The organism is Streptomyces sp. NPDC031497, from assembly GCF_055580905.1.
In genome coordinates this window covers 1-56,818 of the sequence record NZ_JBVIKO010000030.1, presented here as the reverse complement: position 1 = coordinate 56,818, position 56,818 = coordinate 1, and the positions used below count along the sequence as shown (strand labels likewise).

General features: G+C 70.8%; 51 protein-coding genes and 5 tRNA genes (1 of these 56 cut by a window edge). 21 read left to right on the top strand and 35 right to left on the bottom strand.

All coding sequences use genetic code 11. The features are described 5' to 3' along the window. The 4 genes from ACZ5K7_RS40685 to ACZ5K7_RS40670 form a co-directional block, all read right to left on the bottom strand. A protein-coding gene (locus ACZ5K7_RS40685; protein WP_351712554.1) for a sugar porter family MFS transporter crosses the window boundary here: on the bottom strand, positions 1-1,102 show its 5' portion. The gene continues 317 nt to the left of window position 1, outside the view; 1,102 of the gene's 1,419 nt are visible here — the first part of the coding sequence; its start codon is at positions 1,100-1,102; the stop codon falls past the left edge of the window. A 318-nt stretch (positions 1,103-1,420) separates the two neighbouring features. Continuing rightward, the gene (locus ACZ5K7_RS40680) at positions 1,421-5,281 is read right to left on the bottom strand and encodes an AAA family ATPase (RefSeq protein ID WP_468922170.1); all 3,861 of its coding nucleotides are present in this window, start codon (positions 5,279-5,281) and stop codon (positions 1,421-1,423) included. Between the two features lie 269 nt (positions 5,282-5,550). Further along, positions 5,551-5,754 carry a hypothetical protein gene (locus ACZ5K7_RS40675; protein WP_351712558.1) on the bottom strand — a complete coding sequence of 68 codons (204 nt, stop codon included), beginning with the start codon at positions 5,752-5,754 and terminating at the stop codon, positions 5,551-5,553. A 382-nt stretch (positions 5,755-6,136) separates the two neighbouring features. Next, complete coding sequence (locus tag ACZ5K7_RS40670; RefSeq protein WP_351712561.1) at positions 6,137-6,418, bottom strand: acylphosphatase; 282 nt, start codon at positions 6,416-6,418, stop codon at positions 6,137-6,139. Between the two features lie 188 nt (positions 6,419-6,606). On the opposite strand from ACZ5K7_RS40670, the gene ACZ5K7_RS40665 reads away from it, so the two are divergent. Continuing rightward, positions 6,607-7,740 (top strand): CAP domain-containing protein, encoded by a 1,134-nt coding sequence (locus ACZ5K7_RS40665; protein ID WP_468922166.1) that lies wholly within the window; start codon positions 6,607-6,609, stop codon positions 7,738-7,740. Positions 7,741-7,822: 82 nt separating this feature from the next. Beyond that, positions 7,823-8,227 (top strand): winged helix-turn-helix transcriptional regulator, encoded by a 405-nt coding sequence (locus tag ACZ5K7_RS40660; protein WP_351712565.1) that lies wholly within the window; start codon positions 7,823-7,825, stop codon positions 8,225-8,227. On the opposite strand, the gene mutM is transcribed toward ACZ5K7_RS40660, so the two are convergent. From mutM to recG, 8 genes are all read right to left on the bottom strand, one after another. Continuing rightward, positions 8,200-9,060 carry a bifunctional DNA-formamidopyrimidine glycosylase/DNA-(apurinic or apyrimidinic site) lyase gene (gene mutM, locus ACZ5K7_RS40655; protein ID WP_351712567.1) on the bottom strand — a complete coding sequence of 287 codons (861 nt, stop codon included), beginning with the start codon at positions 9,058-9,060 and terminating at the stop codon, positions 8,200-8,202. The two genes, ACZ5K7_RS40660 and mutM, sit on opposite strands and share 28 nt — an antisense overlap. 82 nt (positions 9,061-9,142) lie before the next feature. Continuing rightward, positions 9,143-10,000: a ribonuclease III gene (gene rnc, locus ACZ5K7_RS40650; RefSeq protein WP_351712569.1), complete on the bottom strand. Its 858-nt coding sequence runs from the start codon at positions 9,998-10,000 to the stop codon at positions 9,143-9,145. An 8-nt stretch (positions 10,001-10,008) separates the two neighbouring features. Beyond that, entirely contained in the window at positions 10,009-10,182 is a 174-nt protein-coding gene (gene rpmF, locus ACZ5K7_RS40645; RefSeq protein ID WP_007493396.1) for a 50S ribosomal protein L32, read from the bottom strand. A 2-nt stretch (positions 10,183-10,184) separates the two neighbouring features. Continuing rightward, positions 10,185-10,835 (bottom strand): YceD family protein, encoded by a 651-nt coding sequence (locus ACZ5K7_RS40640; RefSeq protein WP_351712571.1) that lies wholly within the window; start codon positions 10,833-10,835, stop codon positions 10,185-10,187. Between the two features lie 143 nt (positions 10,836-10,978). Next, on the bottom strand, positions 10,979-12,085 hold the full coding sequence (locus ACZ5K7_RS40635) for a cell division initiation protein (RefSeq protein WP_468922159.1): 1,107 nt from the start codon (positions 12,083-12,085) through the stop codon (positions 10,979-10,981). A 58-nt stretch (positions 12,086-12,143) separates the two neighbouring features. Continuing rightward, positions 12,144-12,623 (bottom strand): pantetheine-phosphate adenylyltransferase, encoded by a 480-nt coding sequence (gene coaD, locus ACZ5K7_RS40630; protein WP_351705372.1) that lies wholly within the window; start codon positions 12,621-12,623, stop codon positions 12,144-12,146. Positions 12,624-12,649: 26 nt separating this feature from the next. Then, complete coding sequence (rsmD, locus tag ACZ5K7_RS40625) at positions 12,650-13,237, bottom strand: 16S rRNA (guanine(966)-N(2))-methyltransferase RsmD (RefSeq protein WP_351705369.1); 588 nt, start codon at positions 13,235-13,237, stop codon at positions 12,650-12,652. Between the two features lie 122 nt (positions 13,238-13,359). Continuing rightward, on the bottom strand, positions 13,360-15,564 hold the full coding sequence (gene recG / locus ACZ5K7_RS40620) for an ATP-dependent DNA helicase RecG (RefSeq protein WP_351705366.1): 2,205 nt from the start codon (positions 15,562-15,564) through the stop codon (positions 13,360-13,362). Positions 15,565-15,733: 169 nt separating this feature from the next. Between recG and ACZ5K7_RS40615 the strand changes: the two genes are divergently transcribed. Then, positions 15,734-17,560, top strand: coding sequence for an HSP90 family protein (locus tag ACZ5K7_RS40615; protein ID WP_351705363.1), 1,827 nt, complete (start codon positions 15,734-15,736; stop codon positions 17,558-17,560). Then, positions 17,560-20,478, top strand: coding sequence for a tetratricopeptide repeat protein (locus ACZ5K7_RS40610; protein WP_468922153.1), 2,919 nt, complete (start codon positions 17,560-17,562; stop codon positions 20,476-20,478). The genes ACZ5K7_RS40615 and ACZ5K7_RS40610 overlap by 1 nt, the downstream gene beginning before the upstream one ends. Before the next feature lie 19 nt (positions 20,479-20,497). Here ACZ5K7_RS40610 and ACZ5K7_RS40605 read toward each other — a convergent pair whose 3' ends face one another. Beyond that, the gene (locus tag ACZ5K7_RS40605; RefSeq protein WP_351705357.1) at positions 20,498-22,171 is read right to left on the bottom strand and encodes a DAK2 domain-containing protein; all 1,674 of its coding nucleotides are present in this window, start codon (positions 22,169-22,171) and stop codon (positions 20,498-20,500) included. 260 nt (positions 22,172-22,431) lie between these two features. Between ACZ5K7_RS40605 and rpmB the strand changes: the two genes are divergently transcribed. The 3 genes from rpmB to ACZ5K7_RS40590 all read left to right on the top strand — a co-directional run bounded on the left by rpmB (position 22,432) and on the right by ACZ5K7_RS40590 (position 27,180). After that, positions 22,432-22,617: a 50S ribosomal protein L28 gene (gene rpmB / locus ACZ5K7_RS40600; protein ID WP_003993230.1), complete on the top strand. Its 186-nt coding sequence runs from the start codon at positions 22,432-22,434 to the stop codon at positions 22,615-22,617. Positions 22,618-22,850: 233 nt separating this feature from the next. Beyond that, complete coding sequence (locus ACZ5K7_RS40595; protein WP_468922150.1) at positions 22,851-25,904, top strand: AfsR/SARP family transcriptional regulator; 3,054 nt, start codon at positions 22,851-22,853, stop codon at positions 25,902-25,904. 34 nt (positions 25,905-25,938) lie between these two features. Beyond that, on the top strand, positions 25,939-27,180 hold the full coding sequence (locus ACZ5K7_RS40590) for an FAD-dependent monooxygenase (RefSeq protein ID WP_468922148.1): 1,242 nt from the start codon (positions 25,939-25,941) through the stop codon (positions 27,178-27,180). On the opposite strand, the gene thiD is transcribed toward ACZ5K7_RS40590, so the two are convergent. Together thiD and ACZ5K7_RS40580 are read right to left on the bottom strand one after the other, a co-directional pair. After that, on the bottom strand, positions 27,174-27,971 hold the full coding sequence (thiD, locus tag ACZ5K7_RS40585; RefSeq protein ID WP_351705348.1) for a bifunctional hydroxymethylpyrimidine kinase/phosphomethylpyrimidine kinase: 798 nt from the start codon (positions 27,969-27,971) through the stop codon (positions 27,174-27,176). The genes ACZ5K7_RS40590 and thiD overlap by 7 nt on opposite strands. After that, a complete protein-coding gene (locus ACZ5K7_RS40580; protein ID WP_351705346.1) occupies positions 27,968-28,933 on the bottom strand; it encodes a thiamine-phosphate kinase in 966 nt (321 codons plus the stop codon). Before ACZ5K7_RS40580 ends, thiD begins: the two co-directional genes overlap by 4 nt. Positions 28,934-29,139: 206 nt before the next feature. Between ACZ5K7_RS40580 and ACZ5K7_RS40575 the strand changes: the two genes are divergently transcribed. After that, positions 29,140-29,373 (top strand): Lrp/AsnC family transcriptional regulator, encoded by a 234-nt coding sequence (locus ACZ5K7_RS40575; RefSeq protein ID WP_351705343.1) that lies wholly within the window; start codon positions 29,140-29,142, stop codon positions 29,371-29,373. Positions 29,374-29,393: 20 nt separating this feature from the next. Then, positions 29,394-29,879, top strand: coding sequence for a DUF3515 domain-containing protein (locus ACZ5K7_RS40570; protein WP_351705341.1), 486 nt, complete (start codon positions 29,394-29,396; stop codon positions 29,877-29,879). Between the two features lie 109 nt (positions 29,880-29,988). Here the strand turns inward: ACZ5K7_RS40570 and ACZ5K7_RS40565 are convergent, their stop codons facing one another. From ACZ5K7_RS40565 to ACZ5K7_RS40555, 3 genes are read right to left on the bottom strand one after another with little or no spacing between them, the layout of a single operon-like run. After that, entirely contained in the window at positions 29,989-31,146 is a 1,158-nt protein-coding gene (locus tag ACZ5K7_RS40565; protein WP_468922143.1) for a D-alanine--D-alanine ligase family protein, read from the bottom strand. Positions 31,147-31,205: 59 nt separating this feature from the next. Further along, complete coding sequence (locus tag ACZ5K7_RS40560; RefSeq protein WP_468922140.1) at positions 31,206-32,216, bottom strand: NAD(P)H-dependent glycerol-3-phosphate dehydrogenase; 1,011 nt, start codon at positions 32,214-32,216, stop codon at positions 31,206-31,208. Further along, a complete protein-coding gene (locus ACZ5K7_RS40555) occupies positions 32,213-32,977 on the bottom strand; it encodes a lysophospholipid acyltransferase family protein (protein WP_351705332.1) in 765 nt (254 codons plus the stop codon). The genes ACZ5K7_RS40560 and ACZ5K7_RS40555 overlap by 4 nt, the downstream gene beginning before the upstream one ends. A gap of 177 nt (positions 32,978-33,154) precedes the next feature. Between ACZ5K7_RS40555 and cofC the strand changes: the two genes are divergently transcribed. Together cofC and ACZ5K7_RS40545 are read left to right on the top strand one after the other, a co-directional pair. After that, on the top strand, positions 33,155-33,793 hold the full coding sequence (cofC, locus tag ACZ5K7_RS40550; protein ID WP_468922136.1) for a 2-phospho-L-lactate guanylyltransferase: 639 nt from the start codon (positions 33,155-33,157) through the stop codon (positions 33,791-33,793). Between the two features lie 9 nt (positions 33,794-33,802). Further along, positions 33,803-34,006 (top strand): hypothetical protein, encoded by a 204-nt coding sequence (locus tag ACZ5K7_RS40545; protein WP_351705326.1) that lies wholly within the window; start codon positions 33,803-33,805, stop codon positions 34,004-34,006. 178 nt (positions 34,007-34,184) lie between these two features. Here the strand turns inward: ACZ5K7_RS40545 and ACZ5K7_RS40540 are convergent, their stop codons facing one another. From ACZ5K7_RS40540 to leuC, 4 genes are all read right to left on the bottom strand, one after another. Next, the gene (locus ACZ5K7_RS40540; protein ID WP_351705323.1) at positions 34,185-34,799 is read right to left on the bottom strand and encodes an HU family DNA-binding protein; all 615 of its coding nucleotides are present in this window, start codon (positions 34,797-34,799) and stop codon (positions 34,185-34,187) included. 140 nt (positions 34,800-34,939) lie between these two features. Beyond that, positions 34,940-35,170 (bottom strand): SCO5555 family protein, encoded by a 231-nt coding sequence (locus ACZ5K7_RS40535; protein WP_351705320.1) that lies wholly within the window; start codon positions 35,168-35,170, stop codon positions 34,940-34,942. A 288-nt stretch (positions 35,171-35,458) separates the two neighbouring features. Beyond that, on the bottom strand, positions 35,459-36,052 hold the full coding sequence (gene leuD / locus ACZ5K7_RS40530; RefSeq protein WP_468922131.1) for a 3-isopropylmalate dehydratase small subunit: 594 nt from the start codon (positions 36,050-36,052) through the stop codon (positions 35,459-35,461). A gap of 6 nt (positions 36,053-36,058) precedes the next feature. Further along, on the bottom strand, positions 36,059-37,489 hold the full coding sequence (leuC, locus tag ACZ5K7_RS40525; protein WP_351705314.1) for a 3-isopropylmalate dehydratase large subunit: 1,431 nt from the start codon (positions 37,487-37,489) through the stop codon (positions 36,059-36,061). Positions 37,490-37,694: 205 nt separating this feature from the next. Between leuC and ndgR the strand changes: the two genes are divergently transcribed. Continuing rightward, positions 37,695-38,411, top strand: a complete 717-nt coding sequence (gene ndgR, locus ACZ5K7_RS40520; protein WP_003993203.1) for an IclR family transcriptional regulator NdgR — start codon at positions 37,695-37,697, stop codon at positions 38,409-38,411. A 209-nt stretch (positions 38,412-38,620) separates the two neighbouring features. Here the strand turns inward: ndgR and ACZ5K7_RS40515 are convergent, their stop codons facing one another. Next, entirely contained in the window at positions 38,621-39,121 is a 501-nt protein-coding gene (locus ACZ5K7_RS40515; protein ID WP_468922126.1) for a DUF4188 domain-containing protein, read from the bottom strand. 89 nt (positions 39,122-39,210) lie between these two features. On the opposite strand from ACZ5K7_RS40515, the gene ACZ5K7_RS40510 reads away from it, so the two are divergent. After that, positions 39,211-39,855 (top strand): MerR family transcriptional regulator, encoded by a 645-nt coding sequence (locus ACZ5K7_RS40510; protein ID WP_468922123.1) that lies wholly within the window; start codon positions 39,211-39,213, stop codon positions 39,853-39,855. A 69-nt stretch (positions 39,856-39,924) separates the two neighbouring features. Here the strand turns inward: ACZ5K7_RS40510 and ACZ5K7_RS40505 are convergent. The 10 genes from ACZ5K7_RS40505 to ACZ5K7_RS40460 all read right to left on the bottom strand — a co-directional run bounded on the left by ACZ5K7_RS40505 (position 39,925) and on the right by ACZ5K7_RS40460 (position 44,524). Continuing rightward, positions 39,925-39,997 (bottom strand) — tRNA-Glu (locus tag ACZ5K7_RS40505). 28 nt (positions 39,998-40,025) lie between these two features. Further along, positions 40,026-40,097, bottom strand: a tRNA-Gln gene (locus ACZ5K7_RS40500). Between the two features lie 21 nt (positions 40,098-40,118). Then, positions 40,119-40,191 (bottom strand) — tRNA-Glu (locus ACZ5K7_RS40495). Between the two features lie 22 nt (positions 40,192-40,213). Continuing rightward, positions 40,214-40,286 (bottom strand) — tRNA-Glu (locus ACZ5K7_RS40490). A gap of 39 nt (positions 40,287-40,325) precedes the next feature. Next, positions 40,326-40,397 (bottom strand) — tRNA-Gln (locus ACZ5K7_RS40485). A 91-nt stretch (positions 40,398-40,488) separates the two neighbouring features. Then, positions 40,489-41,211, bottom strand: coding sequence for an HAD family hydrolase (locus tag ACZ5K7_RS40480; RefSeq protein ID WP_468922121.1), 723 nt, complete (start codon positions 41,209-41,211; stop codon positions 40,489-40,491). 45 nt (positions 41,212-41,256) lie between these two features. Beyond that, positions 41,257-41,712, bottom strand: a complete 456-nt coding sequence (locus tag ACZ5K7_RS40475) for a hypothetical protein (RefSeq protein ID WP_468922118.1) — start codon at positions 41,710-41,712, stop codon at positions 41,257-41,259. A 204-nt stretch (positions 41,713-41,916) separates the two neighbouring features. Then, a complete protein-coding gene (gltX, locus tag ACZ5K7_RS40470; protein WP_351705298.1) occupies positions 41,917-43,401 on the bottom strand; it encodes a glutamate--tRNA ligase in 1,485 nt (494 codons plus the stop codon). Next, positions 43,394-44,179 (bottom strand): fumarylacetoacetate hydrolase family protein, encoded by a 786-nt coding sequence (locus tag ACZ5K7_RS40465; RefSeq protein WP_351705295.1) that lies wholly within the window; start codon positions 44,177-44,179, stop codon positions 43,394-43,396. Before ACZ5K7_RS40465 ends, gltX begins: the two co-directional genes overlap by 8 nt. 156 nt (positions 44,180-44,335) lie before the next feature. Next, a complete protein-coding gene (locus tag ACZ5K7_RS40460; protein WP_351705292.1) occupies positions 44,336-44,524 on the bottom strand; it encodes a hypothetical protein in 189 nt (62 codons plus the stop codon). A gap of 573 nt (positions 44,525-45,097) precedes the next feature. Between ACZ5K7_RS40460 and ACZ5K7_RS40455 the strand changes: the two genes are divergently transcribed. The 8 genes from ACZ5K7_RS40455 to ACZ5K7_RS40420 all read left to right on the top strand — a co-directional run bounded on the left by ACZ5K7_RS40455 (position 45,098) and on the right by ACZ5K7_RS40420 (position 55,959). Next, positions 45,098-49,135, top strand: coding sequence for a nitrate- and nitrite sensing domain-containing protein (locus ACZ5K7_RS40455; RefSeq protein ID WP_468922113.1), 4,038 nt, complete (start codon positions 45,098-45,100; stop codon positions 49,133-49,135). A gap of 9 nt (positions 49,136-49,144) precedes the next feature. Continuing rightward, positions 49,145-49,558, top strand: coding sequence for a roadblock/LC7 domain-containing protein (locus tag ACZ5K7_RS40450; protein WP_005479910.1), 414 nt, complete (start codon positions 49,145-49,147; stop codon positions 49,556-49,558). A gap of 110 nt (positions 49,559-49,668) precedes the next feature. Continuing rightward, complete coding sequence (locus tag ACZ5K7_RS40445; protein ID WP_019058642.1) at positions 49,669-50,067, top strand: DUF742 domain-containing protein; 399 nt, start codon at positions 49,669-49,671, stop codon at positions 50,065-50,067. Beyond that, positions 50,048-50,623, top strand: a complete 576-nt coding sequence (locus tag ACZ5K7_RS40440; protein ID WP_046729249.1) for a GTP-binding protein — start codon at positions 50,048-50,050, stop codon at positions 50,621-50,623. The genes ACZ5K7_RS40445 and ACZ5K7_RS40440 overlap by 20 nt, the downstream gene beginning before the upstream one ends. Positions 50,624-51,004: 381 nt before the next feature. Then, positions 51,005-54,307 carry a nitrate- and nitrite sensing domain-containing protein gene (locus ACZ5K7_RS40435; protein WP_468922110.1) on the top strand — a complete coding sequence of 1,101 codons (3,303 nt, stop codon included), beginning with the start codon at positions 51,005-51,007 and terminating at the stop codon, positions 54,305-54,307. 10 nt (positions 54,308-54,317) lie between these two features. Beyond that, the gene (locus ACZ5K7_RS40430; protein WP_033321188.1) at positions 54,318-54,731 is read left to right on the top strand and encodes a roadblock/LC7 domain-containing protein; all 414 of its coding nucleotides are present in this window, start codon (positions 54,318-54,320) and stop codon (positions 54,729-54,731) included. A 96-nt stretch (positions 54,732-54,827) separates the two neighbouring features. Continuing rightward, the gene (locus ACZ5K7_RS40425) at positions 54,828-55,397 is read left to right on the top strand and encodes a DUF742 domain-containing protein (RefSeq protein WP_351705279.1); all 570 of its coding nucleotides are present in this window, start codon (positions 54,828-54,830) and stop codon (positions 55,395-55,397) included. Further along, positions 55,378-55,959 carry a GTP-binding protein gene (locus ACZ5K7_RS40420; protein WP_046729246.1) on the top strand — a complete coding sequence of 194 codons (582 nt, stop codon included), beginning with the start codon at positions 55,378-55,380 and terminating at the stop codon, positions 55,957-55,959. Before ACZ5K7_RS40425 ends, ACZ5K7_RS40420 begins: the two co-directional genes overlap by 20 nt. Positions 55,960-56,445: 486 nt before the next feature. Here ACZ5K7_RS40420 and ACZ5K7_RS40415 read toward each other — a convergent pair whose 3' ends face one another. Continuing rightward, a complete protein-coding gene (locus ACZ5K7_RS40415) occupies positions 56,446-56,643 on the bottom strand; it encodes an acyl-CoA carboxylase subunit epsilon (RefSeq protein ID WP_089098553.1) in 198 nt (65 codons plus the stop codon). Between the two features lie 34 nt (positions 56,644-56,677). Then, a partial coding sequence (locus ACZ5K7_RS40410; protein ID WP_468922271.1) for a carboxyl transferase domain-containing protein occupies positions 56,678-56,818 on the bottom strand: 141 nt, incomplete at its 5' end.

Genomic DNA, 56,818 nt, shown 5'->3' with positions numbered 1-56,818 from the left:
GCTTGCCGTCGACCAGGTGGTAGGAGAAGGCCCAGGCCTCCAGGGCGAGGCCGACGACCATGCCGACCGAGCCGATGAGGGCCAGCGGCTTGCGGCCGACCCGGTCCACGAAGATCATCGCGATCACGGTGCCGATGATGTTGATGATCGACGTCGTGAAGGAGTAGAGGAACGAGTCCGTCGGGTCGACGCCGACCGACTGCCACAGCGTCGAGGAGTAGTAGAACGCGACGTTGATGCCGACGAACTGCTGGAAGACCGAGAGACCGATACCGACCCAGACGATCGGCTTGAAGAAGAAGGAGCCGCCGAGCAGGTCCTTGAACGTCGACTTGTGCTCGCTCTTCATCGCGTGCTCGATCTCGGCGACGCGGGCGTCCAGGTCGACGCTCTTGCCCTCGACCTCTTCGAGGATCGCGCGGGCGCGGTCACGCTTGCCGACGGAGAGCAGGAAGCGCGGGGACTCGGGGATGGCGAAGGAGAGCAGGCCGTAGAGGACGGCCGGGATCACCATGACGCCGAGCATGACCTGCCAGGCCTCCAGGCCCATCAGCTTGCCGCGCTGGTCGCCGTCGGCGGCGTTGAGCAGACCCCAGTTGACCAGCTGCGAGATCGCGATGCCGATGACGATCGCGGCCTGCTGGAAGGAGCCGAGACGGCCGCGGTAGGCGGGCGGGGCGACCTCGGCGATGTAGGCGGGGCCGATGACGGAGGCCATGCCGATGGCGAAGCCGCCGACGATCCGCCAGAAGGCGAAGTCCCACAGAGCGAAGGGCAGCGCCGAGCCGACGGCGCTGACGGTGAACAGCACGGCGGCGATCTGCATGCAGCGGATGCGGCCGATCCGGTCGGCTATCCGGCCGGCGGTCGCGGCGCCGATGGCACAGCCGATCAGGGCGATGGCGATGACCTGGGCCAGGGCGGCGGACCCGATGTCGTAGCGGCTTCGGATGGCCTCGACGGCGCCGTTGATGACGGAGCTGTCGTAGCCGAAGAGGAAACCGCCCATCGCGGCGGCCGCCGCGATGAAGATGACATGCCCGAGATGATCGGGGTGAGCCGTCCCGGCTCCTGAATTGGGTGCCTGCGCAGTGCTGGTCACAGAAAACTCCTCGGGCCACCCGGCAGCGCTGCCGGGGGTGGGGGTGAGCCCTCTCAGGATCAAGTGGCGCACAACTACACGCCGCTCACACCTGAAGGTAAAAGCAACGTTGCAGAGACTATGCCTTCAAGTTTCGAAGTCAATAGGGGGTCTGGTGTGAAGTTGCAGAGACCACACATCGAAGATGCGTTCACTTCTTGAAGAAGAGAAGGAGATGATCTCCCTAGGGGCGCGGGGCTGTGTCGATCCGCGGCTCCGCCACGGGGCGCGACCAGCCACAACGGCGCCGCACCCGGAACCGTCGGCCGAGACCCAGCGTCAGCGCAACCGCTGACTGATGACCTTCGACACACCGTCGCCCTGCATGGAGACGCCGTAGAGCGCGTCGGCGACCTCCATCGTGCGCTTCTGGTGCGTGATCACGATCAGCTGCGACGACTCCTGGAGCTCCTGCATGATGCGGATCAGCCGCTGGAGGTTGGTGTCGTCCAGGGCCGCCTCGACCTCGTCCATGACGTAGAACGGGCTGGGCCGCGCCTTGAAGATGGACACCAGCATCGCGACGGCGGTCAGCGAGCGTTCGCCACCCGAGAGCAGGGAGAGCCGCTTGACCTTCTTGCCCGGCGGCCGGGCCTCGACGTCCACGCCTGTGGTGAGCATGTTGTCGGGGTCGGTCAGGATGAGTCGTCCCTCACCGCCCGGGAAGAGACGGCTGAAGACGCCCTCGAACTCGCGGGCCGTGTCCCGGAACGCCTCCGTGAAGACCTGCTCGACGCGCTCGTCGACCTCCTTCACCACTTGAAGCAGGTCGGCGCGGGTCTTCTTCAGGTCCTCCAGCTGCTCGCTGAGGAACTTGTGCCGTTCCTCAAGGGCCGCGAACTCCTCCAGGGCGAGCGGGTTGACCTTGCCGAGCTGCTGGTAGGCCCGCTCGGCCGCCTTGAGCCGCCGTTCCTGTTCGGCCCGGTGGAAGTGCTTGGGCTGGTTGCGCGGATGCTCGGGGTCCTCCGGCAGCACCTCGCCCTCGGCGGGGGGCGAGGGCGGCACCGGCTGGTGCGGACCGTACTCCTCGACAAGTCCCGCCGGTTCGACACCGAGCTCCTCCAGCGCCTTGGTCTCCAGCTGCTCGATCCGCAGCCGCTTCTCGGCGCCGAGTACCTCACCCCGGTGAACTGAATCCGTGAGTTTGTCGAGTTCCGCCTTGAGGTCACGGCCGGTGCTGCGGGCGGCGGCCAGCTCCTGCTCGCGCCGGGCCTTCGCGGCCTCGGCGGCGTCCCGCTCCCGGTCGGCCCGGCCCACCGAGACCTCGACATGCGCGAGCAGCTGCCGGGCACCGGAGGCGACGGCCTCCGCGACCGCGGCCTCGTGGCGCAGCCGGGCCCGGCGCTGTTCCGCACGCGCGCGTGCCTCGCGTTCCGCGCGGGCGGCGCGGTCGAGGGAGTCGGCGCGGCCGGCGAGGCCCTTGACCCGCTCCTCGTGGGTACGGACCTGGAGGCGGGCCTCCATCTCGGTCTGGCGGGCGTTGGCGCCGTCGGCGGCCAGCCGGTCCCGCACCGAGGTGTCCGGTTCCTCCTCGACGGGCATCTCCTCGGCCACGGCGAGCCGCTCGGCCAGTACCTCGACCTCTTCCAGGGCCTTGTCGAGGGACTCCTGGGCGCGGGCGGCGGCGGCCGTGGAACGTTCCGCCTCGCCGGCCGCGCCGCGCGCCTGTCCGGCGAGCCGGCCGAGCTGCTGGGCGACGGCCGACTTCTCCCGGTCGGCGGCGCGGCGGCGTTCCGCCAGCTCCTCGACCTGCGCGGTGCACGCCTTGCGGTGTTCCTGGGCCGTCTGCTGGGCCTCGGTCAGCGCCTCGCAGCGGACCGCCAGCTCTTCCAGTTCGGCAGCGGCCTCGTCGACGGAGGCCTGTACCTCGAGGAGGCTGGGGGCGCCCGCGGAGCCGCCGTGTGCGAAGTGCGCGCCGAGGAGGTCGCCTTCGGCGGTGACGGCGGTGAGGTGGGGGTGGCGGTAGACGAGTTCCTCGGCGGCTTCGAGGGTGTCGACCACGACGATGCCGTGCAGGAGGCGGCGGACGGCGGGCATGAGGTCGACGGGACCGCGGACGAGGTCGGCGGCGGGGGCCCCGGAGGGGGGTGCCGCGGAGGAGGGTGCCGCGGAGGGGGGTGCCGGGAGGGGGCGTGGGTCGGGTGCGGACCCGTCGTGGCTGGTCGCGCCGTTCCCCGCGCCCCTTGGGGACGTCCAGCCGGCGTCGGCTCCCTCGGCAGCTCCCTCCAGGGCGGCGGGAGCCCATCGTCCGGCTGCCGCGCCGTCGTGGCCGGGCGCGCCGTTCCCCGCGCCCCTGTAGGGCGCTGTCGAGTCGCCGGCTTCCTCCAGTGCCGTGATGGGTCGTGGGCCGGCTGCCGCGCCGTTCCCCGCGCCCCTTTGGGGCGCGTCCGCTCGGGGCGTTTCGGGGTGGGGCAGCTCGGGGGCGTCCGAGAGGAGGAGGGCTGCTCGGCCTCCGTCCTGTTTGCGCAGGAGGCGGATCGCGTCGGCTGCCGAGGCCGGGGTCGTCACGGCGATGGCGTCTGCCGCCGTGCCGAAGGCCGCCGCCAGGGCCACCTCGTGGCCCGGGGTCACCGTGAGCAGTTCCGCGGCCGGGCCCAGGATTCCGGTGAGGCGGTCCCGGGCGCCGAGCAGTATGCCGGTGCCGTCCTTGCGGCGCAGGCCCAGCGCCAGCGCCTCGCGGCGGGCCTGGGTCGCGGCGCGGCTGCGTTCCGCCGCGGTGGTCGCCTCGCGGGCCGCGGTCAGGGCCGCCTCCGCCTCGGCGAGCCGCAGCCTGGCCTGCTCGTGCTGTTCGGCCAGTTCCTCGTCACCGGCGTCGAGGCCGTCGACCTCCGCCTTGAGCGCCTCGTACTCCTCCTGCGCTGACACCGCCCGTTCCTGGGCCTCGTCGCGGGCGGCGGCCAGCCGGTCGATCTCCGCCTGGGCCGAGCCGGCCCGCGAACGGGCCGCGTTGACCTGCCCGTTCAGCCGGGCCAGGCTCTCCCGGCGGTCGGCGATGGAGCGGGCCACGTCCTTCAGGCGCCGCTCCTCCTGGGCCAGTTCGCGTTCCAGTTCGGCGCGGTGCGCGACGGTGTCGTCGAGGGCGTGCTGGGCCGCCTCCAGGGCCGCCTCCAGCTCGGCCTCCTGCTCACGGATGCGGTGGGCCTCGCGCTCCATGTCCTCGGGGTCGCGGCCGCGCCGTTCCTCGGGCGGCGTGGAGGTGGCGCTCTTCACCCGGGCGTCGGCCAGCGAGACGGTGCCGCGCACCCGCTCGGCCAGCTGGGACAGCTCGTACCAGGTCTGCTGGGCACGCTGGAGGCGCGGGGTGAGCCGGCGTACCTCGTCCTCCAGGAGCGCCTCGCGCTGGAGGGCCTTCTTCAGCTCCTGCTCGGCGGCTTCCTTGCGCTCCTTGAGGGCGGCCTCGTCGGCGATCTCGGTCTGCAGTGCCTGGCGCAGTCGTACGAGGTCGTCGGCGAGCAGGCGCAGCCGCGCGTCGCGGAGGTCCGCCTGGATGACGGCGGCCCGGCGGGCGACCGCGGCCTGGCGGCCGAGGGGCTTGAGCTGGCGGCGGAGTTCGTCGGTGAGGTCCTGCACGCGCGCGAGGTTGGCCTGCATCGCGTCCAGCTTGCGGAGGGCCTTCTCCTTGCGCTTGCGGTGCTTGAGGACGCCGGCCGCCTCTTCGATGAAGGCCCGGCGGCCCATCGGGTCGGCGTGCAGAACGGAGTCCAGCTGGCCCTGGCCGACGATGACGTGCATCTCGCGGCCGATGCCGGAGTCGGAGAGCAGTTCCTGGATGTCGAGGAGGCGACACGTGTCGCCGTTGATCTGGTACTCGCTGCCGCCGTTGCGGAACATGATCCGCGTGATGGTGACCTCGGCGTACTCGATGGGCAGCGCGCCGTCGGAGTTGTCGATGGTCAGGGACACCTCGGCGCGGCCCAGCGGCGGGCGGCCGGTGGTGCCGGCGAAGATGACGTCCTCCATCTTGCCGCCGCGCAGCGACTTGGCGCTGTGCTCACCCATGACCCAGGTGAGCGCGTCCACGACGTTGGACTTGCCCGAGCCGTTCGGACCGACGACACACGTGATCCCCGGCTCGAACCGGAGCGTGGTCGCCGAGGCGAACGACTTGAACCCGCGAAGGGTCAGGGCCTTGAGATGCACGCCGTCGGACTTTACCCGGCGCCGCTACCGCACTCCACGACCCCTCGCAACCTCGCGGTTTCGCGCATGAACATGCAGGGCACACCAGACGTTAAAGAGGGTGAAAGGATGCGCGGGGCTGAAAGGGGCCGGGCGCAGGCGTGCGGGGGCGGCCAAGGGGGACAGCGAAGAAAAGAAGGGACGCCGGGGCGTCCCTTGCAGATCTTGACAACTTAGCGGTTAAAGGGCTGCCCAACCGCCGCATGTGCTGTTGTGGAGCGATGCAGCGATCAGGTGAGCGCAGGCTCCGCCTGGTTTGCGTCGATGCTCTCCATGATCCTGTCGGGAGAAGCGGCAGCCGTCAGCTCGTCGTTCTCGGCCTGAATCCGTACCAGCTCGGATTCGAGGTCCTGGACGCGCTGCTGGAGCCGTCGCATCTCGGCGAGGAGTCGCGGGTCAGAGCCGCCGACGTAACCGAGAAGCGCCTTTGCCATGATGGATGGTCCTCCACACTGAGTGACCGACCGAAGCGGTGTGGGTCGTGAGGGATCGCACCCGCGGTGCTTGACACATCCGAGTGTTACTCGCTTGTTGCTCCATGCCAAACAGCTAAGGTGCGCGGGGCTTTCAGCGTCTCACCAAAAAGTTTGACGGTCAACACGATCACGCCCTGTATTGGCGGGCGAACCCGGGCGCGGGCGGCTCAGGACCGGCGGCGCTGCGTCTCCTGCGGGGCCCTCAGGACGTGGCGATCATCTTTATCTGCGGAGCCTGCCACGACAAGCGATTCTTGGCAACCACCAGGCCATTTCTGCTCCGGGCACATGCCAATGGCAATTCACTCCGCTTCCACCTGCGGGGCTTCGCGGAGCGGGGTCAGCGGATGGCGAAGCCCTCGTAGCCGCCACGGGGTGTGTCCCAGATCTCGGTGACACCCTCGACCCGCCCGGGCGTGTCATCGCCCTGGAGCCAGGCGAGCAGTCCTTCGCAGCCCGTCCGGGAGCCCTCGGCGACCACCTGGACGCGGCCGTCGCCCAGATTGAGAGCAAAACCACTCAGGCCGCCGATCTCCAGTGCCTTGGCCCGCGTGAACCAGCGGAATCCCACGCCCTGCACGCGTCCACGGACCCAGGCGACCAGTCGTACATCCTCGCTCATGGGTGCAACCTAACCGGCCAATGTCCCTCGGAACACTTCCGCCTTCACCGCCATGCGGTACCGTCCCCACCCAATGAATCTCATCTGAAACTCACTCGATCGGATGAGTCTGGTTGACCAGAAGGAGTCATTGGCCACATCGGCCCCTGATCGACCGGACCGCGAGGACGAGGGAAGAAGGCAAGGACATGGGACGCCACCGACGCCACGCCGCCGGCCGCGCCGCCACGGGCCACGCCACGGGGGTCACGGAGCACGACGGCTCGTACACGGGCGGCCACGACCCCCAGGACTCGTACGCGGGCCTCCGCTACGGCACGGGCACGGCGGCCTACCTGCGCGAGGAGGAGTACGCCGACACCAACGCGCGCAGCTCGGCCTACCTGTTCGCGACCGAGGACGACTACGCCCGCTTCATGAACACCGCCGACTTCCCGGCCGAGGAGTTCACCCGGGCCGGCGACTCCTCCTCGGGTGGCGGGCACCGGCGCCGGAAGAAGTCGGGGCGGCCCGTGGCCACCGGGCTGCTGGGGGTCTCCGCCGCGGTCGCGATCGGTGCGGTCGCGGTGGCCACCGGTGTGATGCCGGGCCTGGAGAACTACAAGCTCGGCGGGAACACCAGCACCACCGGCGGCGACCGGGTGCAGGCCGACGGGGCGCCCAGCAACACGGCCGCCGAGCAGGGCGGCACCTCCGGCAGCGCCGAGAGCCGGGACACCGGCTCCTCCACCAGCCGGGACACCCAGCGCTCCGGCTCGCCCACACAGACGGCCTCCGCGTCCGCCTCCGCCCCGGCCTCCTCCTCCGCCTCGCCCACGCCGTCGAAGACGGCGTCCGGGAAGCCGACGCCCAGCGCCACGCCGTCCAAGAAGGCGACGCCCGATCCGACCAGGACGGCCACCAAGGCGCCGGTGAAGACCGCCGCGCCGATCACCGTGTCCGAGGCGGCCGCCGCCCAGGCCGAGGTGCTCAAGCTGGTGAACGAGGAGCGGGCCAAGGTCGGCTGCAGCGCGCTGTCCGTGAACTCCTCGCTGACCAAGCTGGCCGAGGCGTTCAGCGAGGACATGGCCGCGCGGGACTTCTTCGACCACACCGACCCGGACGGCAAGACGCCGTGGGACCGGGCCGCAGCCGCCGGCATAGCCAACCTGGGCGGCGAGAACATAGCCCGGGGCCAGGCCACCGCCCAGGCCGTCATGGACGCCTGGATGAACAGCGAGGGCCACCGCGCCAACATCCTGAACTGCGACTTCAAGACCCTCGGGGTCGGGGTGCACTTCGGTTCGGGCGGCCCCTGGTGGACGCAGGACTTCGGCTACTGAGCCGTACCGGCCGCCCCAGGGTGCGCTAACTGACAGTTAGCGCACCCTGTTGGTTAGCGCTGTGCTCGCTTACGCTTGACACATGACCATCAGCACGCAGGACCGTCCCGAGGAGACACCTCCTCCGTACGACGCCTTCGCCCGGGCCTGCCCCTCGCGCACCACGCTGGAACATGTCATGGGCCGCTGGGGCGGGCTGACGCTGAGCGCGCTGCACGAGGGGTCGTTCCGGTTCAACGAGCTGCGCCGGCGCGTGGACGGCGTCAGCGAGAAGATGCTCTCGCAGACCCTCCAGGCGTTGGAGCGCGACGGCCTGGTGCACCGCGAGGCCCAGCCGACCAACCCGCCGCGGGTCGACTACGAACTCACCCCGCTGGGCCGCGAGGTCGCCGAACGGCTGCTGTCCGTCGTCCACTTCGTGGAGAGCCGGATGGACGAGGTGCTGGCCGCCCGCGCACGTTACGACGAGACGCGCGGCGCCCGCTGACACGTGGGGCAGAAGTAGCTGGACCGGTTCATCCAGGGCCGCCTGCGCATCGGCGTACCGCACCGCCGGCAGGGCAGCCCCTCCCTGCCGTAGGCGTCCAGCGAGCGGTCGAAGTACCCCGACTCGCCGTTGACGTTGACGTAGAGGCTGTCGAAGCTGGTGCCGCCGACGGCCAGGGCCGCGTTCATCACGTCCCGTACATGGCCGAGGAGTTCGGCGGTGCGCGGGCGGGTGAAGCCGGCGGTCGGCCGCTCGTAGTGGAGACGGGCCCGCCAGAGGGCCTCGTCCGCGTAGATGTTGCCGACTCCGCTGATCAACGACTGGTCGAGCAGCGCCCTTTTGATGGTCGACCGCTTCCGGCGCAGCGCCTGGTGGAAGGCCTCGTCGTCGAAGAGGGGGTCGAGGGGATCGCGGGCGATGTGCGCGATGACGTCCGGCAGCCCGTCGAGGGTGTTGTCGTGCAACGACAGTCCGCCGAAGGTGCGTTGGTCGACGAAGCGGAGTTCGGTGCCAAGGCCGTCGGCGAACCTGACACGGATTCTGAGGTGCTTCTCGTCCGGTGCCTCGTGCGGCTGCACCAGCAGCTGACCGCTCATACCGAGGTGGGCGAGGATCGACTGGTTGGTGTCCTCCAGGGGCAGCCACAGGTACTTGCCGCGCCGGCTCGGGGTGCCGACGCGGTGGCCCTTGAGCCGGTGCGTGAAGTCGTCGGCGCCGGCGACGTGCCGTCGTACGGCGCGCGGGTGCAGCACTTCGGTCTCGGCCACGACACGGTGGGCGACCCACCGCTCCAGGCCACGCCGTACGACCTCGACCTCGGGCAATTCGGGCATCGCGCCTCCCGTGCGGGACCCTGGACGATGCGAGCGCCCGGCCCTGGGAAGGGGCCGGGCGCTCGGATCATCGCGCTGTTCTTCAGGCGGAGGCGGCGGACGACGAGCCGTCGTCCTCCTCGGCCGCGGCGGCCTGTTCGACTGCCGCTGCCAGCTTGGCCGCCTTGGCTCGCTCGTCCGCCGCGGCGCGGATGGCGCGCCAGGCGGACTCGGCGGCCTGCTGTTCCGCCTCCTTCTTGCTGCGGCCGGTGCCGGTGCCGTACGAGACGCCTCCGACGCGGGCGGCAGCAGTGAAGGTCTTCTCGTGATCGGGGCCGGTCTCCGTGACCAGGTACTCGGGCACGCCGAGGCCCTCCGTCGCGGTGAGCTCCTGGAGACTGGTCTTCCAGTCCAGGCCGGCTCCGAGGTTCGAGGACTTCTCGATCAGCGGGTCGAAGAGCCGGTGCACCAGCTCGGACGCCGAATCGAGGCCCTGGTCGAGATAGACCGCGCCGATCACCGCTTCCAGGGTGTCGGCGAGGATGGACGCCTTGTCCCGGCCGCCCGTGCCCTCTTCACCACGGCCGAGCCGGATGAAGGAACCCAGGTCGAGACCGCGGCCCACCTCCGCGAGCGCACGAGAATTCACCACCGCTGCCCGGAGCTTGGCCAGCTGGCCCTCGGGCAGGTCCGGGTGGGTCTTGTACAGCGTGTCCGTGACGACGAGGCCGAGGACGGAGTCACCGAGGAACTCCAGCCGCTCGTTCGTCGGCAGGCCGCCGTTCTCGTACGCGTAGGAACGGTGGGTCAGCGCACGCACCAGAAGGGCGGACTCGAGCTGGTAGCCGAGCCGCCCTTCCAGAAGCGTGTGGGACGAGGCCGTGTTGTCCGTTTTCTTCTTGGCGGTTGGGTCCGCCTTGGCGTCATCCGCCTTCTTGGGACTGGACACAGTGCCTCTCACCTGGCCGCTCAGACTTCGAGGACCTGGCGCTTGTTGTAGGTGCCGCAAGACGGGCACGCGATGTGCTGCAGCTTGGGCTCGTGGCAGCGCTCGCACGCAACCAGGGTGGGGACCGCAGCCTTCCACTGCGACCGGCGGTGGCGCGTGTTGCTGCGCGACATCTTCCGCTTCGGAACAGCCACGGCTACTTCTCCTGCTTCTCGTCGACGCCCGCTTCCGCGTCAGCGCCGCTCATCTCGTCCTTCTCGCCGTCCTTCGTGGAACCGGCGAGTCCCTGCAAAGCCGCCCAACGGATGTCGACGGCGTCGTGGTGGTGGTCCGGGTCGTCCGCGAGGCGGGCTCCGCACTCGGAGCACAGCCCTGCGCAGTCGTCCTGGCACACCGGCTGCATCGGCAGTGCGAGCACCACCGCATCACGCAGCACTGGTTCGAGGTCGAACAAGCCGTCCTCGATGAAGTACCTGTCCTCGTCGTCCTCGGCGTCGTCGCCCGGTTCCGCGATCACGCGGCCCCGGTCGTCGGCGTCAGGGTACGAGAACAGTTCCTGGAAGTCCGCTTCGAGCTCCTGCTCGACCGGCTCCAGACACCTTACGCACTCCCCCTCGGCCTGTGCACGGGCGGTGCCTGTGACGAGCACCCCTTCCATGACCGACTCGAGCCGGAGGTCCAACTCCACCGGGACGCCTTGCGGCACTCCGATGACCCCCTTGATACCGAAGTCCTCGGGAGCGTCGATCGTGCGGGTCAGGCGCTGCAGCGCGCCAGGACGCCGCCCCAGCTCGTGCGTGTCGAACACGAACGGGTTGCGGTGGTCTAGGCGTGCGTGAGGAGCCATTCCTGCTTTCGATCTTCGAGTTCAGAGGGACGCCGTCCGGAAAATTCCTCCGGGCAGCGTAGATCACGTACGCAGACGCGACCGAAGAGCCAGGATACTGGACCTTTCGCTGTCGGCCCAATCCGCTGGAATTCGGCCGGTTCCTAGAGGCCCCGGCCCTGCTCGTACGCCCTCAGCTGCTCCGGCGTGATCATGCCGGTGTCGAAGAGGCTGGTCTCGTCGAGGGCGTACGACTGCTGCGACTGGTGCTGGGCCGCCGGCTGCTGCTGCTGGGGGTCGTACACGGGCTGCTGACCGGTGTCGTAGCCCTGGTAGGCGTAGGGGTCGGCCTGCTGGTAGCCGTAAGGGTCGTGCTGGGCGTAAGCGGGCTGCTGCTGGGGGTAGCCGCCGTACGGGTCCTGCTGCTGCGGGTAGCCGTACGGATCCTGCGCCACGGGCTGCTGCACCGGCTGCTGGTCGTACTGCGGCTGCTGCTGGGCGGCGGCGGGCTGCTGCTCGGCCTGTGCCGCCTGCGCCGCCTGGGCGTCCTGGTCGGCGAGGGCCGCGAGGTCGGCGAGGTAGTCGGCGTCGCTGGAGTGCTGGAAGGTCGTGTTGTCGTCGGCCAGGGCGCCGAGGGCGTCGGAGGCGATCCGGCCGTGCAGCTTGGCACGGCCCTTGCCGACGGCCTCCAGGGTCTTGGCGAGGACCGCCTCGAAGGCGCCGAGCTTGACGTCGACGTAGGCGTCGGCGTCCCGGCGCAGGGTCTCGGGGTCGTGGCTGCGCTCCGGGGCGTCCTCGTCCTCGTAGCCCTGCTCGTCCAGGCCCGGGCCGGTGCCGAGGAGCTTCTCGCGGCCGCGGCCGACCGAGCCGAGGGTCTTGGTGAGGACGACCTCGAAGTTGGCGAGCTTGGAGTCGACGTAGTCGTCGGCGTCGGCGCGGACCTCCTCGGCCTCGCGGCGGGCCTCGCCGAGGATCCGGTCGGCCTCCGCCTGGGAGCGGCGGGCCACCTCGGTGTCGGAGATCAGGGAGCCGCGCTCGGCGTGCGCGGTCTCGATGATCCGCTCGGCCTCCATGCGCGCCTGCTCGACCATCTGCTCGCGGTCGCCGATCAGCTCCTGGGCCTGGGCGAGGGAGCCGGGCAGGGCCTGGCGCAGGTCTTCGAGCAGCGCGAGCAGGTCGGCACGGTTGACCACGCACGACGCCGACATGGGCATGGCCCGGGCGCCGGAGACCGTGGCCACGATCTCGTCGAGCTTCTTCTGTACGTCCACCCTGCGCTCGCCACTCTCTACAGCTGTGTTGGAGACGGACGGGACGACTGTAGCCCCATCAGACCGGGTGAATACGCTTGTTGAGGGCCTCGAAGACGGCCTCCGGAACCAGGTGGGACACGTCTCCGCCCCACTGGGCGACCTCCTTGACCAGGGAGGACGAGAGGAAGCTGTAGGTGGGGTTGGTCGGCACGAAGAGTGTCTCCACGCCCGACAGGCCGATGTTCATCTGGGCCATCTGCAGCTCGTAGTCGAAGTCGCTGACGGCCCGCAGGCCCTTGACGATGGCCGGGATGTCGCGCTGCTTGCAGAAGTCCACGAGGAGGCCGTGGAACGCCTCGACGCGGACGTTTCCGTAGTCGGCGGTGACCTGGCGGATCAGGTCGATCCGCTCGTCGATCTCGAACAGGCCCTTCTTGGACTTGTTGATCATTACCGCGACGTAGACCTCGTCGTAGAGACGGGACGCACGGGCAATGATGTCGAGGTGTCCGTTGGTGATCGGGTCGAACGACCCGGGACAGACGGCGCGGCGCACTTGTGATCCCTCGCTCTCCGGTCCGGTCATCGTGCGTCTTCGCACGTAGAGGCGGCGCGACCGTACCAAAACGTTCCCTCGCCGTAACGACGGGACCGGAGGGCCTCGAAGCCGGCCGGCCAGTGGAAGTCACCGCCTCTGGTGCTGCGCTCCACGGTGACGAGCGCCTCGGGCGCTAGCCAGCCCCCCGAGTGGAGTGTGAGGAGAATCTCCCGAAGATCGTCGTCCGTGACGGCGTACGGGGGGTCGAGGAAGACGAGGTCGTACGGCTGCGCGGGCGCCGGCGAGTGGACGATCTGTTCCGCTTTGCCCGCCCTCACCTCGGCGCCCGGCAGGCCCAGGTTCTTGACGTTCTCCCGTACGACGCGGGCGGCTCTGGAGTCGGCTTCGACGAGGAGGGTGTGGGCCGCGCCCCGGGAGAGGGCCTCCAGGCCTACGGCTCCTGAACCGGCGTAGAGGTCGAGGACGCGTTCGCCGTCCAGGGGGCCGCCGAGGAGGGACTGCCAGGTGGAGAAGAGGCCTTCGCGTGCGCGGTCCGAAGTGGGCCGGGTTCCGGTGCCGGGCGGCACGGAGAGGCGCCGTCCGCCGGCTTGGCCTGCGATCACGCGGGTCATCTTGAATCCTCGGTCCGGGGTGGGTACGGATTCAGTTTGGCAGGCGGTTCGTCGTGGTTGCTCGCGCCCGCGCGGCGGTAGCCGCATATCGACACAGCCCCGCGCCCCTGGGTCAGTCATCCCTAGCCCTTCTCCAGGTACTGCTCTCTCTCCTCGTCCAGGAGGGCGTCCAGGGCCGTTCGCAGGCCGGGGAGGTCGGCAAGCTCCGGGTCCCTCGCCACCAGCGCCGTCGCCTCCTCCCGCGCCTCGGCGATGATCTCCTCGTCCTCGATGACCGCCAGGACGCGGAGGCTGGAGCGGGCTCCGGACTGGGCCTGGCCGAGGACATCGCCCTCTCTGCGCTGCTCCAGGTCGATCCTCGACAGCTCGAAGCCGTCCAGGGTCGAGGCGACCGCCGTCAGGCGCTGGCGGGCCGGGCTCGCCTCGGGCATCTCCGTGACCAGGAGGCAGAGGCCGGCGGCGGAGCCTCGGCCCACTCGGCCGCGCAGCTGGTGGAGCTGGGAGACGCCGAAGCGGTCGGCGTCCATGATCACCATGGCGGTTGCGTTGGGGACGTTCACGCCGACCTCGATGACCGTGGTGGCGACCAGGACGTCCGTGTCGCCGGCGGCGAAGCGACGCATCACCGCGTCCTTGTCGTCAGGGTGCATCCTGCCGTGCAGGACCTCCACCCGCAGGCCGTTCAGCGGGCCCTTGGCAAGGTGGTCGGCGACGTCCAGGACGGCCAGCGGGGGGCGCTTCTCGGCTTCGTCCTCGGCTGTTTTCTTCGCCTTCTTCGGGTCGTCCTCCTCGTCTCCGATGCGGGGGCAGACGACGTACGCCTGGTGGCCGTTCCCGACTTCCTCGCGGACCCGTTCCCAGGCGCGGGCCAGGAAGTGGGGTTTGTCGGCGGCGGGGACGACATGCGTGGCGATCGGGGAGCGGCCGGCCGGGAGCTGGTCCAGGACCGAGGTCTCCAGGTCGCCGAAGACCGTCATCGCGACCGTGCGGGGAATGGGGGTCGCCGTCATGACGAGGAGGTGGGGCGGCTGCTTGCCCTTGCCGCGCAGGGCGTCCCGCTGTTCCACGCCGAAGCGGTGCTGTTCGTCGACGACGACCAGGCCCAGGTCGTGGAACTGGACCTTGTCCTCGATCAGGGCGTGCGTGCCGATCACCAGGCCGGCGTCGCCGGTGACGAGGTCGAGCATCGCCTGGCGGCGGGCGGCCGTGCCCATCGAGCCGGTGAGCAGGACGACCTTGGTGGCGTGCTCGGCGCCGCCCAGCATGCCGCCTTCCGCCAGCTCCCCCATCATCTCGGTGATCGAGCGGTGGTGCTGCTGGGCGAGGACCTCGGTGGGGGCGAGCATGGCCGCCTGGCCGCCCGCGTCGACCACCGCGAGCATGGCGCGCAGGGCGACGAGGGTCTTTCCGCTGCCGACCTCGCCCTGCAGGAGGCGGTGCATCGGATGTTCCGTCGCCAGGTCGTCGAAGATCTCCTTCGAGACCTTCTGCTGGCCGTCCGTGAGGGTGAACGGCAGACGGTCGTCGAAGGCCGTGAGGAGGCCGTCGGGGCTGGGCCTGCGGGCCACCGCGGGGAGCAGGGCGTCGGTGTGGCGGCGGCGGGCCAGGGCGACCTGGAGGACGAAGGCCTCGTCCCACTTGAGGCGGGCGCGGGCGTCCTCGATGTCCGCCTTGGTGTGCGGGCGGTGGATCTTGAGGAGGGCCTCGGGGAGGGAGACCAGACCGCGGCCCTCACACAGGGCAGGCGGAAGGGGGTCCAGGGCCTCCTGAACGCTCGGCAGGACCGTCTGGATCGCCTTGCCGATCTTCCAGGACTCCAGCTTGGCGGTGGCCGGGTAGAGCGGAATGAGGCTTCCGGCCCAGGTCTCCACCGACTCGGCCGGGTCGTCGCCGCGGAGCAGTTCGTAGGCCGGGTGGGCCAGTTGGAGGCGGCGGTTGAAGACCGAGGCCTTGCCGGCGAACATCGCGCGCGTCCCCGGCAGGAGTTCCTTGTGGGGCTTGTGCACGCCGTTGCCGAAGAAGACCAGTTGGAGCCGGCCGCTGCCGTCGGTGATCGTGACCTCCAGTCGCTGGCCCTTGCCGCGGGGCGCCTTGGCGGAGGCGAACGTGTGCAGCCGGGCGTCGGCGACCATGGCGACCACCGTGACGTGTTCGTCCATGGGCAGGTCGGCGAGGTGGGTGAGCTGGCCGCGCTCCTCGTATCTGCGGGGGTAGTGGTGCAGGAGATCGCCGACCGTGTGCAGGCCGAGATGCTCGGCCATCACCTTGGCGGTGGCTGGGCCGAGCACCTTCTTCAGTGGTTCTTCCAGTGCGGGCACGAGATCCATTGCACACCACGCCACTGACAATGCCGTATATGTCTCGGGAAACCCCTGGTCAGGCGGCCGTTTTGAGTCATAGGATGGCGCGCTCCGGCCATCCTTCCGCGGTCACCACCCCACCAGGGACCGCCCGACCCCGCGCCGACCTCGTCTTCCCCCCTCCGGCGTAGCGACGATGGACTCCCAGACCTCACAGTCATCCCAGGCATCACAGTCACCTCATACGTTCCAGGTCGACCTGCGTGGTCTGGTGGACCTGCTCTCCCACCATCTGTACTCCAGCCCCAAGGTCTACCTGCGCGAACTGCTGCAGAACGCGGTGGACGCCATCACCGCGAGACGGGCCGAACAGCCCGACGCCCCGGCCCGGGTGCGGCTGTACGCCGACGGCAGTGCTCTTCGCATCGAGGACAGCGGCGTCGGGCTCACCGAGTCGGACGTGCACAGTCTGCTCGCGACCATCGGGCGCAGCTCCAAGCGGTCGGACGGGCTGCAGGAGGCCCGTTCCGACTTCCTGGGCCAGTTCGGCATCGGGCTGCTGGCCTGTTTCGTGGTCGCCGAGCGGATCCGGGTGGTCAGCCGCAGTGCCCGCACTCCGGACGCGCCGCCCGTGGAGTGGACGGCCCGCGACGACGGCTCGTACACCGTGCGGACGTTGGCGCCCGAGGCCCGTCCCGAGCCCGGCACCACCGTGCATCTGGTGGCGCGGGCGGGTGCGGCGGAGTGGCTGGACGAGCGGCGGGTGCTCGCGCTGGCGCGGGACTTCGGTTCGCTGCTGCCCTACGACGTCCGGGTGGGCGACGAGGCGGTCACCGACCTGCCCGCGCCCTGGGACCGGCCGTACCCCTCCCCCAGCACCCGCCGGGTGGCGCTGGCCCGGCACTGTCAGGAGCTGTTCGGGTTCGCACCGCTGGACTCGATCGCGCTGGACGTGCCGCTGGCCGGGATCCGGGGGGTGGCGTACGTGCTGCCGTCGGCGGTCAGTCCCGCCCAGCGGGCCACCCATCGCGTGCACCTCAAGGGCATGCTGCTCACCGAGCGGGCCGAACAGCTGCTGCCGGACTGGGCCTTCTTCGTGCGCTGTGTCCTGGACACGGACAGTCTGCGGCCGACCGCCTCGCGCGAGTCGCTGTACGAGGACGAGACGCTGGCCGCCGTACGGGAAGCGCTCGGCGAAAGGATTCGGTCCTGGCTGACCGGGCTGGCGGCCGGCGATCCGGAACGGCTCTCGGCGTTCCTGTCCGTGCACCACCTGGGTGTGAAGTCGCTGGCCCGGCACGACCAGGAGATGCTGCGCACCATGCTGCCGTGGCTCCCCTTCGAGACCACGGACGGGCAGCTGTCCCTTGAGGAGTTCGCGCAGCGGCACCCGGTGGTGCACTTCACGCGGACCGTCGAGGAGTACCGGCAGGTCGCGCCGATCGCCTCCGCACAGGGCGTCGGGGTGATCAACGGCGGTTACACGTACGACAGCGAGCTGGTCGAGGCGCTGCCGTCGGTGCGGCCCGGGACGGTGGTCGCGGAGCTGGACGCCGACACCGTGACCGCGCATCTGGACACGGTGGATCCCGCGGAGGAGCTGGCGCTGGCGGGCTTCCTCGCGGCCGCGCGGGCGAAACTGGACCCGCTGGGCTGTGATGTCGTCCTGCGCGCCTTCCACCCGCTGTCCGTACCCGCGCTGCACCTGGACGACCGGGCGGCCCGGCACGAGCAGGCCCGCGCGGAGGCCGAGGAGCAGGCCGACGACCTGTGGGCGGGCATCCTGGGCTCGCTGCGCGGCAGCGCGCCCCGGGCGCGGCTGGTGCTCAACCACCTCAACCCGCTGATCCGGCGGATCAGTTCCCTGACGGATCCGGAGCTGATCGGCACCGCGAGCGAATCGCTCTACGGGCAGGCGCTGCTGATGGCCCAGCGCCCGCTGCGGCCCGCCGACTCGGCGCTGATCAACCGCTCGTTCATCGGCCTCCTGGAATGGGCCACTCATGGGGAGGGTGACCGCTGATGGACGAAACCGGCGGGATCGCGGACTTCGACTCGCTGCGCCACGCGATGGCCGAGAACTCCGAGGAGCCGGAGGGGCCCGCCCGCAACGCGCGCGCGGAACAGCTGCTGGTGGAGGCCGAGAAGCTGAACATCCCGCTCGCCGTGATCGAGGCGCTCGGGCACCAGCTGAAGGTCTACAACTACAGCTCCGAGAAGGACAAGATGTTCGTCCCGTTCGCGCGGTTGCTGCGCCTGTGGGACGAGCGGCCCGGGGACTTCGACGAGTACGAGACGCATTCGCTGCACTGGGTCTTCAAGTGGATGTCGGCCGGCATGCTCGACCAGCCGCACATCCCGCTCGCCTCGATCGAGAAGTGGCTGGGCGAGATGGAGCACCGCTACCGGCTCGCCGGGCACTCCGAGCGGGCGGTGCGCAGCGCCGAGTTCAGTGTCGCCGGGCACATCGGTGACTTCCCGCGCGCGGAGCGGGCGTACACGGCCTGGCTGGCGGCGGACCGGGACCGGATGGCCGACTGCCACGCGTGCGAACTGCACGGGCAGGGCGGCTGGCAGCTGCGCAACGGCAGGGACGCGGAGGCCCTGGAGCTGTGGCGGCCGGTCCTGGAGGGCGAGTACAGCTGCGCCCACGAGCCGCACACGGTCCTCGCCTCCTCTTTGGTGCCGCTGCTGCGCCTTGGCCGGGTCGACGAGGCGCGCGCCCACCATCTGCGCGGTTTCCGGCTGGTCCGCCCGATGGAGAGCATGCGGGGCGCGTACGCGGACCATGTGGAGTTCTGCGCGCTGACCGGCACCGAGGCGCGCGGTCTCGAGTTGCTGGCGGAACGTCCCGCCTACTTCACGGACACCGGGCAGCCGCGCAGCCGGATGGACTTCATGGCGGTGGTGACGCTGCTGATGGAGCGGCTCACCGAGCTGGGCCTCGGTGACCAGCGGGTGCCGGGCCCCGCCGGGCGGTCGTGGAGCGCCGGGGAACTCGCCGTCCACGCGCGCGCGGAGGCCCTGGAGCTGGCCGCGCGGTTCGACGCCCGCAACGGCACCTCCTATGTCGGCGACCAGCTGCGCGAGCGCATGGCCCAGCGACCGCTGGTGGACCGGCTGCCGCTGGGCGTACGGGTGGTGCGGACGGCGCCCGCCGGACCGCTCGCGCCGGTGGTGCGGGCGCCCGCGCCGGAGCGGGCGTCGCTGCCCGCGCTGCTCACCGAGGCGCGTCGGCTGTCGGACACGCTCCAGCCGCACGCCCTGGAGGCCTGGGCGGCGGTCGCGGAGGCCGCCGAGAGCACCGAGGTGGACACCTATGTCCGCGCGGAGATCGCCGACCACACGGCGATGGGCCGCGGCCCGGAGGGCGTCGAGCTGTTCGAGCGGGCGGCGGAGCTGTACGCGGAGGCCGGCGACGAGGGCGAGGCGATCGCGGCACGCGCGCGTGCGGCCTACGTCCGGGCGCTCTCCGGGGAGCTGGACGAGGCGACGGCGGCGATCGGCGAGCCGTACGACCGGATCCTCGCGCTGTACGCCGACGACGCCACCGGCGTGCGGCAGACGGCGTCCGTGCTGATGAGCCGGGCGCGGATCCTGATGCGGTGGGTGCACGAGCGGTCCGAGGGAGCCGCCGACGCCGAGCAGGCCGTACGGGAAGTGCTGGCGCTCGTCGGCGGGCGCGGCGGGTCCGACCTCCGGCTGGTGTCCCGGGCGGCCGAGGGGCGGGCGATGCTCGCCGAACTGGCCGAGCACGCCGGCGACGGGGAGCGGGCGGGCGAGCTGTTCCGGCAGGCGTCGGCGCAGTTCGTCGGCGCGGAGTTGCCGTGGTTCGCGGTGGAGTACGAGGTGCGGGTGGCCGCGCTCGCCCATGAGCAGGGCGACATGGCCGAGGCGGAGCGGGCGCTGCGTGCGGCCCTGGAGCACGGCGGGCCGTATGTGGAGCCGGTCGGGCGGGCCCAGCTGCATCTCCAGCTCGCCGAGGTGCTCGGCGGCCGGGGCGGGGCCGAGGAGGCCGCCGAGCACGCTTTGGAGGCCGCGCACTGGGCCGACGAGGCCGGGGAGAGCGGCACCCTGGGCGCCTGGGCACGGCACCAGCTGGGCGGCTTCCTGCTGCGGCAGGGGCGGTTCGCGGAGGCCGCCGAGGTGCTGGAGTCGGCGCTGGCCGACCTGAGCGCCGAGACGCACGGCGACGGCGCGGTCGTCCAGACCCAGTGGTGGCTCGGGGACTGTCTGAGCGAGCTCGGCGAACACCACGCGGCGGCCGAACGGCGGCTCCAGGCGGCCGAGATCGCCCGGCACTGGCCCGAGCAGCACGACCACGCCACCCTGGCGCACCTGGCCGCCGAGTCGCTGGGCAACGCGGGGCTGGCCGCCGAGGCGGACCAGGCGTACACGCGCGCGGGCGAGTTGTGGCGGGAGATGGGCAATGTGCACTTCCTGGTCCGCTCGCTGCGGGCGCGCGCCTGGCTGGCGCTGCGTACGGAGGCGGGCGCGGAGGGCGCGCGGAGGCTGATGGCGGCCGCGGTGGCGGAGTGCGAGACGGCGCTGGCGGCGCTCCCCACGCCCGCCGACCCGGCGGCCCGGGAGCGGCTCACCGGTGAACTCGGGCACACCCGCAGGCAGTTCGGTGATCTGCTGGCCCGGTCGGTGCCCGAGGACGCGGAGGACGCGGCGATCCAGGACGCGTTCGAGGCGGCGCTGATGGAGATGACGGCGGCGATCGCCGTCTTCGCCGAGCTGGGCGAGGACGGGCTGCACAGCCGTACCGGCGCCGAGCTCGCGGCGGGCTGGCTGGAGGCCGACCTGAGCCGGCCGGCGGACGCGGCGGCACGCGCGCGTGCGGTGCTGGACGCCTACGAGGGCGCCGACCCGGACGACGACACGGTCCGGGCCCGGCGGGCGGAGGCACGGCAGCTGCTGGAGCCCACGGAGGGGTGAAGGGGCGTGCGGTGGGGGCTCACTCGACGCCGATGAGGAGCGGGGCCCCCTGCCGGCCGCCGTTGTAGACCACCGTGTCGACGGCGAGGTACGCCTCGCGCACCCGTGCCTCCAGGCGTTCGGCGACGCCCTCGGGCGCCTCGTCGCCGAGGACGAGGGTGACCAGTTCGCCGCCGGCCTGGAGCATGCGGTCGAGGACGGTCTCGGCGGTGGCCGTCACGTCCGAGCCGATCACCGCCACGTCTCCGTCGACCAGGCCCAGCACGTCGCCGGCCTGGCAGATGCCGGCCATGGTCCAGGACTGCCGTTCCGCGACCACGACCTCGGCGTAGCGGGTGGCGCCGGCCGCCGAGGTCATCTGGACGACGTCCTCGTCGAAGCGGCGTTCCGGCTGGTGCACCGCGAGCGCGGCGATGCCCTGGACCGCCGAGCGGGTCGGGATGAGGGCGACCCGGATGCCCTCCGCGCGGACCTGCTCGGCCGCCGCGGCCGCCGTGTGCCGAAGGTCGGCGTCGTTGGGCAGCAGCACCACCTCGCGCGCGTGGGCACGTCGTACGGCGTCCACCAGTTCCCCACTGGCGGGCGGCTCCCCGGGGCGTGCGAGCACGGTGGTCGCGCCGGACTCGGTGTACAGCCCGACCAGCCCCTCCCCCGGCACCACGGCCACCACGGCGCGCTGTACCCGCTCGCGCGGTGGCTCCCCGCCGGTGTGCACGTCGCCCGCGCCGAAGTGCGTGATCCGGATCCGGTACGGCCGCCCCGCCTCGACGCCCGCCTCCACGGCGGCGCCGGCGTCGTCGACGTGCACATGGACGTTCCACAGGCCGTCGCCGCCGACCACGACCAGGGAGTCGCCGAGCGCGTCGAGCCGGGTCCGCAGCCGGTCCACGGCGGGGCCCCCGGCCTCCAGGAGGTAGATGACCTCGAAGGCGGGGCCCCCGGCCGACTCGGCGCAGGCGTCGGCCCGGGCGTCGGAAACGGTGTCCACGCGCGCGTGGACGACCGGTACCGCCCCGTACGCGTGTGCGTCGAAGGGCGTCGGGGTCTCCCCCGTGAACGCCTCCACCAGCGCTCCGAGCACCGTGACCAGGCCCCGTCCGCCGGCGTCCACCACCCCGGCCCGCTCCAGGGCGGCCAGCTGTCCCGGGGTCTCCGCGAGCGCCTTGCACGCGCCCTCGTAGGCGGCCCGTGCGATCGTCCCGCAGTCGCCCTCGGTCGCGTCGGCGGCGTCGGCCGCTGCCGACGCGACCGACAGCACCGTGCCCTCGACGGGGTGGGCCACGGCCTGGCGGGCGGCGTCGGCGGCGTGCCGCAGGGCGAGCCGCAGCCCCTCGCCGTCGATGTGAGCCGCCTCACCCTCGGTGAGGACCTGGGCCATGCCGCGCAGCAGCTGCGCCAGGATCGTGCCGGAGTTGCCGCGCGCGCCTATCAGGGCCCCGTGCGCCATCGCGCGGACCGCGTCGGCCAGGGTGGGGATCTCTTCGCCCAGCTCGTAACCGGCGAAGACGGCCTCCACGGCCCCGGTGGCCGACTCCACCGTCAGGTAGAGGTTCGTACCCGTGTCGCCGTCGGCCACCGGGTAGACGTTGATCGCGTCGATCTCCTCGCGCGCCCGGCCGATCGCCCCGAGCGCGAGACCGCACCAGGTGCGTACCGCGAGAGCATCGAAGAATGTCTGCGGCACCTGCGCCACCTGCGCCTCCTTGAGCTGGCCCGACGTGGTCGCAGCGTAGACCCCGGGAGGGTGTCCACCGGAAGTGGGCCGGGAGCCGGCCCCTGAGCTGCCATGCTAGTTTCGTCTAACCGACGCGGCCGTTGTATGCTGCTCCGGTTGCCCGATCTGATCGGGCCATTACCCCTGGCAATGCCACTCAAGATCTCAGATCCCCTGAATCTCGATCCCGGCACGCCGGGATTCAACCGTAAGTGCATCTGAAGTCTTTGGAGTGACCCGTGGCTGCCAACTGCGACGTCTGCGGCAAGGGGCCGGGCTTCGGCAACAACATCTCGCACTCGCACCGCCGTACGTCCCGTCGCTGGAACCCGAACATCCAGCGTGTGCGTACCGTGGTCGGCGGGACGCCGAAGCGCGTGAACGCCTGCACCTCGTGCATCAAGGCCGGCAAGGTCTCGCGCTGACGCACTGCTGCTAGCGCGCGGCCACAGCCGGTTCGCCGCACTGAGCCGGTCCACCTGAGGGTGGACCGGCTTTTTGCCGTGCCCGAAAGCCGGACCCGGTGAGCCGGACCCGGGGGGGGAGGACCGGAAGCCTGCCCGATCAGCCTCCGTGCCCGATCTGCCGCCAACGCCCGATCAGCCTCCGTGCCCGAAAATCGGAACCCCGGCAAACCGGGCCCTGCCAAGCTGGGCGGATGCGTTTCGGCATCCTCGGCCCCCTGGACATCCGCACCGACGACGGCACCCCCATCGACCCCGGCGGCCCCCGCCCCCGCGCACTGCTCACCCTGCTGCTTCTGGACGCCGGCCGCCCGGTCTCCGCGCAGCGCCTCGCCGAGGGCCTGTACGGCGCCGAGCCGCCCGTCGGAGCCGCCAACGCCCTTCAGTCCCAGGTCTCCCGGCTGCGCAGGCGGCTGGCACCGCACGCCGGTATCGATGCCACCGCCGCCGGTTACCGGGTCGCCGTCGCCCCCGACACCGTGGACGTGCACCAGTTCGAAACCCGGTCCGCGGCCGGCCGCGCCGCCCTCGCCGCCGGCGACCACCGGAACGCGGCGGCCCGGCTCCGGGAGGCGCTCACCCTGTGGCGCGGCGCCGCGCTGCCCGACCTCCCGGACGCGCACGCCGAGGCCGCACGGCTCGAGGAGCTGCGGCTGGCCGCCGTACAGGACCGGATCGAGGCGGATCTGGCGCTCGGCGAGGGTTCCGGGCTGGTGGCGGAGGTGCGGGCGCTGCTGGCCGCCCGTCCGCTGAGCGAGCGGCTGTACGGGCAGCTGATGCGGGCCCTGCACGCGAGCGGGCGGCCCGCCGAGGCGCTCACGGTGTTCGAGGAGGCCCGTCGTGCCCTCGCCGACCAGTTGGGCGCCGATCCCTCGCCGGAGCTGTCCGCGCTGCACCTGGAACTGCTCAGGGGAGCGGAGCCCGAGCGGCCCGGGCTGCCGGGCCAGCTCACCCGGTTCGTCGGCCGCGAGCCCGAGCTCGCCCGGATCGCCGACCTCCTGGCCGGCTCCCGCCTGGTCACGCTCACCGGCCCCGGCGGTGCGGGCAAGACGCGGCTGGCGGTCGAGGCGGCGACCAGGATCCAGGCCGCCCGCACGGGAAAGGGCGCGCGCGGGGGCGACGGCGTCTGTTTCGTCGAGCTGGCGCCGCTGGGCGACGGCTCCCAGATCCCGTACGCCGTCCTCACCGGGCTCGGTGTCCGCGAGGGTCTGCGCAGCCCCGCCGCCGACACCACCGACCGACTGCTGGCCGCCCTGGAGGAGCGCGAGTTGCTGCTCGTCCTCGACAACTGCGAGCACCTGGTCGAGGCGGCCGCCAGGATCGCCGCCCTGCTCCTCGCCTCCTGTCCGGGCGTGCGGATCCTCGCCACCAGCCGGGAGTCCCTGAACATCACCGGCGAGGTCCTGGTCCCGGTGCCCCCGCTGCCGCCGGAGCCGGCGGAGCGGCTCTTCCTGGACCGGGCCCGCGCGGTGCGCCCCGGTTTCGACGGCCACGCGCGCGTGCCGCACATCTGCGCCGCCCTGGACGGGCTGCCGCTGGCCATCGAACTGGCGGCGGCCCGGCTGCGCACCCTGACCCCCGACGAACTCGCCGACCGCCTGGACGACCGCTTCCGGCTTCTCTCGCGCGGCGACCGCTCCAAGGCGCCCCGGCACCGCACCCTGCGCGCGGTCGTCGAGTGGAGCTGGGATCTGCTGGACGAGGAGGAGCGGGAGCTGGCGGGCCGGCTGACGGTGTTCTCCGGGGGCGCGACGCTGGCGGCCGTGGAGGCGGTGTGCGGGCTGCCGTATCCGGAGGACCTGCTGGCCTCGCTGGTGGAGAAGTCGTTCCTGGAGGTGTCCGAGGGCCGCTACCGGATGCTGGAGACGATCCGCGCGTTCGCCGCCGAGGGCCTGCCCGACCCGGGTGGCCTGCGGGACGCGCACGCCGGGTACTTCCTGCGGCTGGCCGAGGAGGCCGAGCCGCAGCTCCGGGGCGGCGGGCAGCTGCCCTGGCTGGAACGGCTGTCCGCCGAGCACGGCAACCTGGACGCGGCCCTGCGCCATCTGGTGCGCCACGGCCCGGAGGACGCCCTGCGCCTGATGGCCGTCCTGTCCTGTTTCTGGCGGCTGCGCGGGCTGCACGGCGAACAGGTGACGTCGGCACGCGAACTGCTGGCCGCCGTGGGGGACGCGCCGCCGCCGGGGCTGACGGAGGAATACGTGCTGTGCGCGATCAACGTGATCCTGGGCGACGGCGACCACGCGGCCGGCGGTGCGGCGGGCGGCGACGAAGGGCTCGTCGCGCGCGTGGACGCTCTGATGGCCGGGTGCGAAGGCCCCTTGCGGCTGCCGTACGTCCTCATGCTGTGGTCGATCGCGGCCGGCCCCCGGCCGGCGACCGACGAGCGGGCCCTCGCCCTGGCCGGCGACGACCCCTGGGCGCGTGCGCTGCTCGATGTGGGCCTGGGTTTCCGGGACCTGCTCGCGGGCCGGCCACGGGAGGCGGAGGAGCGCTTCGTCCGCGGGCTGGACGGATTCCGGGCGACGGGTGACCGCTGGGGGATGGCCAACTGCCTCGACCCGCTCGGCATGTCCGCCCACGCGCGCGGGGACTCGCGCCGCGCCCTGGAGCTGCTCGACGAGGGGCTGGCGTACATGCGCGAGCTGGCGGCGCCCGAGGAGACCGCCGACCTGCTGCGCGCCCGGGGCACCGTGCTGCTGCACCAGGGCGACACGGCGGGCGCCGAGGCCCACTTCGAGCAGGCGCTGACCCTCGCCCGTGGTGCCGGGCTCCCCGACAAGGTGGCGGGCGCCCGGCGCGGTCTCGGCGACGCCGCCCGGCTCTCCGGGGACACGGCACGCGCGCGCGTGCACTACGAGAACGCCCTCAGGGAGTGTGCCGCCAACTGGTTCAGCGTCGGCGAGACGGTCCGGATCCTCATCGGGCTCGGCCGCACGGCCGCCACCGAAGGGGACACCGAGGCGGCCCACGACTGGTTCCGGCAGGCCGCCGAACTCGCCGTCGACGGCCCGGGCACCCTCGAACTCGCCGACGCGGCGGAGGCGTTGGCGTCGGTCGCTGACTCGGCCGAGCGGGCCGCCGTACTGCTCGGCGCGGCGACGGCCCTGCGGGGCGCCCGCGCCGAGGCCGACCCGGACGTCGTAAGCGTCGAGCGGGAGGTACGCACGAAGCTGTCGGCCGAAGCCTACGACCAGGCCTTCGACCAGGGCCTACGGCAGCGGTCAGCCGCGGTCAGCGAACGGTAGGAGGACGGTCAGCGCCCCCGCCGAAGCTCATCGCATGACCCAGAACCGCACACCGAAGAACCCCACGCCGAAGAACCCCGCCTGGAAGCACCTCGGCCACCTCAGCGTCCTGATCTCCGGCGCCAGCGTCGCCGGCCCCGCCCTCGCCCTGAACCTCGTCCGGCTCGGCGCCCGCGTCACCGTCGTCGAGAAGGCCCCGGAACTGCGCGGCGGCGGCTTCGCGGTCGACTTCCGCGGCCATGTCCACCGCACCGTCCTGACCTCCATGGGCATCTGGGACGAGGTCCACGCCCGTCAGACCCACATGGGCCGCCAGACCGTCGTGGCCGCCGACGGCAGCCCGCGCGTGGACCTGCCCGCCGAGCTGATGAGCGGGGACGTGGAGATCCTCCGCGGCGACCTCGCACAGCTGATGTACGAGCGCACCGAGGACGACGTCGAGTACGTCTTCGGCGACTCGATCGCCTCCCTCGCCCAGGACGCCGACGGTGTCGACGTCACCTTCGAGCGGGGCGCTCCCCGCCGCTTCGACCTGGTCGTCGGCGCGGACGGCCTGCACTCCCACACCCGCCGGCTCGTCTTCGGCGACGAGTCCCGCTACCTGCGGTTCTTCGACCACTACGTGGCCGGCTTCGACGTCCCCAACCACCTCGGCCTGGACCGCACCGGCCGGGTCCACAGCGAGCCCGGCCGCGCGGCCGTCATCGGCAACTACGACGGCGACCCGGACCGCGCGGGTGCGCTGCTGGTCTTCGGGTCGGAGGAGCTGTCGTACGACCGGCGGGACGTCGCGGCGCAGAAGCGGATCGTCGCGGACCGTTTCGCCGGCTTCGGCTGGGAGGGCCCGGCCCTGCTCAAGGCCCTCGATGAGGCCGACGACCTGTACTTCGACGCGATCGCCCAGATCCACGTCGACCGCCTGGTCGAGGGACGGGTGGCGCTGCTCGGGGACGCCGGGTACGGGGCGACCATGGGCGGGATGGGGACGGGTGTGGCGGTCGTCGGCGCCTATGTCCTCGCCGGTGAACTCGCCCTCGCGGGCGGCGACCACCGCACGGCGTTCGCCGAGTACGAGTCCCGGATCCGGGACTTCGCCAAGGGTTGCCAGAAGATCTCCGGGAACGCGGGCCCGTTCTTCGCCCCGCCGACCGAGCGGCACATCCGCAACCGGGACCGCATGTACCGGGTCCTCGGCTCACGCCCGCTGGCCCGCTTCTTCAAGAGGATGACGGAGAAGGCGGCCACCGGCATCAAGCTGCGGGAGTACCCCTACTGAGGGCCCCGGCCCAGGGCCCAGCCGTGGTCCACCGGCCCGATCCCGGCGCCGAGTGCGAACCCGGCGGCGATCGCCCCGGTGACGTACTCCTTGGCCGCCGCCACCGCCTCCGGCACGGACCGCCCCTTCGCGAGCTGCGACGCGATCGCGGACGCGAGGGTGCAGCCCGTGCCGTGCGTGTGCCGGTTGTCGTGCCGGGGGGCGCGCAGCCGGAACTCGTCGGTGCCGTCCGTGAGCAGGTCCACGGCCTCGCCGGGCAGATGCCCGCCCTTGATCAGCACCCACTTCGGTCCGTACGACAGCACGGCCGCCGCGGCCCGGCGCAGCTCCGTCTCCGACTCGACGTGTACGCCGGTGAGTTGGGCCACCTCGTCGAGGTTGGGGGTGGCCACGGTGGCCAGCGGGAGGAGCTTGGTGCGGACCGAGTCCAGGGCGGAGGCGGCGAGCAGGGAGTCGCCGTGCTTGGAGACGCCCACCGGGTCGACGACCACGGGCGCGTCGGTGCCGGCGATCAACTCCGCCACCGTCTCGACGAGTTCGGCCGAGGCGAGCATCCCGGTCTTCACCGCGTCCACACCGATGTCGTCGACCACGCTCCGGTACTGGGCCCGCACCGCCGCCACCGGCAGCTCCCAGGCGCCCTGCACGCCCACGGAGTTCTGCGCGGTCACCGCCGTGATCACGCTCATGCCGTGCACACCCAGTGCCAGCATCGTCTTCAGGTCGGCCTGGATCCCGGCCCCGCCACCGGAGTCGGAGCCCGCGACCGTCAGCACGCGCGGGAGGCTCATGACTCGATGTCCCCGAAGTGGTCCCAGCCGCCCTTGCTGGTCCAGGGCGCCCCGTCGACGGTCACCTGCGGCAGCGCGGACGGGTTGAGGACCTCACCGATGACCTTCCAGCGGGCGGGCAGCTTCACGTCCGGCGGGAAGGTGGCCACGATCGCGTGGTCCTCGCCGCCGGTCAGCACCCACTGGATCGGGTCGACGCCGACGGCCTGTCCGATGTCGTTCATCTGGGAGGGGACGTCGATCGCGCCGGAGCGGATGTCGATGCGGACCTTGCTGGCCTCGGCGATGTGCCCGAGGTCGGCGATGAGCCCGTCGCTCACGTCGCACATCGCGGTCGCGCCGAGGCCGGCGGCGGCCGGGCCCGCGTGGTAGGGCGGCTCGGGGCGGCGGTGCGCCTCCACGAAGGCGCGCGGCGAGCGGAAGCCCCGGGAGAGCACCGCGTAGCCGGCCGCTGACCAGCCCAGCCAGCCGGTCACGGCGACCAGGTCGCCGGGCTGGGCGCCGGCCCGGGTGACCGGCTCCTGGTTGCGCAGATCGCCGAGCGCGGTGATGGACACCATGATCGTGTCGCCGCGGACCACGTCGCCGCCGACCACCGAGGCGCCGGCCACCTGGCACTCGTCGCGGATGCCGTCCATCAGCTCGCTGGGCCAGGTCACCGGCAGTTCGGCGGGGACGACCAGGCCGAGCAGCAGCGCGGTCGGCACGGCGCCCATGGCGGCGATGTCCGCGAGGTTCTGTGCGGCCGCCTTGCGGCCCACGTCGTAGGCCGTGGACCAGTCGCGGCGGAAGTGCCGGCCCTCCAGCAGGATGTCGGTGCTGGCCACGACCCTGCGGTCGGGCGCGGCGACCACCGCGGCGTCGTCGCCGGGGCCGACCCGGACCGCCGGAGTGGTGGTGAGACGGGAGGTGAGCTCCCTGATGAGCCCGAACTCCCCCAGCTCACCAACAGTGCCCTTCATTGCCCTTACGCCCCTTCTCTGCCTTGCCGTGCCCGCTCGCGCGTCATCATCGTCCTGGATACGGTCGAGGTGACCGTCAACTTCTGTCGTGCCTGCACCCTGGCGCGCAAGCCCCTGTCCGCGCAGGTCTCCCCGCGGTGAGCGGCGACGCGATACCGTGGCGTTCCTTTTCCCCACATGATCCTCGTGGCCGCCCTGGAGGTTCCGTGGTACAGGCGTACATCCTGATCCAGACGGAGGTCGGCAAAGCGTCGACCGTCGCCGAGTTCATCAGCAAGATCCCTGGAGTCATCCAGGCCGAGGACGTGACAGGACCGTACGACGTCATCGTGCGCGCACAAGCGGAGACGGTCGATGAACTCGGTCGGCTCGTGGTCGCGAGAGTCCAGCAAGTGGAGGGCATCACGCGTACTCTGACCTGCCCGGTCGTCCATCTGTAGCCCCCGTCTAGGCTTGGCCGGTGAACATTTTCCGTCACCGGCCATTCGGTCTGCCCGCGCTCGCCGTGCTGATGACCGCGGCGGCGGCCTGCTCCTCGGCAGACGACGCCCCGTCGGCGGCGGTTCCCCGTCCGGGCGCGGCGGTTGCCAAGCTGTGCCGGAACCTCGACGAGGGGTTGCCGAAGAAGGTGGACAAGCTCGCCCGGCGGGACCCCGAGCCCGCCTCCGCGCTGACGGCGGGCTGGGGGGACCCCGCGATCATACTGCGCTGTGGTATCGAGCGGCCTGCGAAGATGGCCGACCCCGAAGCAGACGGGGTCGAGGTCAACGGGGTCGGGTGGCTGCTGGAGCAGGAGGCCGACAAATCGTTCCGGTTCACCACGACGTTGCGGAAGGCGTATGTCGAGGTGACGATCCCTGCGGGGCGGACCGGGGATGGCATGGCGCCGTTGGTGAGCTTGGCGCCTGCCATCAAGAAGGCGATTCCGGAGGGGGTTGCCGACTAGGCGCCGTACATGGAGCCGTCGCGTGTCGGGTGCCGGTGCGTCGTGGCTGGTCGCGCCCACGCGGCGGAGCCGCATGTCAGACACGGCCCCGCGCCCCTTTCGGGGCGCTTCAGCGCAGGCCGGTCGAACGGTTCAGCGCTGCCTGGATCAGGCGGTCGATGAGGTCCGGGTAGCTGACGCCCGTCGCCTGCCACATCTGGGGATACATCGAGATCGGCGTGAAGCCGGGCATCGTGTTGATCTCGTTGATCACGAAGTCGCCGTCCTCCGTGAGGAAGAAGTCCGCGCGGACCAGGCCCTCGCAGGACGCGGCCTCGAAGGCATCCACCGCGAGCGCCTGGATCTCGGCGGTCTCCTCGGGGGTCAGCGGGGCCGGGACGATGCCGGGGGTGGAGTCGATGTACTTGGCCTCGAAGTCGTAGTACGCGTGCGTGCCGGCCGGCGGGATCTCGGCCGGCACCGAGGCACGCGGGCCGTCCTCGAACTCCAGGACGCCGACCTCGATCTCACGGCCGCGCAGCGCCGCCTCGACCAGGATCTTCGGGTCGTGGGTCTGGGCGGTGGCGATCGCCTCGTCCAGGCCGGAGAGGTCGTCGACCTTGGTGATGCCGATCGACGAACCGGCCCGCGCGGGCTTCACGAACAGCGGCCAGCCGTGCTCGCCCGCGAAGTCGACGATCCTCTTGCGGGCGGCGGCCTCGTCCTGCTTCCACTCGCGAGGCCGGATCACCAGGTAGGGGCCGACCTTGAGCCCGAACGAGGTGAACACCCGCTTCATGTACTCCTTGTCCTGGCCGACGGCCGAGGCGAGCACGCCGGAGCCGACGTACGGGACGCCGGAGAGCTCCAGGAGGCCCTGGAGGGTGCCGTCCTCGCCGTAGGGGCCGTGCAGCATCGGGAAGACGACGTCGACCTCGCCGAGCGCCTTGGGCACGGAGCCGGGCTCGCTGTAGACGACCTCGCGGTTGGCCGGGTCGACGGGGAGCAGCACGCCGCCGTCGGTGGACTCGGCGAGGTCCCCGACCTCCGGCGTACGGCGGTCGGTGATCGCCATGCGTTCCGGTGCGTCGGCGGTGAGCACCCAGCGGCCTTCCCTGGTGATGCCGATCGGCAGGACGTCGTACTTCGTCCGGTCGATGGAGCTCAGGACGGCTCCGGCGGTGACCATGGAGATCCCGTGCTCGGAGCTGCGACCGCCGAACACGACGGCCACACGCGGCTTGCGAGCGGGCTGCTCAGGGCTCTGGGGGAGGTTCTCGGTGCTCATATCGGGTTGAGAGTACCCGGTGGTAGGGCCCCGATACAGCGTCCGCGGGGTGCGTTCGCTCAGCGTCGCTCGGGCTTCGCGCTGCGCGACATCAGCTCCTTGAGGGCGACCACGGGCGGCTTGCCCTCGTGCACGATGTCGACCACCGTCTCGGTGATCGGCATCTCCACGCCGTGCCGGCGGGCCAGATCCGCCACGGACTCGCAGGACTTGACGCCCTCGGCGGTCTGCCGGGTGACCGCGATGGTCTCCTCCAGGGTCATGCCCTTGCCGAGGTTGGTGCCGAAGGTGTGGTTGCGGGACAGCGGCGAGGAACAGGTCGCCACCAGGTCGCCGAGACCGGCGAGGCCGGCGAAGGTCAGCGGGTCGGCGCCGAGCGCGACACCGAGGCGGGTGGTCTCGGCGAGGCCACGGGTGATCAGCGAGCCCTTGGCGTTGTCGCCGAGGCCCATGCCGTCGGCGATGCCGACCGCGAGCCCGATGACGTTCTTGACCGCGCCGCCGAGTTCGCAGCCGATGACGTCGGTGTTGGTGTACGGCCGGAAGTACGGCGTGTGGCAGGCGACCTGGAGGCGCTGGGCGACGGTCTCGTCGGTGCAGGCGACCACGGCGAGGGCCGGCATCCGGGCCGCGATCTCCCGGGCCAGGTTGGGGCCGGTGACGACCGCGATACGGTCCTGGCCGACCTTGGCGACGTCCGCGATGACCTCGCTCATCCGCATGGTGGTGCCGAGTTCGATGCCCTTCATGAGGGACACCAGGATGGTGCCGGGCGCGAGCAGCGGCGCCCAGTCCGCGAGGTTGGCGCGCATGGACTGGGACGGCGCCGACAGGACGGTGAAGTCGGCGCCGGCCGCGGCCTCGGCGGGGTCGGTCGTGGCCCGCAGGTTCTCGGGGAGTTCCACGCCGGGCAGGTAGTCGGGGTTGGTACGGCCGGAGTTGATCGCCTCGGCCACCTCCGCCCGCCGCGCCCACAGGGTGACCTCGCACCCGGCGTCGGCGAGCACCATCCCGAAGGCCGTACCCCACGAACCCGCGCTGAAGACCGCCGCCTTGGCAGGCATGCTCACTTGCCGCTCTCCTCTTCCAGACCGCTCTGCGCACGCGTCCGGCGCCGCTGCTCGATCCGCACCTGGCGTGGATCGTAGGGGGTCTCCGGGGCCTTCTCGCCGCGGATCTCCTCCAGCTGGCGGGTGATGGCGGCCATGATGACCTCGGTCGCCTCCTTCAGGACGTCCTGCGTCATGTCCTTGTCGTAGAAGCGCGAGAGGTCGACCGGCGGACCGGCGAGGACGTGGTGGGTCTTGCGGGGCAGCAGGTTGAGCTTCTTCGCGTACGGCGGCAGCAGTTCGTTGGCGCCCCACTGGGCGACCGGGATCACCGGGCACTTGGTCTGCAGGGCGACCCGCGCGGCGCCGGTCTTGGCGGTCATGGGCCACTGGTCCGGGTCGCGGGTGATCGTTCCCTCGGGGTAGAAGGCCACGCACTCGCCGCGTTCCACGGCGTCGATCGCGGCCCGGAAGGCGCTGAGGGCGTCGGTGGACTCGCGGTAGACGGGGATCTGGCCGGTGCCCCGCATGGCGGCGCCGACGAATCCCTTCTTGAAAAGCCCGCTCTTCGCCAGGAATCTCGGAACGCGCCCCGTGTTGTACTGATAGTGCGCGTAGGCGAAGGGGTCGATGTGGGAATTGTGGTTCACCGCGGTGATAAATCCGCCCTCGGCCGGAATGTTCTCCATTCCACGCCAGTCCCGCTTGATCAGGACCACCAGCGGCGGTTTGCAGAGCACCGCAGCGAAGCGGTACCAGAAGCCGATTCTCCGGCGGGGCACGCGCACACCTTCCTCTAGGACTTCTTCCCGGTATCCGGGACTTCTTCTCCCGGACCGGGGGCCGGGAGAAGTGTCGCCCCGGTCCGCCGGTCTGTCGAGGAACACCGTACGCCTCGCTGCCGCGCCTGCCCCGGGGCCCGGGTGACAATGAGGCAACGAGGGAGGGACGGTACGTCGGTGCAGTGGACCTTGGTGATACCCCTCAAGCCCCTGGCGCGAGCCAAGAGCAGGCTCGCGGACACCGCGACGGACGGTGTGCGTCCGGGACTGGCCCTCGCCTTCGCCCAGGACACGGTGGCCGCGGCGCTGGCCTGCCAGGCGGTGAAGGATGTGGCGGTCGTCACGGACGACACGCTGGCCGGGCGCGAGCTCTCGGCGCTGGGCGCGCGGATCGTCCCGGACACGCCGGGAGGCGGCCTGAACGCCGCTCTGCGGCACGGCGCGGCGGTCGTCCGCGCGTCGCGTCCGGAAAGCGCGGTGGCGGCCCTGAACGCCGATCTGCCGGCGTTGCGTCCGCTGGAATTGTCCCGGGTGCTCGACGCGGCCACGGAATTCCCGCGCGCTTTCCTGGCGGACGCGGCGGCTATCGGCACGACCCTGCTGGCCGCGACCCCCGGAAATGAATTGGCGCCCGCATTCGGCCCGGATTCCCGCGCCCGCCACACCGCCTCGGGTGCCGTGGAACTGCCGCTGGCCGGCGTGGAGTCGGTACGCCAGGACGTGGACACCGGCGCGGACCTGCGCACGGCCCTGGCCCTGGGCGTGGGCCCGCGCACGGCGGCGGTGGCGGCGCGGCTGCTGATCCCGGGCCAGTAGGCTGCGCTCATGCAGGCGACCGCATACACGTACGATCCCGAGACCCGCAGCGGCCAGGTGCTACTGGACGACGGGACTCCGGTGCCCTTCGACGGGGCGGCTTTCGCAGCCGGGGGCTTGCGGCTGCTGCGTCCGGGTCAGCGGGTGAGAATCGAGACGGAGGGCGCCGGAGCAGACCTCCGGATCATCCTGGTGACCTTGCAGACACTCTGAGGCGAGTCACCAGGGGCGCGGGCCGTGTCGATGTGCGGCTACCGCCGCGGGGCGCGACCGGCCCCAACGGCGCCGCACCCGAACTCTTGGTACGCCAAAAACACCGCGGGCCGGACTCCCCAGGGGAGTCCGGCCCGTCGCGTGAGTATCCCAACCCCGCAGTGAAGCGAGCCCTGCCCTAGCGCGCGGCCGTCTTCTTGGCGGTGGCCTTGCGAGCCGTCGACTTCTTGGCCGGCGCCTTCTTGGCGGTGACCTTCTTGGCCGGAGCCTTCTTCGCCGCCGCCTTCTTGGCCGTGGCCGTGGTCTTCGCGGTCGCCTTCTTCGCCGTGGTCTTCTTGGCGGCGGCCGTCGTCTTCTTCGCGGCGGCCGTCGTCTTCTTCGCGGTGACCTTCTTCGCGGTCACCTTCTTGGCCGTGCTCTTCTTCGCCGCCGCCTTCTTGACCGTCGCCGAAGCACCGCCGGTCAGGCTGCCCTTGGGCGCCTTCTTGACCGCGACCTCACCGCCGCGCGGGAGCTTCTTCGAGCCGCTCACCAGGTCCTTGAAGCCCTGGCCGGCACGGAAGCGCGGCACGGAGGTCTTCTTGACCCGAACCCGCTCGCCCGTCTGGGGGTTGCGGGCGTAACGCGCCGGGCGGTCCACCTTCTCGAAGGACCCGAAGCCCGTGACCGAGACCCGGTCACCCGCGACGGTCGCGCGGACGATGGCGTCCAGGACCGCGTCGACGGCCTCGGCCGCCTGCTGGCGGCCGCCCATCTTGTCGGCAATCGCTTCTACGAGCTGCGCCTTGTTCACGTCTTCCCCTTCGGAGACATCGCCAGAACGAAAGTGTTCAAGCTTTTTCGCACGTTAGGCAGATATATACCGCAAATCAAACACGAAACGGGCTTATCACCCTTGTGCCGCAACGGATTCGGTCGTCCAGGACGGTCCAGTCAGCGTTCCTCTTCGGGGAATCGACCCGCGTCGAGGTCCGTGTTGAACCGTTCCAGCCGCCTTGCCGCGTCGGCGAGGTCGTGCTTGGCCGCGGCCGTAATGACCAGCAGCTTCCGGGTCAGCGCCATCCGTACGCCCTCCGGGACTTGCAGTGCGCGCACTCTTGTGTGCGCTTCCTTCAGTTGGCCCGCGACCGCCGCATAGAGCTGGAGTTGGCCGTCGTGTTCCATGCACAGATTGTGCCATCTGGGGCGAGTTGTCGCCTGCGCAGGGGGCAACTGCCGCCTCAAATGGCCTTCCGGGCACTTGCGGAAGCCGCGGATACAGCACTCACTTACCCCTACAACATCCTTCCTAACGTGGGAAGTTGGCAAGACCTGCGACAACGCAAGCGTCCGTTCGGGTGCAGACATGGCTGTACCCCCAATCGTGGCGATCGGGGGTACAGGCGAGGCGTGGCGGTGGCTGAAACCAGCCGTATTCAGATGTGGTCGATCAGGCCGGAAGCGGGCTCCGGATCAGGCCTGGAGCGTCCGCGGCTTGTACGTCGGCCGCTTGGCCTCGTACGTGGCGATGTCGGCCTCGTTCTGGAGGGTGATGGAGATGTCGTCCAGCCCGTTCAGCAGCCGCCAGCGGGAGTTCTCGTCCAGCTCGAAGGAGGCGGTGACGCCCTCGGCGCGCACCTCGCGGTTCTCCAGGTCGACGGTGATCTCGGCCTGCGGGTCGTTCTCGGTGAGCTCCTGGAGCGCCTCCACGATCTTCTGGTCCAGGACCACCGTGAGCAGGCCGTTCTTCAACGAGTTGCCCCGGAAGATGTCGGCGAAGCGGGAGGAGATCACGGTCTTGAAGCCGTAGTTCTGCAGGGCCCAGACGGCGTGCTCACGGGAGGAGCCGGTGCCGAAGTCGGGGCCGGCGACCAGGACGGACGCCCCCTGCCGCTCGGGCCGGTTGAGCACGAACTCGGGATCTTTGCGCCAGGCCTCGAACAGCCCGTCCTCGAAACCGTCCCTGGTGACCTTCTTGAGCCAGTGAGCAGGGATGATCTGGTCGGTGTCGACGTTGGAGCGGCGCAGCGGGACGGCCCGGCCGGTGTGCGTGGTGAAAGCTTCCATGGCTGATCAGACTCCAGCGGGCGTACGAACGTCGGCGTCGGACAGGTCGGCGGGCGAGGCCAGGTGGCCCAGGACGGCCGTGGCGGCCGCGACCTGCGGCGACACCAGGTGGGTACGGCCGCCCTTGCCCTGCCGGCCCTCGAAGTTGCGGTTGGAGGTGGACGCGGAGCGCTCCCCCGGGGCCAGCTGGTCCGGGTTCATGCCCAGGCACATTGAGCAGCCCGCGTGCCGCCATTCGGCGCCGGCGTCCTTGAAGACGACGTCCAGGCCCTCGGAGACGGCCTGCAGACCGACTCGCGCGGAGCCGGGGACGACCAGCATCCGTACACCGTCGGCGACTTTGCGGCCCTCGACGATCGCGGCGGCGGCGCGCAGGTCCTCGATGCGGCCGTTGGTGCAGGAGCCTACGAAGACGGTGTCCACCTTGATGGACCGCAGCGACTGACCGGCCTCCAACCCCATGTACTCCAGAGCCTTTTCGGCGGCGAGGCGCTCCGAAGCGTCTTCGTACGAAGCCGGGTCGGGGACGTCCGCCGAAAGCGGTGCGCCCTGGCCGGGGTTGGTGCCCCAGGTGACGAACGGCGAGAGGGCGGCGGCGTCGATGTGCACCTCGGCGTCGAAGACCGCGTCCTCGTCCGTCCTCAGGGTCTTCCAGTACTCGACCGCCGCGTCCCAGTCGGCGCCCTCGGGGGCGTGGGCGCGGCCCTTGATGTACGCGAAGGTGGTCTCGTCGGGGGCGATCATGCCCGCGCGGGCGCCGGCCTCGATGGACATGTTGCAGATGGTCATGCGGGCCTCCATCGAGAGCTTCTCGATGGCGGAGCCGCGGTATTCCAGGATGTAGCCCTGGCCGCCGCCGGTACCGATCTTGGCGATGATCGCCAGGATCAGGTCCTTGGCGGTGACGCCCTCGGGCAGTTCGCCGTCGACCGTGATGGCCATGGTCTTCGGGCGGGCCAGCGGCAGCGTCTGGGTGGCCAGCACATGCTCCACCTGGGAGGTGCCGATACCGAACGCGAGCGCGCCGAAGGCGCCGTGCGTGGAGGTGTGCGAGTCGCCGCAGACGACGGTCGTGCCGGGCTGCGTCAGACCCAGCTGCGGGCCGACGACGTGCACGACACCCTGCTCGACGTCGCCCAGCGGGTGCAGCCGGACGCCGAAGTCGGCGCAGTTCTTGCGCAGTGTCTCCAGCTGGACGCGCGAGACCGGGTCCGCGATGGGCTTGTCGATGTCGAGGGTGGGGGTGTTGTGGTCCTCGGTCGCGATGGTGAGGTCGAGGCGGCGCACCTGGCGGCCGTTCTGGCGCAGACCGTCGAAGGCCTGCGGGCTGGTCACCTCGTGCAGCAGGTGCAGATCGATGAAGAGGAGGTCGGGCTCGCCCTCGGCGCGCCGGACGACGTGGTCGTCCCAGACCTTCTCCGCGAGTGTCCTACCCATCGCTTTCCCTCCGGCCGGCAGACGTGCACCGGCCCAACTAGAGATCTTGAGGTAGCGGCTGCCCGTTCTCCGGGCCCCTGAAGTCGTGGTTCCGGGCGTCCGCCGCCGGGCCCGTCGGTCCGCGGGCCACTGTGTCTCTCCAGAGTGGCGCGTTCCACCGAAAATTGAACTTGCGTTTCACAGAGTGAGACGTGAGTATCGTTGCATGGACAACAGTAGCGGCGTCGGCGTTCTGGACAAGGCGGCCCTTGTCCTGAGCGCTCTGGAGTCCGGTCCGGCCACCCTCGCGGGTCTGGTCGGGGCCACCGGACTGGCACGACCCACGGCTCACCGGCTGGCCGTGGCTCTGGAACACCACCGCATGGTGGCACGCGACATGCAGGGCCGTTTCATTCTCGGTCCGCGACTCGCGGAACTGGCCGCGGCGGCCGGCGAGGACCGCCTGCTCGCGACGGCGGGCCCGGTGCTCACGCACCTCCGGGACATCACCGGCGAGAGCGCGCAGCTCTATCGCCGCCAGGGTGACATGCGGATCTGCGTGGCCGCGGCGGAACGCCTGTCCGGTCTTCGGGACACGGTCCCGGTCGGCTCGACGCTGACGATGAAGGCGGGTTCCTCCGCGCAGATCCTGATGGCCTGGGAGGAGCCGGAGCGGCTGCACCGCGGCCTCCAGGGCGCGCGCTTCACGGCGACGGCCCTGTCGGGTGTCCGCCGCCGCGGATGGGCGCAGTCCATCGGCGAGCGCGAGCCGGGGGTCGCGTCGGTGTCGGCGCCGGTGCGGGGGCCTTCCAACCGGGTGGTGGCGGCCGTCTCCGTCTCCGGCCCCATCGAGCGCCTGACCCGTCACCCCGGGCGCATGCACGCCCAGGCCGTGATCGACGCGGCGGGCCGCCTCTCCGAGGCACTGCGCCGCACCGGCTGACGCTCCCTACCGGAAGGGGCCCGCCTCAACGCCGCGGCAGGCCTCTTCCGACGGAAGTGCAACTCCCTAGAGACGCGGGGAACTGCGCGACCAGCCACGTGCTGCCCACGCTCGCCCAGTGACCGCAGCCCCCACGGCGCAGAATGTGCCACCACAAGCCGTCAGCCGTCGGCGACGCCTCGTGGCGGATCGCGCAGTTCCCCGCGCCCCTACGGGGCGCTCCGGTAAGCGAACCGGTCCTTCCCGTAGCGCCCCCGGCGCTCCAGCGGCAGCACTCCGCTCGCCGCGCCCAGGCCGAACTCCGGCATGTCGAAGTAGATCGACTCGTACCCGCCCTCGGGCGCCACGTATGTCTCGTGCCACAGGCCCACATGGCCGCGGACCTTCCCCGCGCGCTCCTTGCGGTTGACGATGCTCCACATCCTGTGATGCAGCGTCTCCGGCGAGCTCGCGTACGCGTACAGCTTCTCCTTCGACTCCCAGTACTGGACGACGTAGTACGTCCGCGGTGAGGCCGTCAGCAGGACGCGCCCCAGCAGCCCGCGGCCGGGGTCCCGTTCGAGCTCCCGCAGCATGCGGAACATCGACAGCCCGACCGGCAGCCACTGGTGGACCGCCCAGAAGTGATTGACGCGCATGCCGATCAGCAGGACCACCGCGTCACCCTCACGAGCCGCGGTCGTACGGCCCGGAATCGGTTTGGCGAACATGACGACACCCCCGGATCCTCATCGGATAGCAGCACTATCCTTCTCTTGGATGCTTGGATAGTGGCACTTACCAAGGAAGGGCGCAAGACATGCGGCTTGCCCAGCTGAGCGAGCGCAGCGGCGTGTCCGCCGCGACGATCAAGTACTACCTGCGCGAAGGCCTGTTGCCGCCGGGCCGCCAGGTCAACACCACCACCGCGGAGTACGACGAGGAGCATCTGCGCCGGCTCCGTCTGGTCCGCGCGATGATCCAGGTCGGCCGGATCCCCGTCGCGACGGTCCGCGAGGTGCTCGGGCATGTCGACGACGACTCGCTGGGCCGCACGATCAGGGTGGGCGCGGCGCTGTGGGCGCTGCCACAGGTCCCGGAACCGGACGACGAGGACGAGTTCGTGCGGAGCGCGCACCGGGAGGTCGGCACTCTGCTGGACGTCCTCGGCTGGGAGAACGCCAAGCAGCTCACGACCATCTCCCCCGCGTACCGTCGGCTGGTGGTCGCGGTGGCCGCGTTCCGCCGGCTCGGTTACGACTGGGACGCCGAACTGCTCGTCTCGCACGCGAAGTTGATGCACCAGGCGGCGATCACCGACCTGGACTTCCTGGAGACGCACGCGTCGGAGGAGGAGAAGGTGGAGGTCGCGGTGGCCAGCGCGGTCCTGGTGGAGCCGATGCTCCAGGCGCTGCACCGACTGGCCCAGGAGGAGGAGACGGCCCGCCGCTACGGCTTCGAGTGAGCCGCACGACATACGGCGGCACGACGAAGGCCCCCCACCGAAGTGAGGGGCCTCGCTCTGCTTTCCCTGTACCCCCGACCGGATTCGAACCGGCGCTACCGCCTTGAGAGGGCGGCGTGCTAGGCCGCTACACAACGGGGGCGTGGATCTTGCGTTTCCGCAGATCCGAGCTGGTCTACCTGGACTCGAACCAAGACTAACTGAACCAGAATCAGTCGTGCTGCCAATTACACCATAGACCAATGACGGTTTAGACCAGTTCGTACCCCCGACCGGATTCGAACCGGCGCTACCGCCTTGAGAGGGCGGCGTGCTAGGCCGCTACACAACGGGGGCCCTAGCGATCCTTCGATCACCGTACCCCCGACCGGATTCGAACCGGCGCTACTGCCTTGAGAGGGCAGCGTGCTAGGCCGCTACACAACGGGGGCTTGCGGATGTGATCCGCGCGTGCAGATGAGCTCTGCGAGCTGGCCTACCTGGACTCGAACCAAGACTAACTGAACCAGAATCAGTCGTGCTGCCAATTACACCATAGGCCACTGGAACGCAAGCCCCTGAGGGGATCTTGTTCTAGCTTCGCGCCTTCGGTTCCGGCCTTTCGGCCCGCTCCCCGGCGGCGCAGGAAGAACATTACCTGAAGGTGGACGGGGCTCCAAAACGGGTATCGGCGCGGAGGATCGCGGGCAGTTCGGCGAGGGAGCCGATCCGGTGGCCGCCGGCCGGCGCGCTCCCGGCCCCGTGCCGGTCCAGCCAGACGGACAGCAGTCCGGCGTCCGCGGCACCGCGTCCGTCGATCTCCGGGTGGTCGCCGACGTACGCGACCTGGTGCGGGGCGAGTTCCAGCGCCTCGCAGGCGGCGAGGAAAGCGCCGGCCGCAGGCTTGGAGACGCCCAGTTCGGCGGCGCAGAGGATCGCCTCGAAGCGGTCGTGGACACCGAGCGTGCGCAGTTTGTGGTCCTGGACGTGGAGACTCGAGTTGGAGAGCACGGCGTGTCGGTGGCTGTCCGCGAGCGCGTCCAGGGCGGGCAGGACGTCAGGGAAGAGGACCCAGACGGCCTCGTAGTGCGTCCGGTACCGGCGAAACCAGTCGTCGGCCTCGGCGTCGGTGAGCTCCGTCTCCAGGAACACCCGTACCCGTTCGCGCCGCTGGTCCTCGAAGGAGAGGCCGCCCGCCGCAAACCGCGCCCACTGCTGTTCGGTGATCTCCCGCCACCGCACCAGCGCCGCCTCCGCGCTCTCCCAGCGCGCGAGCAGCCCCTCCGCCGCCAGATGCGCCCGCATGCCCTCGCGGTCGGCGCTCGTGTAGTCGAAGAGAGTGTCGTCCACGTCCCAGACCACGGCACGAACAGTCATGACCCGACGATAACGCGCGCCGGACGGGCACCTCGGCGAAAGAGGTCAGGCGTGGATACCCCACCAGGTGAAGCGGCCGGGCTCGATGCCGTACTGGTCCACGACGCTGTACGGGCTGCTGTACACGGCATCACCGTTGGAGGAAGTGCGGAGCATGTCGCTGTTGTAGTTCGTCAGCGCCTCCCCGTAGTCCCACCACTGCCCGGTACTGCCGCCGCAGGGGCTCGTCCACACCACGTTCGTCGCGGTCTTCTGGTCCGTGGTGAGGCAGTCGCCGTTGGCCCTGCTGACCAAACGGTGGAACGTGTTGCCGGTGAGGTCGGTGAACGCCTCGCTCCCCCAGTACCAGTTGCGGCTGGACAGCGAGTCGTTACAGGTGTCCGACCAGACGCTGGCAGTCGTACCGGATGCGGTGAGGCAGGTGCCTTCGTACTCGTTCGTGAACGTCCAGTTGGTAGCGGCGGACGCCGGGGTCAGCATGCCCGCGGCGACAAGCATCACGGATGCGAGGCCAGCAGGAACAAGCAGTCGCTGTGCAGTTCTCCAGGGTGACATGAGGCGAGATTGCCGAAACCTTGTGAAGATCACACAAACCCGCCATGAACACTTCACCGCCCTCGTGCTCAGCAGAGAGAGTGGCACCCGCCCGGTACGACGAAGGGACGGCCCCGCGATGAACCGGGGCCGCCCCTCACGCGCGCGTGCCTACGCGCTCAGCTTCGCCAGCGCCGCGTCGATCCTCGCCAGGGTCTTCTCCTTGCCCAGGATCTCCAGGGACTCGAAGAGCGGCAGGCCGACCGTGCGGCCGGTGACGGCCACCCGGACCGGGGCCTGGGCCTTGCCGAGCTTGAGGCCGTGGGCCTCACCGGCGGCCAGGACGGCCTCCTTCAGGGACTCCGGAGAGGTCCAGTCGGCCGACTCCAGCTTCTCCCGGGCCGTGGCCAGCAGGGCGTCGCTGCCCTCCTTCATCGCCTTCGTCCACGACGCCTCGTCGGAGACCGGCTCGGGCAGGAACAGGAAGTCGACGTTGTCGGTGATCTCCGACAGGACCTTCAGGCGGGTCTGGGCGTGCGGGGCGATCGCGTGCCACTTGGACTCGTCGAAGTCCGCCGGGTCCCAGGGGGCGAAGGGGGCCTTCAGCCAGGGGGCGCAGCGCTCCGTGAAGTCCTTCACATCCAGCAGGCGGATGTGGTCGGCGTTGATCGCCTCGCACTTCTTGAGGTCGAAGCGGGCCGGGTTGGGGTTCACGTCGGAGATCTCGAAGGCGGCCACCATCTCCTCGATCGAGAAGATGTCCTGGTCCGCGGAGAACGACCAGCCGAGCAGCGAGAGGTAGTTCAGCAGGCCCTCGGGGAGGAAGCCGCGCTCGCGGTAGAGGTTGAGCGAGGACTCCGGGTCGCGCTTGGAGAGCTTCTTGTTGCCCTCCCCCATGACGTAGGGGAGGTGGCCGAAGGCCGGGATCTGCTGGGCGATGCCGAGTTCGGTCAGCGCCTTGTAGAGGCCGATCTGGCGCGGGGTGGAGGAGAGCAGGTCCTCGCCGCGCAGGACGTGGGTGATCTCCATCAGGGCGTCGTCGACCGGGTTGACGAGCGTGTACAGCGGTGCGCCGTTCGCGCGGACGATGCCGTAGTCCGGGACGTTCTCCGGGGTGAAGGTCAGCTCGCCGCGGACCAGGTCCGTGAAGGTGATCGTCTCGTCGGGCATCCGGAAGCGGACGATCGGGGCGCGGCCCTGGGCCTTGTACTCCTCGACCTGCTCGGCGGTGAGGTCGCGGCAGTGGCCGTCGTAGCCGGACGGCCGGCCGGCCGCGCGGGCGGCCTCACGGCGGGTGTCCAGCTCCTCCTGGGAGCAGTAGCAGTGGTAGGCGTGGCCGGCGTCGAGCAGCTTCTGGGCGACGTCCTTGTACAGGTCCATGCGCTGCGACTGGCGGTACGGCGCGTGCGGGCCGCCGACCTCGGGGCCCTCGTCCCAGTCGAAGCCCAGCCAGCGCATCGCGTCGAGCAGCTGGTTGTACGACTCCTCGGAGTCGCGGGCCGCGTCGGTGTCCTCGATGCGGAAGACCAGCGTGCCCTGGTGGTGCCGGGCGAAGGCCCAGTTGAACAGGGCGGTGCGGACCAGGCCCACATGGGGGTTACCGGTGGGCGAGGGACAGAAACGGACGCGGACGGGGGAGCCGGGTGCGCTAGCCACGCTTGACAACCTTGTTGGTGAGAGTGCCGATGCCTTCGATGGTGACGGCGACCTCGTCGCCGACGTTGAGGGGGCCTACCCCTGCCGGGGTGCCGGTGAGGATCACGTCGCCGGGGAGCAGCGTCATGGCCTCGGTGATGTTGACGATCAGGTCCGCGATGGGATGGATCATCTCGCTCGTCCGGCCTAGCTGGCGCTGTTCGCCGTTGACCGTGAGCTGGATCGTCAGGTCGGACGCGGTGGCGAGGTCCAGGTCGGTCTCCACCCAGGGGCCGAGCGGGCACGAGGTGTCGAAGCCCTTGGCCCGGGCCCACTGCTTCTCGCGCTTCTGGACGTCGCGGGCGGTGACGTCGTTGGCGCAGGTGTAGCCGAGGATGACGTCCTGGACGCGCTCGCGCGGGACCTCGCGGCACATGCGGCCGATGACCACGGCCAGTTCGGCCTCGTGGTGGAGGTCCTGGGAGAACGAGGGGTACTGGATGTCGTCGCCGGAGCCGATCACCGAGGTGGACGGCTTGAAGAAGGCGAAGGGGGCGTCCGGGACCTCGTTGCCCAGCTCCCGCGCGTGCTCCGCGTAGTTGCGGCCGTAGGCGACGACCTTGTTCGGGAGCACCGGCGGGAGCAGCCGTACCTTGTTCAGCGGGACCTTCGTGCCGGAGAGCTCGAAGTCCGTGAACGGAATGCCCTTGATGATGTCGAGGACGAGTTCGTCCTGCTTGTCGCCCTCGACGGCGCCGAAAGCGACGTTCCCGTCGATGGAGAACCTGGCGATGCGCACGGGATCCTTGCGCCCCTCACTGAGCCGGCTGGAGTCTGACGCTCCAGGCTAACGCGGCAAGGGGTGGCCGCCGTGAAAACAACCCGGTGACCGGGTGAGTGAGTGAACGGCGGCCGTGACCCGTACTGACGGCTGCGCGGCTGCGCGGCTACGCGGCTACTCGGCGACCGAGGTCGTGGCCGGGATCTCCATGAGGATGGTGCGCCGCGGGTTGGCGGTCTGGGCGGGGAGGTCGAGGGAGTGCTCGGGGAGTTCGGGGGTCTGCAGTTCCTCGGCGTCCTTGAGGTGGGCGAGGGTGGTGCGCCGGGGGTTGGCTATGTTGCGGAACATCATGGTCGTCTTCACGGTTGTAGTGGACCCCGTCGTGTGTGGGTTGGCAGAGACATCCCTCTTGTAAAGCGCCAGGCTAAACATCGAATTCCCGGCGGAAGCCGCCAACTACCTGTGATCCACGTGTGAGTTTGCTCACGAACCCGAAGGCGAAACGGTCATTTCGGGCTGACAAGTCACCGCAATGAAACGGACATTGGCGAACTGAAGATGTCATTCCGCTCCTGATCATGGCGACTGGGACACGCCCCCCGGGCCTGTGACTGGCAGGGATACGTCCGTTATGTACGCGATCAGCTTCGACATCTCGTAACGTGTCACTCACACGCTGTCACGGAGGTCACAGCTCGGCTCACGGCCCTTGTTGGAGATCCGGCACTGTGCTGGAATTCCACGGACCGCCGCGGGATCGAGCCGGCGCGCAGGGGGCGCAACGCAGCGCCGGGTGGCGGCGAGACAGGGGGATCCAGCGCCGGTCACACTCACGACCAACAGGGGGCGCGCATTCAGGGCGCTCCCCCCTATCAACGCCGACACCGTGTCTCTCCGTTCAGCGGAGGGGCGCCTGGTCCAGAGGTTGCGACGCTAGTGCAGGGACGTTTCAAGAGGGATGGCAGCGCTTCGGCGGAGCCGGAGGCGCACGGCGGGACCGACCGCGGTTCCTCGCCCCAGCACGCCCAGAACCCGGGCCCGGCCCAGGTCGGCGGTGACGGCGGTGAGCGCTCCGGGCGCCCCGCCGTGTCGGCGTCTTCGGCGTCCTCGGGATCTTCGGGCCCCCAGCCGACAGCCGCGCCGACACCCGCGGTCAAGCCCGCCAAGGGCCCGTCGAACCCCGGCTCGCGCATAGCCCTGCGCAACTGGCGCATCTCCACGCGCCTGGTGTCGCTGCTCGCGCTCCCCGTGGTGGCGGCGACGACGCTGGGCGCGGTGCGCATCAACCAGTCGCTCGACTCCATCCAGGAGCTCGACAACATCAAGCTGCTGACGGACATGACCAAGCAGGCGACCGAGCTGGCCGTCGCGCTCCAGGACGAGCGCGACGACACGGCCGGTCCGCTGGCGCACGGTCAGTCGACCAGCAGCCTCGCGATCAGGGACCAGGAGGCGCAGACCGACCGCGCCCGCGACAACTTCCTCAACGCCTCCGAGGAAATCGACACCGCGAGCAAGAACGGTCAGCTCCAGGGCGTACGCGACAGCCTCGTCGGCCTGGCCGGCCAGCTGGACGACCTGGCGAAGATCCGCAAGGACGCCTATCAGCAGAAGGAGAACTCGACCCAGACGGTCGAGTCCTACCACCGGCTGATCACCCAGCTGATCGACCTCTCCCAGGACATGGCGCAGGCCTCCAGCAACCCGGAGATGATCCAGCGCACCCGCGCCCTGGCGGCGTTCTCCACCGCCAAGGAGTACGCGTCCGTGCAGCGCGCCGTCATCGCCGCGGCCCTGCCCGCCAACAACACCACCGCCGGCGACCTCTCCGAGAACGACCGCCTGTACGGCGAGTCCGCCCAGGAGAGCGAGACCTCCGAACTGACGATCTTCCGGAAGATCTACGCCGGCAACGCCGCGACCCTGCTGGAGCCGATCGAGGGGAAGAACCCCACGATCGAGGCCGCCGACACCTACGCCAAGCGTGCGCTCGGTGCCCAGAACGGTCTCAACGAGCTGAGCAAGCGGTCGTACAAGGACTGGGTGGACGACAGCTCGACCAAGATCGAGCAGATGGAGAAGATCGAGCACTCGCTGCTCGAGGACATGGAGCAGAAGGCCCGCGAGCTGCGGTCCTCCTCCGAGCAGGAGGCCATCCTCTCCGGTGCGCTGATCCTGCTCGTCCTCGGTGTGTCGCTGGTCGGCGCCTTCATCGTGGCCCGCTCCATGATCCGCTCGCTGCGCCGCCTCCAGGAGACCGCCACCAAGGTCGCCCAGGACCGGCTGCCCGAGCTGGTCAAGCAGCTGTCCGAGTCCGACCCGCAGGACGTCGACACGTCCGTGGAGTCGGTCGGTGTGCACTCCCGGGACGAGATCGGCCAGGTGGCCGCGGCCTTCGACGACGTGCACCGCGAGGCGGTCCGCCTCGCCGCCGAGCAGGCCCTGCTGCGGGGCAACGTCAACGCGATGTTCACCAACCTCTCGCGCCGCTCCCAGGGCCTCATCCAGCGTCAGCTCTCGCTCATCTCCGAACTGGAGTCCCGCGAGGCCGACCCGGACCAGCTCTCCTCCCTCTTCAAGCTCGACCACCTCGCGACCCGTATGCGCCGTAACGGTGAGAACCTCCTGGTTCTCGCCGGTGAAGAGCCCGGCCGTCGCTGGACCCGCCCGGTCCCGCTGGTCGACGTGCTCCGCGCCGCCGCGTCCGAGGTGGAGCAGTACGAGCGCATCGAACTGGCCGCCGTGCCGACGACCGAGGTCGCCGGCCGCGTGGTCAACGACCTCGTGCACCTGCTCGCCGAGCTCCTCGAGAACGCCACCTCGTTCTCGTCGCCGCAGACCAAGGTCAAGGTCACCGGTCACGCGCTGCCCGACGGCCGCGTCCTGATCGAGATCCACGACACCGGTATCGGCCTCTCCCCCGAGGACCTCGCGGCGATCAACGAGCGGCTCGCCTCGCCGCCCACCGTGGACGTCTCCGTCTCCCGCCGCATGGGCCTCTTCGTGGTCGGTCGTCTGTCCCAGCGGCACGGCATCCGCATCCAGCTGCGCCCGTCCGACTCCGGCGGTACGACCGCGCTGGTCATGCTCCCCGTCGACGTCGCCCAGGGCGGCAAGAAGCCCGCTCCCGGCAAGCCCGGCGCCCCGGCGTCGTCCGGCGGTCCGGCCGCCGCACAGGCAGCGGCCGGTGCGGCCGCGGCCCGGCGCGGCGGCCAGGGCGGTGTCGGCGGTTCGCTCGGCGCGGGTGCCCCCGCCGCGGCCCTCGGCGGCGGTGCCGCCGGTGCGCGCGGTGGCGCCCTCGGTGCCGGCGGCCCCTCCGGCGGCGGACTGCTCGGCGCCGGTGCGGCTCCGCGCGGCCAGGTCGGCGCGGGCCAGGGTCCTCGGGCCGCGCTGCCCGGCGCGGGCCCGAACGGCGGCCGTCCCGGTGCGCCGGGCGGCGCGCGCGGCCAGCAGGGTCCGGCGGCTCCCCCGCAGGGCCGGCCCAACGGCGGCGGCGGTGCCTTCGGCGACCAGGACGCGTTCGGCAACCGGCAGGACTCCTTCGGGGGGCAGGACGCCTTCGGCAACCGGGCCCCGGTCCCGCCGCAGCGCTCCGCCTCCCCCTCCGACCAGGGCCGTCAGCCCCAGCTGCCGCCGCGCGGTGGCCCGCGGGCCGAGCTGCCCGGCGGCAACCCGCCGCAGGGCAGGCCCAGCTGGAGCGACGACAACGCCCAGCCGCCGCTCTCCCGTGCCTCGCTGGACACCCCGCGCGGCCACGACGAGCAGGACCCGGCCCACACCGCGCCGATGCCCCGCATCGACGACCGGCAGGGCATGGGCGCCACCTCGCAGATGCCGGCGATCCCGCAGGGGCCGTCGTCCACCGGCGAGTTCCCGCGGCCGGACTTCAACCAGCCGAACGGCTCGCAGAACACCGGCTCGTTCCCCCGCCCGGGCATGAACGGACCGCAGGACACCGGCTCGTTCCCCCGCCCCGGCATGAACGGACCGCAGGACACGGGTTCCTTCCCGCGTCCCAACGTCAACGGCCAGCAGGACACCGGTTCCTTCCCGCGCCCCGGCGCGAACGGACCGCAGGACACGGGTTCCTTCCCGCGTCCCAACGTCAACGGCCAGCAGGACTCGGGGCAGTTCGTCCGCTCCGATGTCTTCGGCGGGTCGACCGGGCCGCAGGGCGGCTCCCAGAACACCGGGCAGTTCGCCGCCCCGCAGAACTACGACAACGGCTCCACCGGCCAGTTCGCCACGCCGTCCTACGACAACGGCTCCACCGGCCAGCACTCCCTGCCCGGCCGCCAGAACGGCTACGCGGCCAACAGCCAGTACGGCAACGGCCAGTACGGCAACGGGCAGAACGGCAATGGCCAGAACGGCACGGGCCAGTTCGAGCGGCCGGGGACCAACGGCCGCGGCATGGACTTCGGCGCGCCGCAGCGTCCGCCGGTCCCGCCCGCGCCGCCGGCCCGTCAGGAGCCCGAGGCGCTGCCCCCGGCCAGCGGTCCCGGTGACGGTCGTACCCCGCTGTACGACACGCTGGAGACCAACTGGTTCCACGGCGGCCAGCAGGAGCAGCAGCACCCGCAGAGCAACGGCCACGGAAACGGCTCGGCGCCGGTCCCGCCCGTTCCTGCCCAGCCGCCGGCCCCGGCCGCCGCGGCCCCCCAGCGTCCCGCCCAGGCAGCCTGGCGCACCTCCCCGAACGACGACCTCGTCCGGCAGGCGGAGCGTGTACGGCAGCCGGCGGCGGGCGGTGTCACCACCTCCGGTCTGCCGCGCCGGGTACCCAGGGCGAACCTCGTCCCGGGCACGGCTCAGCAGCAACAGCACCACACCGGTCCGCAGGTCTCGCGTGCGCCTGATGACGTCCGCGGCCGGCTGACCAATCTCCGTCGGGGTATCGCGCAGGGACGGCAGGCCGGTACCGGCCCGCAGACCGGCAGCTTCCCGAGCCCCACTCACCAGCAGGAGCGTTAGTTGAGTCCGATGAGCCAGGCGGCACAGAACCTCAACTGGTTGATCACCAACTTCGTGGACAACACCCCAGGTGTGTCCCACACCGTCGTCGTATCCGCCGACGGTCTCCTTCTGGCGATGTCCGAAGGCTTCCCGCGTGACCGTGCCGACCAGCTGGCGGCCGTCGCGTCCGGACTCACCTCGCTGACGGCCGGGGCATCCCGGATCTTCGAGGGCGGCGACGTCGCACAGACGGTCGTCGAGATGGAACGCGGCTTTCTTTTCCTGATGTCCGTCTCGGACGGGTCGTCCCTCGCGGTCCTGGCCCACCCCGAGTGCGACATCGGCCTCGTCGGCTACGAGATGGCGCTCCTGGTCGACCGCGCGGGCGCGGTGCTCACGCCCGACCTGCGCGCCGAACTGCAAGGCAGTCTGCTCCACTGACAGCCCGGATCCAACCCACCTCACCAAATCACCGTCCGGCCGCCACAATCCCCCCACCGGCCACGTCCGACGGCACGACTGACCGACTTGCTGTCCCGCCCGGAGGAACGATGACCCCGCCCACCGCCTCTCATGATCCGTACGCGGAGCCGTACGGGGACGAGGGCGACCAGCCGCTGGTACGTCCTTACGCGATGACCGGCGGCCGGACACGGCCGCGCTATCAGCTCGCCATCGAGGCGCTGATCAGCACGACGGCCGACCCGGCAGCGCTCATGGGGCTGCTCCCGGAGCACCAGCGCATCTGCCACCTGTGCCGTGAGGTGAAGTCGGTGGCCGAGGTCTCGGCGCTGCTCGCCATGCCGCTCGGTGTGGCCCGGATCCTGGTGGCCGACCTCGCCGAGGCCGGCCTGGTCGCCATCCACCAGCCGGGCGGCGACGAGAACAACGGTGGCGCACCTGACGTGACGCTGCTCGAAAGGGTGCTCAGTGGACTTCGCAAGCTCTGACGGAGGTCGGGCCACCACCTCCGCGAAGATCGTGGTGGCGGGCGGCTTCGGCGTCGGCAAGACCACGTTCGTGGGAGCGGTCTCCGAGATCAACCCGCTGCGCACGGAGGCCGTGATGACGTCCGCCTCGGCGGGCATCGACGACCTGACCCACACCGGGGACAAGACCACCACCACGGTGGCCATGGACTTCGGACGTATCACGCTCGACCAGGACCTGATCCTGTACCTGTTCGGCACGCCGGGCCAGGACCGCTTCTGGTTCATGTGGGACGACCTGGTCAGGGGCGCCATCGGCGCCGTCGTCCTGGTGGACACCCGCCGGCTCGCCGACTGTTTTCCGGCGGTGGACTATTTCGAGAACAGCGGTCTGCCGTTCGTCATAGCGCTCAACGGCTTCGACGGGCACCAGCCCTACACTCCCGAAGAGGTCCGCGAGGCGCTGCAGATCGGCCCGGACGCGCCGATCATCACCACGGACGCCCGGCACCGTGCCGACGCCAAGAGCGCGCTGATCACTCTGGTGGAGCACGCTCTCATGGCACGGCTGCGGTAGCAGCCAAGTCGTTCGTCGTGTACGGCAGTTGTCGTACGGAAACCGGAGCCGACTGTGGCCTTTGACACGGTCGGCTCCGGTGTTCATAACGTTTCGGCAGAGGAATCCGGTGATATCGCCACGCGTCGCGGTCACGCGGTGCCGCTGCGCTCACAACAGCCCCGCCTTTTGGCGGGGCTCGCTCTTTATGACCGTTTTATCTGGGCCTTACAAGACCGCACTCCACCGCTTTCCGCTGTTTGGAAGTGCGCAGGCCCCCGTGCTGGAATGCCTGAACTGCCCAATAGTCAAAGACGTACTCCGTAGTGGTCGATGACACACCGGGCTCTGAGAGACTGCGGCACAACGATAGGTGCCCGCCGCCGAGAGGTTGTTGGTCGAGTGAGGCGAAGCAAGAACGGTCCCGAGCCGTCGGCACGGGGCAACTTCACCCCGCCGCCGCGCGCTGCGGCGCCCACCCCTGTGCCAGCCGCGGAACCACCGGCCGCGCCCGCGAAGAGCGGCGGCCGTTTCTCCCCGCGCAACTGGCGAGTGCCGACCAGGCTGAACGCGATCCTGCTCATACCCGTGGTCGTCGGTCTGGTCATGGGCGGCTTCCAGGTGAAGAGCTCCATCGACACCTGGAACGAGGCCCGGGACGCGGAGAACACCGCGCGCCTGGTCCGCGCCTCCCTCAGCTACGCCGACGCCCTGTACAACGAGCGTGACACCACCGCGGCGCCCCTGCTCAAGGGCTCGCTGCAGAACGCGGCCGACAAGAAGACCGTCAAGGACGCGCGCGCCGAGACCGACAAGGCCGCCGACGCCTTCGACGCGGCCGCGCAGAACATGCCGCAGAAGTCCGGCCTTGAGCGCCGCCTGAAGCTGTTCCGCGAGGCGGAGCCCGCCCTCACGGACCTGCGCGCCGCCGCGTACACCACCAATCTCGGCGGTGTGAAGACGGAAGAGGGATACACCCAGGTCGCCCACCCGCTGATGGAGTTCGCCAACGAACTCGGTCTGGGCACCGGAAACATCACCTCCTACGGCCGTACGGTCTACGCCATCTCGCTCACCAAGGCGGCCCTGTCGCTGGAGCGGTCGATCGGCATGCACCTGCTGATCAAGCCCGGCCCGGACGCCGGCAACCTGGCCACCCAGCGGGTCGCCCTCTCGTCGTACGCCTATCTCGAAGGCATCGCCGTCGAGGAGTACCTCGGCGGTGGCACCGAGGCGGACGCGCAGAAGCTGGCCGGTCTCCAGCAGAAGATCAAGACCGACGGCGCGGCGCTGGTCCAGCAGGCGAAGGCCAAGGACCCGAACTACGTGGCCCCGCCGTCCAAGGACAACGCGATGGTCTCGGCGCTGGCGACGCTGCAGGACACCGACCCGAGCACCCGCCAGACGCTGGCGGCCGGGGGCATCACCGCCGACAACTGGTGGGCGGTCAACACGCTCAAGTACAACGCCTACCGCACGATCGAGTCGGACATGGCCGACAAGGCGGTGAGCGAGGCCTCCGGCATCGCCGACGACGCGAAGACCTCCGCGTTCATCACCGGTGCCGCGGTCGTGGTCGCGCTGCTCGCGGCGTTCATCCTGGCCGGCATGGTGGCCCGCCAGATGTCCCGCTCGATGCGCCAGCTGCGCAACGCCGCCTTCGGCATCGCCGAGCAGCGCCTGCCGATGCTGGTCGACCAGCTCTCCCGCACCGACCCCGGCCGGGTCGACACCCGGGTGGCGCCGATCCCGATCACCTCGACCGACGAGATCGGCGAAGTCGCCCGCGCCTTCGACCAGGTCCACCGCGAGGCCGTCCGGCTCGCCGCCGAGCAGGCCCTGCTGCGGGGGAACATCAACGCGATCTTCACCAACCTGTCGCGCCGCAACCAGTCGCTGATCGAGGGCCAGCTGACCCTGATCACCGACCTGGAGAACAACGAGGCCGACCCGGACCAGCTGGAGAACCTCTTCCGTCTGGACCACCTCGCGACCCGTATGCGCCGCAACGGCGAGAACCTCCTGGTCCTCGCCGGCGAGGAGCCCGGCCGCCGCTGGGACCAGCCGGTCCCGCTGGTGGACGTGCTGCGCGCCGCCTCCTCCGAGGTGGAGCAGTACGAGCGCGTCGAGCTCTCCGGCGTCCCGGAGGCCGAGATCCACGGCCGCGCGGTCACCGACCTCGTGCACCTGCTGGCCGAGCTCCTGGAGAACGCCACCACGTTCTCCTCCCCGCAGACCAAGGTGCGCGTCACCGCGACCCGTCTCCCCGACGGCCGCATCATGATCGAGATCCACGACAAGGGCATCGGCCTCACCGCCGAGGACTTCGCGGACATCAACCACAAGCTGGCCAACCCGCCGACCGTGGACGCCGCGATCTCCCAGCGCATGGGCCTCTTCGTGGTCGGCCGACTCTCCGACCGGCACGGCATCCGGGTCCAGCTGCGCCCCTCCGGCGAGCAGGCCGGCACCACCTCGCTGGTCATGCTGCCGGACGCCATCACCCACGGTGGTGGCGGCGAACAGCAGCTGGACCGCGACGAGTTCACCGTCTCGCAGATCATCCCGGAGCAGCAGTTCCAGGTCGAGAACTTCAGCCAGCAGCAGCCGCTCCAGCCGATGCGCACGGCGGCCGAGCTCGGCTTCGACGACAGCCGCTACACGGAGGTCCCCGACGACATCCGTGAGCTGGACCCCGTCGGCCGCTCCCTGATGCGCGAGGAGCGCCGTGCGGCCCTGGAGGCCCAGGCGCAGCCCGGAGAGGCTCCACAGCTCCCCCAGAGCCCGCAGGAGACCACGGAGATCCCGGCCTACGCCGACGAGTTCGACCGGGGCCAGCAGGGCTACGACACCAGCGGTACGGGCTTCCAGGAGCAGCCCACGGGCTTCGACGCCGGGCAGCAGTACCAGGAGCGGTCGCAGAGCGCGTACGACGAGCAGTACTACGCGCCGAACGGCGGCCTGCCGCAGAACGACACGTTCTCGCCGGACGCCTTCACCACCAACGGCGGCTACCCGGAGCCCGCGTATCCGGAACCGGTCCAGGAAGAGCCCCAGGCCGCGCCCGCCGCCGCCTCCGACTCGTTCCAGGGGTTCGGGGAACAGCCCTACCAGGACGACTGGCCGCAGCAGGGGCAGCAGCAGGACAGTTACCAGAACGGTTACCCGGCCCAGTACGCTCCGGAAGCGGAGTCGACGCAGGCCGGTGACGTGGACGAGCGGAACCGCGTAGGCTTCGACCGTCCGGGAGCGGCCCCCTCGGCCGGCCACCAGCTGACCAACGCGGGGCTGCCCCGCCGGGGATCCGGCAGCCCGAACGGCGCCGGTCCCGCGCAGCAGGCTCCGGCCGCAGCTCCGGCGGCTTCGGCGGCCTCGGCTCCGGAGTCCAACGGCGACAGCAGCTGGCGTTCGGCGAACGACGAGCGCTGGCAGCAGGCCTCGGCGCTGCGTAAGCCCAAGGCGGGCGGAGTCACCTCCTCCGGCCTGCCGAGGCGGGTGCCCAAGGCCAACCTGGTCGAGGGAGCCGCGGAGAACACCCCTCAGGGCGGCCCACAGGTCTCCCGCGCTCCGGAGGACGTCCGGGGCAGGCTGAGCAACCTGCGCAGGGGCGTCCAGCGCGGACGCAACGCAGGCAGTGAAACGAACGGCCAGGCCACTCGGAATCAGCACAGTGGTCCTGACAGCACCTACAACCAGGAGCGTTAGTGTGAGCCCGATGAGCCAGGCGGCACAGAACCTGAACTGGTTGATCACCAACTTCGTGGACAACACCCCGGGGGTGTCCCACACGGTGGTGGTCTCCGCCGACGGACTCCTTCTGGCGATGTCCGAAGGCTTCCCCCGTGACCGCGCCGACCAGCTCGCGGCCGTCGCCTCCGGCCTGACGTCTCTGACGGCAGGCGCGTCCCGGATTTTCGAGGGCGGCAGCGTGAACCAGACGGTTGTGGAGATGGAGCGGGGGTTCCTGTTCATCATGTCCATTTCCGATGGGTCCTCGTTGGCCGTCCTGGCCCACCCCGAGGCCGATATCGGCCTGGTTGGGTACGAGATGGCCCTTTTGGTGGACCGAGCGGGCACGGTTCTTACCCCGGATCTGCGTGCGGAACTCCAGGGAAGCCTTCTCAACTAACAAGCAGACGGTGCGTTTTCGCGTCCCGGGGCCGTAAGGTTTCGGGACGCGGCTCCACAGTGATGGGTGCCCGGCACGGTCGGAGGAGGAGAGAAAGTGGCAACACCCCCAAACGGTTCGAATAACGGCAACTGGTCGTACGGTCCTGCGCAGGGCCAGGGCGACGGTTCCGCGAACCGGTACAACTTCCCCTCCACGCCGAGCCACCGGCAGCCGTACGCACCGCAGGGCCCCGGCCCGTCGCCGTACGACCAGCCGCCGGCGCCGCGCATCCAGCCGGTACAGCCGCAGCGCCGTCCCGAGCCGTCGCCGGCCTCGGGGTCGCACAACCCCTTGGTGCGTCCGTACGCCATGACCGGTGGCCGGACCCGCCCGCGGTACCAGCTCGCCATCGAGGCACTGGTGCACACCACCGCGCAGCCGCACCAGATGCAGGGCCAGCTGCCCGAGCATCAGCGGATCTGCAACCTCTGCCGGGAGATCAAGTCGGTGGCCGAAGTCTCGGCCCTCCTGTCGATCCCTCTCGGCGTGGCCAGGATCCTCGTCGCCGACTTGGCGGAGGCGGGCCTGGTCGCCATCCATCAGCCCGGCGGCGACGAGAACGCCGGTGGCCAGCCAGACGTGACACTGCTCGAAAGGGTGCTCAGTGGACTTCGCAAGCTCTAGCGGAGGGCCTTCCCGCTCCACCACGTCCGCGAAGATCGTGGTGGCGGGCGGCTTCGGCGTGGGCAAGACCACGTTCGTCGGTGCCGTCTCGGAGATCAACCCGCTGCGCACAGAGGCCGTGATGACGTCCGCGTCTGCCGGCATCGACGACCTCACCCACACCGGGGACAAGACGACCACCACGGTCGCCATGGACTTCGGCCGCATCACCCTGGACCAGGACCTGATCCTGTACCTGTTCGGCACGCCCGGCCAGGACCGCTTCTGGTTCATGTGGGACGACCTGGTGCGAGGCGCGATCGGCGCCATCGTCCTCGTGGACACCCGCCGGCTCGCCGACTGCTTCCCCGCGGTCGACTACTTCGAGAACTCGGGTCTCCCCTTCGTCATCGCCCTCAACGGCTTCGACGGCAACCAGCCGTACAACCCGGAAGAGGTCCGCGAGGCGCTCCAGATCGGCCCCGACACCCCGATCATCACGACGGACGCCCGCCACCGCGCGGACGCCAAGTCGGCCCTGATCACCCTGGTCGAGCACGCGCTCATGGCCCGCCTGCGCTAGCGGTCAGCCGCACGAGGGGCTCTTTCCGGTCGGAAGGGGCCCCTTTGTCATACCCCGCTGGTTTGTCATACCCCGCCGGCACACTGGCCGGAACGGAGGGGGACTGCGGGATGAGTGCTGAGGCAGCGGCGTTACGACCGTGGCCCGCCCTGCGGCCCAGACCTGGCTGGGCGGGAAGCGGCGGGAGCAGGAACACCGCATGGACATGGCCGAGTTGACACGGCTACGGGTGCCGGGCCTGCGCCTGCGGCGCCACCGGCGACGAGAGCGGGACCCGGCTCGCCCGCCGCTCCCTGCGGCTCCTGCGGCCCGATATGAGCCTCTGGGAGGGCCGGGGGCGAGGCGGCCGGGATGCGCGTAGAAGCGGCGCTGGGCGGCTCCAGGCGGGTCCTGCTGGTGAGCCGCGCCCACCTGGACCTGTGCATGCCACGGCCCCGCCCTCCCGAAGGGAGAAGCGGGGCCGTGGTGCGACGTCGTGCCGAGGGCTCAGTGCCAGCTGTGCGGGGCGCGGAAGCCGTTTTCGCGTTCCAGGCGGCGCCAGCCCGCCTTCGCGCGGCCTCGGTGGGTCTGCTCGGTGTCGGCGGTCGGCCGGGCGGCCGCGCGGGCCAGGAGGACCGCCGTTATGGCGGCGACTTCCTCCGGGTCAGCGTTGCCCTTCTCCACGCGAATGTCAGGGACGTTCATGGATTCAGTCTCCGTGAGAGAGGTTTCCGCAGGATTACTGCGGGGGGTTGCCGTGCTTACGCGACGGCAGGTCGGCGTGCTTGGTGTGCAGCATCGCCAGCGACTTGGCGAGCACCTCGCGGGTCTGGGCCGGGTCGATGACGTCGTCGACCAGGCCGCGCTCGGCCGCGTAGTA

Excerpts from the sequence above, each read along its gene's own strand:
- ACZ5K7_RS40660 (WP_351712565.1), top strand. The coding sequence starts at position 7,823 with ATGACCATCAGCACGCAGGACCGTCCCGAGGAGACACCTCCTCCGTAC.
- ACZ5K7_RS40545 (WP_351705326.1), top strand. The coding sequence starts at position 33,803 with ATGCAGGCGACCGCATACACGTACGATCCCGAGACCCGCAGCGGCCAG.
- ACZ5K7_RS40610 (WP_468922153.1), top strand. The coding sequence starts at position 17,560 with ATGGACGAAACCGGCGGGATCGCGGACTTCGACTCGCTGCGCCACGCG.
- thiD (WP_351705348.1), bottom strand. The coding sequence starts at position 27,971 with ATGAGCCTCCCGCGCGTGCTGACGGTCGCGGGCTCCGACTCCGGTGGC.
- ACZ5K7_RS40450 (WP_005479910.1), top strand. The coding sequence starts at position 49,145 with ATGAGCCAGGCGGCACAGAACCTCAACTGGTTGATCACCAACTTCGTG.
- ACZ5K7_RS40415 (WP_089098553.1), bottom strand. The coding sequence starts at position 56,643 with ATGAACGTCCCTGACATTCGCGTGGAGAAGGGCAACGCTGACCCGGAG.
- leuD (WP_468922131.1), bottom strand. The coding sequence starts at position 36,052 with ATGGAAGCTTTCACCACGCACACCGGCCGGGCCGTCCCGCTGCGCCGC.
- ACZ5K7_RS40640 (WP_351712571.1), bottom strand. The coding sequence starts at position 10,835 with ATGGCTCCTCACGCACGCCTAGACCACCGCAACCCGTTCGTGTTCGAC.
- ACZ5K7_RS40580 (WP_351705346.1), bottom strand. The coding sequence starts at position 28,933 with ATGAAGGGCACTGTTGGTGAGCTGGGGGAGTTCGGGCTCATCAGGGAG.
- recG (WP_351705366.1), bottom strand. The coding sequence starts at position 15,564 with ATGGATCTCGTGCCCGCACTGGAAGAACCACTGAAGAAGGTGCTCGGC.
- ACZ5K7_RS40615 (WP_351705363.1), top strand. The coding sequence starts at position 15,734 with ATGGACTCCCAGACCTCACAGTCATCCCAGGCATCACAGTCACCTCAT.
- ACZ5K7_RS40510 (WP_468922123.1), top strand. The coding sequence starts at position 39,211 with ATGCGGCTTGCCCAGCTGAGCGAGCGCAGCGGCGTGTCCGCCGCGACG.
- ACZ5K7_RS40670 (WP_351712561.1), bottom strand. The coding sequence starts at position 6,418 with ATGAGCGAGGATGTACGACTGGTCGCCTGGGTCCGTGGACGCGTGCAG.
- ACZ5K7_RS40675 (WP_351712558.1), bottom strand. The coding sequence starts at position 5,754 with ATGGCAAAGGCGCTTCTCGGTTACGTCGGCGGCTCTGACCCGCGACTC.
- ndgR (WP_003993203.1), top strand. The coding sequence starts at position 37,695 with ATGGACAACAGTAGCGGCGTCGGCGTTCTGGACAAGGCGGCCCTTGTC.
- ACZ5K7_RS40430 (WP_033321188.1), top strand. The coding sequence starts at position 54,318 with ATGAGCCAGGCGGCACAGAACCTGAACTGGTTGATCACCAACTTCGTG.
- mutM (WP_351712567.1), bottom strand. The coding sequence starts at position 9,060 with ATGCCCGAATTGCCCGAGGTCGAGGTCGTACGGCGTGGCCTGGAGCGG.
- ACZ5K7_RS40515 (WP_468922126.1), bottom strand. The coding sequence starts at position 39,121 with ATGTTCGCCAAACCGATTCCGGGCCGTACGACCGCGGCTCGTGAGGGT.
- ACZ5K7_RS40535 (WP_351705320.1), bottom strand. The coding sequence starts at position 35,170 with ATGGAACACGACGGCCAACTCCAGCTCTATGCGGCGGTCGCGGGCCAA.
- ACZ5K7_RS40590 (WP_468922148.1), top strand. The coding sequence starts at position 25,939 with ATGACCCAGAACCGCACACCGAAGAACCCCACGCCGAAGAACCCCGCC.
- ACZ5K7_RS40565 (WP_468922143.1), bottom strand. The coding sequence starts at position 31,146 with ATGAGCACCGAGAACCTCCCCCAGAGCCCTGAGCAGCCCGCTCGCAAG.
- rsmD (WP_351705369.1), bottom strand. The coding sequence starts at position 13,237 with ATGACCCGCGTGATCGCAGGCCAAGCCGGCGGACGGCGCCTCTCCGTG.
- ACZ5K7_RS40480 (WP_468922121.1), bottom strand. The coding sequence starts at position 41,211 with ATGACTGTTCGTGCCGTGGTCTGGGACGTGGACGACACTCTCTTCGAC.
- ACZ5K7_RS40595 (WP_468922150.1), top strand. The coding sequence starts at position 22,851 with ATGCGTTTCGGCATCCTCGGCCCCCTGGACATCCGCACCGACGACGGC.
- ACZ5K7_RS40445 (WP_019058642.1), top strand. The coding sequence starts at position 49,669 with ATGACCCCGCCCACCGCCTCTCATGATCCGTACGCGGAGCCGTACGGG.
- leuC (WP_351705314.1), bottom strand. The coding sequence starts at position 37,489 with ATGGGTAGGACACTCGCGGAGAAGGTCTGGGACGACCACGTCGTCCGG.
- ACZ5K7_RS40665 (WP_468922166.1), top strand. The coding sequence starts at position 6,607 with ATGGGACGCCACCGACGCCACGCCGCCGGCCGCGCCGCCACGGGCCAC.